The sequence below is a fragment of the Rhizobium sp. BT-226 genome, assembly GCF_025847085.2.
GTDB lineage: Bacteria > Pseudomonadota > Alphaproteobacteria > Rhizobiales > Rhizobiaceae > Rhizobium > Rhizobium sophorae.
This window is the reverse complement of sequence record NZ_JAOYTI010000009.1, coordinates 115,344-159,355: the sequence shown is the minus strand read 5'-3', so window position 1 is coordinate 159,355 and position 44,012 is coordinate 115,344. Positions and strand designations below refer to the sequence as shown.

Below are 44,012 nucleotides of genomic sequence, written 5' to 3'. Positions count from 1 at the left end.
TTTGACAACGCAGATCTCCAGACGGCGTTGGACAGCGAGAGACCCCCAATGGACAGCGTTGGACAGCCGATGGACAGTGATGGACAGGCTTGGACAGCCCCTCGGCCTGATGGACAGCGCTCTCATCCATTAGCGGTCCCCTCACCAAGCCCTTTGGCTAACAGCAAGAGCAGGTTTCGCGTGAGATCCGTGCCGCTGTCGCCACAGGATTGCTGGAGTGTTGCCAGAAGGTCTGTGACATTGGCCACTGCCGCGGGCACGGGGGGCTCCGAAGACTGCCTCCTCTTGATTTGAGGACGGTCGGGTTGCCAGTCCTTGTCGAGGCCACGCTCGCGCAGACAGACCTCAATCTCCTCCCAGATGCCGTTTTCCTGCCAACGCTGGAACCGTCTGTAGACGGTATTCCACTTGCCGAAGCGTTCTGGCAAGTATTTCCATTCACAGCCGCTCCGAAGCCAATAAAGAACGCCGTTCAGGGAGCGTCGATCATCGGGAGGAGCCTTGTCCTTGCGTCCCCGCCCGCCTCGCATCACCACTTTGCAGGCTTCCCAGTCCTCATCGCTCAGATCGCGACTTTCTGGCTTGTCTGCCGCGATTTCTTCGGGCGCCTCATCCAACTCCGGTGCTGCTCCTCCAACCACATCGTCCATGCTCTCGTCTTCCCCGATGCCAACAGGTTCCTGCTCTTCGTCGAAAGACGACGGGTTGTCCTCCACCGATCCCCAAGCATCCTCTCTCTCAACGCTGCTTTGGTTGGACGCCTCGCTGGTCTTTGAGCCCGTATCCTCGACTATGTCCTCCATCTCCTCGGCGTCACCACTGTCCGAGCGTCCCTCCTCCGCGTCGAAAGGCGCCAGATCTTCTTCTGCCGACCGGAAGTCTTCATCCTCATCCTGCTCCTTTTGGTCTTCCGCGTCGCCGAACCCACGATTATCCAGCCTCTCCGCTGACGAGCCCTCCTCCTCACCCAAGTCCCTTTTTTCTTGCCGGCTGCGCGTCAGCGCGTCACGAACCAGAGCCACGTATTTCTGTTTGCCAGGCTCTTCCCGACCGAACTGAATATCCCAGGCAAAATGGGCGATCCCTCTGCGAGAGCGGATTTTGTCCTTTCTCCTAGCACCAAAGAGGGTCGAAGAAACGCCGTCTCCTCCCGCTCTGAGATAGCCATCGAGCGCGATAGCAATCACGGACGAAGAGGGAACAAAGTTCTCTCTGACCGCGGCGAGGGAGAAGGGCAGAAGGTGAAAATGCGTCGCTGATACCGGGTTAGTCCTTCGACTGAGCTCCTCCCAATCTGCTCGGGACGGCGCTGTGGTGTGGAAAACAAAGAAGGCAGTTTTGCCATTGAAGTCGACCCTCCCTTGCCTTACGGGGTCATTCCGTATGAAGTTCATTTTGAAAAGTTGGATTGTTGTCGCGATAAATAGAAAGTTGGTGTGCAGCAAAAAAATATCTGAAGGGTGGGCGATGCGCGTGGGGAAAATAACACTCCACCGATGACGCCGACCAAAAACAGAGATCGCTGTCGTGGCACTAATCGGGCGTTGGCTAACCAACATCGCTCACCGGTCTCGCAGCCTGAGGGGTGCGCGCAGAGCCGCAAATTTCCTGGCTGAGCACACTGGAATTTTTGCGCATGACGCGCCAGGGTTTCGGGAAATGAAAACCAATTTCCCGCACTTATCGAACCCAACCAGCGAGCCAATCAGAACTGCTGGCAAACCTCCTTGACCACGAAAAACGTTGGGGGCTGCATCAGTGTGTGTCACGATATTGCTCGGCCGCATTTAGGACCCTTGGCTAACCAATGAGAAGTGAATAGTGCTCTTGGGGCCATTGGGCTTTTTTGCCCATGTGCGCGCGTGCCGCAGAAAATGAAAGTCCAATTTCCCGCACTGATAAAGCCTGACCAATGATCCAGTGAGACGTGCCGACGGACCCAGCTTAAGGTCCACCTTCGCATCCTCGTGCGACACAACCTGGGCTTGGCCGCATCAACGGGCCTTGGCCAGCCAGTGAGAGCACACGGTTCTTGACGCCATTTGCAGTCTGGGGCGGCACACCGAAAACATGACACGTCACTCTTGCAAACTGCAAGAAATGCGATGTGCAACAATACGAAAACATCTCTCCGACCCCAGCGCGCGCGTGGGCTCGAAGGAATGTTCTCAGTGGTTGGTAAATGCCGAGACCATTCCCCAAGTCACGTGGTTTGACGATGATATTGATGAATAGAACCCGTGGAAACGCTACGCATCAAGCCTACCATTCGCTGAGCCTGAATTCGACGCAAGGGATCGCAGCACATCTGATCCCACGTACCGCATGCATGGACGGGCCGTGCCGCGCCATGCCCGAGAGCAACCAACGGATTGAGCTTTCCTACCTGCGCCGATCATAAGTTCTGTGAGGCTCAACGAGTTATCAAGAACTTCAACGGAAGAGAGACAACACATGGTATCAATACAAGTAGTCAAATTTGAAAACTAGCGATCTCAAAGTGCTAATGAAACAACTGAAAAGGACTGCCATCCGGGCTCCATGCTATGTCCGTGTCGCAATCGCTACGCGAGATCCATTCCCCGTCTGAGCCGAACTCACGCTCGCGCCCCACGCCATTCGCATGATCTCCCTCCTCCAGCATTCCATCTGTGCTTCCATCCCAATGTTCGACAGAGGGCATCAGATCAACCCATCCGTTCTCGCTAACAGGCGGGCTTGGGGGAGCACCGATAACCGTTTCCAGCTGATGGGTAATGGCATAGGCGGGGCGAGGTGGTGAGGGAAGTTTCTCTTCAACGCCTTCCTCGGACTTGCTGAAACCATCGTCTGGCGCAGCGTGAAGGGTGCAAATGCGCGGAGCGGTGCCGTTGTAATAGAGATCCTCAAGTTCCGCCCAGTCGGCATGGAGTTCCCAGAAGTCGGCGGCAGTCAGGTGTGTGAAGCGCAACAGTCGGCATGGTTTCAGTCCCGGGAGCATCATTGGAGAGGCACCGCCATTGGCGAGCTTGTGGATCATGAATGTCCGATGGAGCCGCATCATGGGCAGCTCTCCAACCGTTCGTTGCCTGATCTTATCGAGAGCAGTCATGAGTTTGGCGTGGAACTCAAAAGCCTCGTTAACGGGACGTGCGAGCGCCATCATGATGTTCATAGCGGTGTCCTGCAAAAAATTGTTGTTGCTGAAAGGCCACCGGCACGTTTTGATCCCCCGTGCTGTCAAAGTCACGATGCCATGCTGGCTGACGCCGATGTGCTGGGGATCGTTGGAGATGGCATGCGCCATCATTTCGTACGGCAGGTCGCACCAGTGAAGGTAGATGGTGTTGGGGGCAGAGCGCAGATCGTTCGGCCAAAGTTTGCACGATCTTGCCAGCGGGCTGATGAAAAAAACATATTTTGTCTTCCGAACCGTGATCGCGAATTGCTCGACGTCAACCTGGGGAACCGGGCGTGTCATCGTCGAATGGACAACAAGAAGATTGGAAATCGATTTGGCAGAACTCGCAATTCGTTTGAAGAATGGTTAAAGGGTGGACAGTGATGGATAAAGGATGGACAGTGATGGACAGGGGCGCAGTTCTTTATGTCGTTCTTTTAGCGAGCGGCCTGTTTCGCGAATTGCGGTTGATCACACATTGACGGCGTCATTGGCTAGAGACACCGTCCCATTCAGGTTAAGCGTCAAGACCGTGTGGGGAGCATCCCGTACTTCCCCTGCTTGGCGGAAATGAATGCGAACTATTGAGCAAGGTTCGCAACGCCACCATTGTCCATCCAAATTTAGCTGCTTCAGGGCCCTTCCGCCGTAGCGGAGTGAGTTAATCTCCCAAAATCTGTCGAAGCCATTCCAGTTTTGATTTCGGCTACACCAGTTCTCTGATACCGGTTGCTTCATCAGATGGAAACGCAGATCGCCTTTGCGGTCGAGAGCAGCTTTGCATGCCTTGACCTGTGATTTGCAGACAGGTTTGCTTGTGGCATGACGGCAAGTGGTTCGCGCTGGCAACGACGCACTCGTACGACAAGGCTGGCTCAAGGCAACCGGTCAGCGATGATGCAGGCCATAGTCCATATTACCCCGGATCTTCTGGATCTTGTTGCCTTGCGCTCGGCAATCTTGCACGACGCGGCTGCAGGACAAACTTTTCGAGCCTCACTGAAAGACAACGTCACCCGTTCGTAAGGCTGCGTTTATTTGACTGCGCGATGAAATCGGCTGATCTATCTACACGGTAACCAAGTCGCCATGAACAATCAGCCCCGCATCTTCTTTCACAATGTCGGCCGATGCATCCTTCATTTCATCCAGCTTCCTCCATTGAGGAGCATTCCGGTCCAACACCGCAGAGACCATGTCGAGATTGGCTTTGTCATCTTTGGAGAGGTCACAATTGCTGACCAGAAGGACCAACAGCCCGATCGAATACCATCCCGACTTTCGCTTACTGAGAAAAATGGGATAATGAACTCCCTTTGGCCATTTCTCGTCATCATCGCATTTCGATGCCGCTGCGATATGCGCATAGGAGATGCGGCGAATGCGCGACGTCGAAAGGGATCTCCAAACCGTCGGCCAGGCGGGGTTGGAATGCGAAGGTTTTTCGCTCTCCAGCTGACCGGGTGAATGCAGGATTATCCCGCCGTTGCCGGTGACGATCTTGGAGAAGAAATCAAACAAGGTCTTGTCGACAGTTCGCTGCTGGAAGGCGTGCTCGAACTCGTTGTCGAGATCGTGATACCAGATCTCGATACCGTGTTTTAAGGCCATCCGCGCCACCTCCTTGAAGCAGACGTCGAGGACCAGTTTATCTTTGTCGGGCGAAATGATCTTCCTGCCCAGGAAGTTCACGACACACTGCGGATCAGTCAGTGCGATGCAATTCGATATGGAACCGCTGGAAAAGTTGACTTACCCTCCTCCGAGAGACTGCTGTTTTCAGCTTCTCCAGCGTGAACTCTTCCGCATAGGGATCGAGAATATAAAATCCTGTTGCTCCGCTGGCCATGATTGCTGTTGGGAGTACAGACAGTTCAGGATGCCGGAGCGTGAAAATAGGATGGTTTTCAATTAAAACGGAGCGAAAAGAATGAAGATGCGGACTTTATCAGGTTTCCCCTCCCTCCTGGCTGTTCTGGCTTGAGCCCACCCACCCTGCGCTGTCCATCACCTGTCCATCCCTGTCCATCCTTGTCCATTTGATCGGCGACTGACGTGGCCAACCAGGATAATCAACTGGAAACGAGTGGTGTGGCAGCAGTCATCAAGGATACGGTCCAAAGTTGGGCCGAATACGACCCTGCGCCGAGCCCCCAAGTGGAGCTTCACGCCAAGACGCGTGGGGGAACCAACCAGCTCTCAGGCCAAGATCGTGGCTGAATTTGTCCCGTCAGCGGTCTCACCTTCGCGGCAGCAGCCCAGGTTATTGATCGACGGTGTTGGCAGCTCACGTAAAAAATCTCCATCAGCATTCGCATTGCTACACGCCAAAGGGGATGCACAACGTCACGGAAGAGAAGAGCGCTGTGCCCGGAACATCAATCTTGATTGAAAATTGCTACAGAAAGGAAGCCATAACTACAACGCAACATTTCGCCCGTTGCAACGCGTTTCATTCTAGTAGGCCTCTGCTGTTCTCCCCACAGGCCCTAGTGAAAACATGTTCCTCAAGCCTACACGCGAGACCGACATCCCAAAGACATGTTTCGCGCGTGTCGCCAGATCGGGCAAAGGGGGGCTTTTGGCTGGAACCGTCATCGTCGCCTCTCTGAGCGCGGAGGTGGATCTCGTCCAACGCAGATTTCGCAACGAGCGTTTGTCGCCGGCGTCATCGCTGGAGGATGTTGAGCCGGAATTGCGGGCGTGACCCGTTCGAGTTTCGTCCTTGCCCTCAGACGCAACCATGGGAGAATTCGTCCAACCTTCGTTACCCTTCTGTCGCTTCGCCGGTCTGCCCGCGGTGGCAGGTCGATCATCCTTTGGCACGCCAATTAACCCCGAAGGGCTGACTGCTTCCTGGGACCTGGGCCGCGTCTGGAGGGCTGGCGGAGGACTGTCTGGCTCGGAAGTTGGATCAGATGCGAGTACAGTTTCGATGGAACCAGGCCGGATGGTTGCGGCACTATCTGGACGACGGAGATCGAGGCTGGCGTCGCGGCTCTCAACTGCCGTCGTTGCACAATGCCTGAACGTCACGGCGGAGGCTCTTTCTTCCTTGCCAACATCTGTCTCCGCCGGCGCGGGCACGGCGTCAAGGCATCGCTCTTCTCTCCTCGTTGTGACCGTCCCTGCAAACTTCCGTGCGAATTCTCTTCTTTCTTCAATGTTCGCGCCGGACACCTCGGGGAAAAGACTTGTGGCGATCATCGCGATGTCTTCGAGCGAGTAACGCGTGGTTGCAGGAGTATAATCCATTCGGCCGTCCCCGTGCAGGTTCAAAAAGCCGTCCTCGCAGATAGGCCGAAAAGCCATCTGGCACTGGAAGGCCCGTTCAACGTCCATGACGCTGCATTTGGAAACAAAGACATGTTTGATCCCGGGGAGCGCAAAGGTACAGTTTCCGACAGTAATTTTCCGCCTGTTGAAGTACGAATGCGATGGAGGGCCGTCACAGAAGTAGAACTCAATCTTGTAGAAAAGAAATGGGAGAATATATTGCTCGCATTGGCCAACCGTCATAGCGAAACTGAAAATGTGCAATTATCTTCTTGCGTCGTATTTTTGGTGAAGCGTAGGTATTGCTGAACGTGAGCAAGATTTCCGTTGGACAGTAAAGTCGGTGGTTGGACAGCGATGGACAGCGATGGACAGGGGAAACCGCTCTTTATCCTACATTTCCCTACCCATGTCGCACGTCGGGAAGAGGGGGCAGACCATGGCGGCTGGGCAGCGCCACTGCACACAGGCTAACCGGTTCGAGCACGACGGAACGCTTGGTCGCAATCTATCGATTATCAGCTCCATTTTTTTAGAGCAGGCCCCCCACCAACACGGACGGGAAGCCAGGGTCGGCCCATCCGTCACTTCCCCGAAATGCCGTGCAAAGCGCTCGCTGTTACGCCCAATCGCCATCGAGCCCGAGCATTGGCGCTGATTGAATGGGGTTTGATCGCCACATTTTATCCGGATTTATCATGCCGACCGTATTGCCGAGGACGAGTTCGCTTGTGAAAGAACGCCACTGGGTATCCCCCAAAAGCAATCTTATCCCTCCAGTTTGCGGCAGACGCGGCATGCCCCATTTCCTTCGTCGCGTTCCTCTCCCTGTTATAAGAGATCCGCTGGCTCCCGTTTCGCCCATTCCTCCAACCATCATTCACCGCAGGCGACATTCGATTTCGTAACCAATTCGTCCCATCATGTCTCTTTCGGCGAGCGAACACTCCTTTCAGCTTGTTGAGGATGAAATTTCCGCCGATTTCTCCTTGTATCCCACCTGCCCACCTCCCGATCGACTAAGGGCAATCTTGAACGACAAGAAGGCGAACTTCTTCCACGTCATCGGCTACAGCCAACCTGTCAACAGCCTCCGCGAACATCCGAATTGCGCCGATCAGAATATATACGTCGTGGGCTGTGATGGTTATTGGGTGTGGGAGAACAACGAGCCCGTATGCATCTCCGGCAAAGGCCTCGGCTGGCTGAAGCACTTCTGCAAATATGCGGCAGCGCGGGTCGAAGGGATCGACTATGAGGTCGGGCGCAGAATGGCGCAGCGCCTGTTCGACGAAGTCGTCGGATTGCTCACTGGGTAAGCTGATATCATCTCGTATCCAGCACCTGCCCTCGGTTGCAACATCTCTCGCTAACATCGGCCGTGGATAGCGGTCCAGGGACGGAGAAGCCGAAGGCAAACATTCGCTTTGAAAAACCCAGTTTGACGCGGTCTGACCCTCTCGACATGCTCCCTATCTCTGAAGAGACAGCTCGGAAGGCGGACATTCTCTTTCGGAAGGAGTGTGATGCCTTCATTGACAGTATCGCTGCCCCTCTCCCAACAAATCGGCCTGAACCATCACAGAGGCCCTCGATGAGCAGGAAGGGTATCGTTGCCAAGCGCTCTTTTTTTTCAAGGCAAGAGGCAGGGCCGGCGGTAACTGTAATGTAGTCATCGTCAATGGAAATTCTGTCCTGAGTTCTGTCGCGTCGTGATTGCGCGTTTGATCCAAATAAGTTCCACTTCATGCTCACCTGGCTTCCGCCTCGGTGGCGTGTACATTGCCTTCTGCTGTACCAGTTGAAACCATCTTTTCTGAAAATGTAGTATCCGAAAGTCGTTGTTGAGTTCGAAGCTGATGTCGATTTCGTGATGCGCGTCGGGATAGCTGCTGTTGGATGTCGAAGTGTCGGGGACGTTTTCGCGATGGTCTGAGGTGAATGAAGTTGTAACGTGTGCAGCGAGAGAGGATATCGAGGAAAGGCTGAGGAGGAAGGGCGCGGCTTTATAATCGCAGTGCGGCTCCCCTCCAGGGCGCAGTTGCCTTGCAGCGCCTTGTCCTACACCGCCTTAGTCGGGCGTAGAATTCAGGCAACCGGCCCACACTCACCGGTCTGCGAATTTCGCCCCGAAGCTTGGACCTGCCAGCGCCTCCAGAGTAGCGATTGGCAGCGTTCAGCCTGATGGGGTAGACATCAAATCAGGAGCTTCGAAATTCAGTAGTCTAGAAAGTGCAGTGTTGAGCCCGCCGCGAACCCCAGATCGGCGCCAACCTCGCTTCGGCACGGGCCGCGACCGTTGTTGATACAACGTCACTTCTCCCTGCGGAAGAGATTGCAACATTGGTTATAAAGAACCGCATCCGCTGGAGCATGTCGTGTGATCCCTCCTTCTGTTGCTCCGTGTCAGGGCTTCTTGTTGCCATCCCTATTACCGATCAGGCGTTAAATCCTCATAGGAAACTGACTGTAGGAAGCCAAACATGATGGTAAATTCCTTGCGCCAACGTAACAGTTGGCTCCCAGTCTACTTGGCCATTGGAGTGGCTCCCGGCCTGAAGTATGCTAAATTATGGTTTATCCGTGTAAGTATGCATAGTTACATGTGGAATATGAGTATAAGCGTAGAATTATTTTAGATAAATTCTAGAATGTTGCTGCATATGCGCTTCCTCTAGGGTAAATATCATACTTTATATATTGCAATAAACAGCGTTCACTTCATTCGCGCGATCGGAAATATTAAGCACAGTAATTGTACTTCTTGGGGATTTGTAACGTTGTTGTTGTATGTTTATTATTAATCAAATATCACGCGGGCATAAAATGTAACTATCGCATCCATTTGCATTTCCAGACAACGCGTGTTCAAGCATTCCTTGATGGAATTCAGCATGACGAGAAAACTTCGCTTGATCTCATTTGTTGGCGGCTTACTCCCTGCCCTCTGTCATAGCCATATCGTACTCGCTCCTCCGATGCGAGAATGATTTCCTGGAAGAATTGAGAAACGTACCCTAACCCACAGTAATAGCCTACCTGTCAGCAGTGGCATTCCGGGAAACACTGATGGACAGCCTTTGGGGCAATTGGACAGAACTTTACCCCCGATGGACAGCCGTTGGACAGTGATGGACAGCAGCGATAATGCGAGCGGACCTTAGGGTTAGGGTTAGGGTTAGGGTTAGGGTTAGGGTTAGGGTTAGGGTTAGGGTTAGGGTTAGGGTTAGGGTTAGGGATGTTTACATTCGTATATTTCCTGCCAAGCTGGCTAACGCCGCAATCCACAAGAATATGACTGCTGGGATTGCAAATTCTTGCCATGTCTAGCCTCCGACTAAGGTCGATTGCAATCAGCTCGCAGTGCGCAGTCTGCTTTCGATCAGGAGACCGCTCTCGTCGAGGATCGGATGGGCGACCGAGACAATATGAGCGTTGATGCGCTTCAGGTCGCGCAGCACGTCGAGGTGCAGCGAGCTGGTCTGTACGCTGTCGGCGCGGCCATCGCGCAGGCATTCGAGATGACGCTCCGCCGATTGTTTTTCCATCCGGCGAACTTCGACTTTCATTTCCATCAGCTGCCTGGCGAGATTGAAGTCGCGAGTAACGAAGATCGTTTGGGCAATCCGCAGGTTATCGATGGTCAGATCGAAGAGCGTCTTCAACTCTTCGTACCCATCCACCGAGAGCTTCAGGCTGAGCGAGGCTTTCTTGAGGAGACCTTTTTCGATGATGTCACCGATATGCTCGAGGTTGATCGCGTAGTCGATGATGACGATCGACCGGCGTCCGGCCGCGACGGCGCCTATGAACGAACCGCTGCCATGCTAGAGCGTGTCGGTCTGTCGAGTGCAATGATGAGCCGCTATCCCCATCAGATGTCGGGCGGCCAGAGACAGCGCGTGGTTATTGCTCGTGCTCTGATCCTTGATCCGAAGCTCGTCGTCTTCGACGAGGCCGTCTCTGCCCTTGATGTTTCGGTACAGGCGCAGGTCGTCGCCTTGCTGCGCGAGCTTTGGCAGGAGCTCGATCTCGCGTACGTGTTCATTACCCATGATCTTCGTATCGTTCGTCATCTCGTTGATCGCATCGCTGTCATGTATCTCGGCCGCGTCGTCGAGACCGGAGATATAAAGTCGGTTTACCAGTGGCCACGCCATCCCTATACGCGCGCTCTTCTGGCTTCCGTTCCGACGATGGACCCGACAGTTCGCAATATCGAACCGCCGATCAAGGGTGAGCTTGATGCTTCGAAGGTGGCGCAGGGTTGTGCGTTCCGTTCGCGCTGTCCTTTCGCAATCGACAGATGCGCAACCGAGACACCCGTCCTTCGGCCAGTTGGTCAGCAAGTCGCATGCCACCGGGCGGAAGAATTCCCGCAATCGATCACGTCGTCGCCCGAGACCGCGCTGCATAAGGAGATCGCGTGATGGGTCCGTTCATCCTGGCCCGTATTATCCGGGCCATTCTTGTCCTTGTCTCCACAGTAACGGTTGTCTTTATCGTCCTTCGTCTCAGCGGGGACTCCGCGCAGCAGATGCTTTCCGACGAACAACGTCACCCCGCTGACGACACTTCGGGCCGCCCCAGTTTTCGGTGAGGCACGCCATGGGAGGGTTATATGGACATCAATCTGCGAAAGAAGGCACCAGGCTTAAGAGCTGTCGCCGACATACGGCTGGCAACGCACGAGGACGGTCCCGGGCGCGGCCAGAGGATCCTGATTGCCCGAAACGCAACAGGCGTGGCGTTCGACGTCGCGGTTGATAGAGGATTTGATATTTCCTGCCTTTCCATCGGCGGCATCAATATCGGATGGCATTCCTCTGTGCAGACGCGGTTTCCTGCGAGCGATCCCGGTTCCGAGGAAGGATGGGGCTTCTTGCGCAACTTCGATGGTTTCATGGTGACATGCGGTCTCGATCACATCAGTCGGCCTCTCGAAGTGGACATCTGCCATCATAGTCACCCACAATTCAAAACAAAGACGATGCCGCTTCATGGCAGAATCGCCACCGAAAGGGCGCGGCTGGTCGGCTACGGCGTCAATACCGAAACTGGCGACGTCTTTTGCGAAGCCGTCGTCAGGCAGGCGAGCGTGTTCGGTGAAACCCTTGAATTGCATCGGCGCATTACTCTCCCGGTCTTCAGGTCCGTGCTGACGATCGACGACACGGTGACCAATCGCGGCTTCCGCCCGGCGCGCGACGCCATTCTCTATCATCTGAACTACGGCTATCCCTTCCTCGATGAAAACCTGGAAGTCAGTGGCCTGCCCGAAACTTTATTGGCCGATATGCGGGTCGGTCCACCGATGCCGTGGGACGATTACGGCGAGCGGGTCAGTACTGTTGAAAGTTCGCAAATTCCCGAAACGGAACCGATCGTGCTCGCCAACCCGGAGCTCGAGGTATCTGTGGGCATGACATACAGCCACAGTCACCTCACCAGGCTCGCTGTCTGGCGTGCCTACCAATCGGGCGTGTTCGCCCTTGGCCTAGAGCCTCGCACCGAGCCTGCTGAGGACCGTCCGCTTCTTCAGGCAGGAAAAAGGTGCGCGCACTCGTTTCAGCTTGTTTTGGACAATCAAAGACGCTGATACACTGTGAATGGGCGTCAATAACTGCGCTGATCGCTCCCGTTTCACGTGCCGGATTTAAACTATCGTCCTCGACGATGAGCCGGGCACTGTCATCATACCCAGAGTCGAGGATCAAGTCTGCCGTTGGAGCGCTTGAACGCCCGTGACCCACGCAACGGCGACTTGTGCGGCGGCCATGCCAGAACCAGCACTGACTGATGTCCTTCGGTTTGCCAGCAGCCGCTCCCGGGTTATCCTGTATTTCAAATGTAACCTTACTCTTTTGGCCCGCGCCCCGTTTCTGAACTAGAAGGGCGGGCGGCGGCACGAGGCGTTGTGTCGTCGCGAGGATCACGAGGGCCGTGGTTTGCTGGTCTCGCCCACAAACCTTCGACAATGCGGAGTTTATCACGATGACTTTGTCCCAAATCTACCCCAAACAATCGCCGAACTCCGCAATCAAAGTCGAACATCCGCTTTTTTCCCAGCCTCTCATTCTCAACGAGATTCACTCAGACGGCCTCAAATTTTCCGCGCAAGAACCAGATGAACGATTTTCCCATGCAGGAACGTATGCGGCGCTCTTTTACTTTGACGACGATATTCAGCAGCCGATCGAAATTGGGCTGACTGGTTTTGCACGGGAAGGAAGAAACAACATTGTGGTGGCTTCTTTTTCGAGCGACCAGGAGGAAGCAATCTTTTGGCGTGCCTTTAGAGGTCATGGGCAACGCGTCGGGGCCTTGATGAAAGCTGACAAATGGCCGCGCATGCCGGCGCGTGCTCAATACAGCGAGTCTGCACGGCTACAGCGCGTTAGCTTCCTCGAGGAATATACCGGCACCCGACTGGATGAGGTTGCGACCACATCGCTGGAGTCCGAAGGTCTCGTGCGAGTGACGGAATCATTTATTGGCACGGTGGAAGTTCCGGTCGGCGCTGCAGGGCCGCTGCTTTTTAATGGTCAGTGCGCGCTCGGGCATATCTTTGCTCCAATGGCGACGACGGAAGGATCGTTGGTTGCTTCCGCCACGCGCGGGTCCACCGCTATAACCGCCAGCGGCGGGGTCACTACCGCAGTCCTCGATCGAAGAATTACACGCGTTCCCCTCTTTCAGATGGCGAATTTGCACGACGCGATCTTCCTGGGTCAGTGGGTACAATCCCGGATTTCTGAGATACGTCTCCAGACCGGGTTGATGTCGAAACATGCGATTCTCAAGAGTATCGAGCCGCAGATTCTCGGCAGGGATCTACATCTTCACTTCGTATATGACTCGGCAGATGCGGCGGGCCAGAACATGACCACGGGATGCACGTGGCGCGCATGCCATTGGATCATGGAAGAGGTCGCCAGCAGGTTCGGCCTTGAGGTTGAACGCTTCATCATCGAGTCCAATCTCTCCAACGACAAGAAAATTTCCTTTAACAACTATATCTGCGGCCGAGGTACGAGGGCAGTCGCCGAATGCAAATTGCCAGGTGAACTGACCCAAAAGTTTCTTCACGTCACCCCCGAGCAGTTGGTTCGGGGCTATCACAGCCTCGCTGCCGGCGGGGTTGCGGGCGGTATGATAGGCGTCAATGTCAATGTGGCAAACATGGTGGCGGCGATCTTCACTGCGACTGGACAGGACATAGCAAGCGTGCACGAATCCGGTGTCGGACACCTGACTATGGAGCTTGTCGATGGCGGCACCGCGGTTTATGCAAGCCTCGTGCTTCCGAGCCTCCTGATTGGCACCGTCGGCGGGGGTACACGACTACCCCAACAACGTACGTGTTTGCAGATGATTGACTGTGACGGCGCGGGAAAGTCGCCACGGCTTGCTGAGATCATTTGTGGATTCGCCTTGGCACTCGATGTTTCAACTTTGTCAGCTCTCGTGTCCGACGAATTCGCCGCTGCCCACCATCCATTAGCCTCCTCCCCCGCTCCCAAGGCCAAAGCCAAAGGCCGCTCGCGCAATCAAGTCCCAACGACGGCGTTACCTTAAGAAATGATCTTGAGCTTCCCAGCAACTGCGGGCTCGCCCGTGGGGCTCAGCTCTGCAGACTACCTATCATCGCCGTGATGACACGCGTTACATTGCCGGCACAAACGGGACTTTCGTTGGCATTCAACGCAAAGTGCGGCTATGGACCTGAAGCGCCATCGTTTGGGTTTCGAGCACCGTTGGATTCATCCGCTTCGGCCGCGACTGACGGGCTTTAAGCGACCGAGGGCGGAGGAGCTAATCTCTAATGGACGGTTGATTGCGTCATCCCGACAACGACTTTAAACGCGTGGAATGACACGCCGCAATTAATCGCGCCCGTGTCCATCGCCGCGCGACCTGGTATCCAGCTGTCGGGCCTCTCGGCGAAAAATTCGGTCGTATTCCTCCTTTTTGGCCGTGCGCTCAGGATCGCGTCTTGCGATGGCCTCCAACACTTCACCCCTCATCCTCATGCGATCGGCGTCATGCGACGCCGCCAACCCCTCACCTGCTGCGGGCGGCAACAATCTCCGTTTTTTTTGCCCGCTCGTGTCGCCGTATCGGGGAACCTCCTCCTCCGCTTTTCGCTTGTCTGGAGCGCTCAACCTGCGAATTGGTGTCCGCGGCGAAGCCGGCGCTGATCGGGGTGCATTGTTTTGCATGTCTCCGTCCAACTGAAGGGGCACTGTCGTCAACGACGCTGGATCAACCGTTTTGGTCTCTGGAATGACGGGCGGGGGAGACGTGGGAGGCGTGAAAGGCGGCATCGACCCATCCGCCGCGGCCGGGGACAACAATGCTTCATTCTGTAGGTCTACAAAGTCTGAGCGGCTTGAGCCTATGGAGCTCCTACGCCCTTCGGCAGGAAAAGAACTCGGCGGATCATCGGAAGTGTCCGGACCTCGGTCCTGTCTCTGTCTTTCGTCAACGCGATTGAAATAGTCTACGAAGCTTTCTTCCGGCAGAATCGGATTCAGGATTTCCTCTGACGTTTCCACAGAAGCGGGTTCTGAACCGACCCTGGAGCTTGTGTCTTTCGTTGGCATCTCGGACCTCCTACGGCTATCGAGCAGGAACTTGATACAGTTTTCGCCATCCCGAACCAGACGCCTAGGGTTTAAGAGTTACAACCGTAATGTCGCTGAATTTTCCGTCGCACGGCAATTGCTTTCCGTTGTACTCGTTGCCGCTCCACCTCGTCGCTCAATTCAGTAATGGGCGGTGAACAAGCACGTTCGATCTCGGCCCTCAGGCAGGATGGGCCGGCAAGCCCAGCTCGGCAGACGCGAAACTTGAGAGACGTTAGATCCCAAGCCTTACAAGCCTCGCGTCGATCAGCCAATGCTTCGAGAATAACGCTTCAGGTCAACGTGGCGGACATCCTGCCCTCAAGGCACCTTGACCTGCACCCCGAGCACGGATGCGAGGCGTTTCACAAAATCGGGCCGTTCCTCGGCATCGCTTTCAATGTTGTCAATTTCACTGACAGTAAGGCCGGTCGTTTCGGCGAGATCGTCGAGGCTGTAACCCATCGCCAAGCGTGCGTGACGCAAGACGGAACCCTGGGAATGTTCGATGGCGTCGGCGTTCTCAAGAGGTCCGGAAGCATGCCTCAATGACGCATTCTGCATTTGTATTTCCTCTAGACAAGTTCACCGACGAAACTGCCGTTCGCAAACCCGCGTGCGAAATAACGGCGTATGTGTCCCGGTGCATCCAGTATTGCGACTCGTACGCATCCATAAGTGTCAAGGCCCGCGACCACCTCTCTCCCGGATCGTATTTTCAAGGTCAATCCGCGCCGCATCCGCATGACGAACTTTGGCTTGCACATCCTCTGCGGCAGTCCTCACCCGCTGCTTCACGGGTATATACCCACTGCTCCCATGGACTTCTGCCGGTGGGCTGGGGGTATTTTCCACGGTGGAGGTGCTCTCTCGCCGGCCAATAGCATCAAGTTCCCCATCAATGGTTGCCGCCGTCAGCGGATCCCGATTTCTCACCTCCGCCATCCGCGCTTCCTGTGCTGGCGTCCGATATGCGTGCAATTTCGCGACAGCCTTGCACGCATGAAAAATGTGTGTGCCATGTGGCTGTTCAACGAGATCGAGTGCAGAATCAAGCAGACGCAACCGGCTTCCTTCACTCAACCCCGCCGAATAGGAAGCCATCTTGTTCAGCGCGTCGGCTCTTCTCCTTGGGCTCTCGACCGAAAGCACTTTATTGACGACTTTCGACTGCTGATCAGGAGACAGAAGATGTATCCCCGGTCCGACCATGTCGACATATTCATCGGCGCCGACAGGGCCTGCGTCACGGAACTTACCGCGAGGCAGCATGCTATAGTTTCTCTTCGCAGCCTTGCCTGCCTCATTCAGGCTTTGGCGATAGCCTTCAGCTGGAGAAGCGCGCAAAGCCTTCTGGAAGCGTGGACCGACCATTTCGACAGACGTTAGATCCTTTGCGGCACTGCGCTCATCGCCGGCGAGAGCCACCTCCCCCAATATCCTGTCGAATATTTCGGTCGGCATGCTCTCTATGCCGGTGGGTTTGGCGAGTCTCTTGCTGCGTCTTGGTGCAATGGCCGCATTTCGATCATCGTCAGGAGCCCGCTTGCGGCCCTTTTCTTCCTGCTTTGGCATGATCCTCGTCCACGGAAATTGATCCTCACAGATCATGCCGGTTCGACGGTATTTGTTCAACGCGATACACGTTTCGATCGTAACACTGAACCTATGAACACCCACCGACAGCCTGCGCAAGCCCACAGCGTGCCGACACCGGCAAGCCGACCGTCAGCATGTTTTGCCAAGGCGTCGAGATGGGTCCTTCGACCCGCCCGGCATTTCGCTCGAGAGAAAATCTGATCCACTCGAATTATCGCGAGTTCACAGATCTCGGTTCCGCCGCCCGTGCAACGATCAAAGAAGCACGTGCGGAGGTGCCTGTGTCCCTTGCACGCACCACCGGAGATGTGTCGCTGGTCGCGACACGGCTCCCCTCTGCCTGGAATGCCACCGGATGCCGTAGTAACATAGGTCCGTCGTTGGCAGATCTGACCACCTCCAGGCGGCGGCCAATCGGTTTGGCGTTCATCGAAGCTGCGGGTGGGCGGGTGGTATACTCCCTATCGCGAGATAGCATCCTTGAGATCCGGTCGGCTATTTTTCGAGGGATCGGTTGGACAAGTTCCATGAGCCGGTCTCCCAATCCCTTCCTGACGGGAACCCGCAGCGCGTGGCTTTCCTGACCGGTTGCCTCACGAGAGGCCGCTTGAGCTTCGCCTCCGGTTCGAGCCGGGGTCTCCGTGCGAAACTGCTGCTGTTGTCGCGGATGGAGCCGCCGGATAGGGACCGAATGCCCGCGATGCAGAGGGGCCTCGTTGTGTTCGTCGACGTCACGCCGCGTCAATCGACCTGCCGCACCAGAGGAAGCTGAGGTCACGATGCGAGATTGGGGCTGCCGCGACTGAAGCCGACGGATGGAGATACCAGGCTGTTCCACGCCGTCGTCGACCATCGACGAATTGCCAGCATGGCCGGCATCCGCATGGCGGTGGGCCGGAGCTGCGCAGTACTGCTTAAATCGTTCGTAGGTGTAAACATGAGGATGCGGCCTCGGTTTTGAACCCGGGCCGGTGTGCAGCTCCGGAGGAGGCCAAGCGCCGTTTTCTCTCGCCAATGCGATGTATCTGTCTATCTCCGTATAGGAAGGCCCGCGCATCCCCTCGGACCACATGTTGTGCGCGTTTATCCTGGCCTCCTCATGGCTTAGCTCACTTCCGGTAAGCTGCTTCCCCTTTGATTCGGCTTCATAGCGAACGCGCTCCCTGAATTCCAAATCTCGGCCATCGACGTGTCTGCTCCATTCGACCTCCAAGGCGAACTTGTCGACGTCGCGTTTCACCAATTCGCTGCCAAAGCGATCTGCCAGCTGTTCCTTGGCGAAACGAAGCCTCTCTTCCACCCTGTCCCTGTCGACCTGAGCGGGCAGCCTCGGCTCCGGGCCTTCTGCTATTCCCTGCGCCTCGCGGCGCCTCGCCAGTCTGTCGTCTATAAGATCGTCGGGCACGTTGCGCTTGAGAAACCATTCCTGCTCGCGAAGCCTGCCTGGAAGCGCGGCAGCGATTCTTTCAGCTTTCGCCTGCTCCTGACGTCTGGCCGCAGCCTCCCTTTCCACCTCCAGGGGATCTTTTCTCAGGTCACTTTCCATCGCCCGCATCAGGCGATCGATACCCTCGTCCGACCAGTTTTCTTCGCTCATGAGAAGCTCACTCTTCAGTTGAAACCGCGTCCCCAACTGTGCCCACTGCGACCAGGAACAATACTAGCTGGCCCGCGCATTTTTTTCATAGATTTCTCCCAGTTTATTACAGATGCAACGTCTTTGCTGAAGCGTTCACTTCAGCGACCAGTGGCTTCCAAAGCCAGTCGAATTCACGGCTAACGAAAAAGACTAGACCATGCTGAGGCCAGCGATGTTGAGGCGAGAAGCCAAATGGGGCACGTGAAAGCACAGATTGGCGACGTTGCAGCGGATCTGCACCATTGGGTGGCAGCAACGAAATCATCGCGTGTGATGTACTATCCTAGCGCCGCCGCCCGATTTACACGGCAAACAACTCACCCAGCCGTGCCAATGTTTCTGAAACTACTGACACCCACAACGCGCCTCTGATCATGTGGACAATCGCAAGCGGTAAAGGTCCGAATGCCGCCCCATCCCCCTCAAGCGTTCCTTCATCACGTCAAGATCGTCGTCGGGGGCTATATAGCAACCGCTCAGAGGGCGATAGCGGCCGGACACCAGCTTCGCAATCATGTCCAAACTCTGCTGTACATTAACCACCTTCCCGGTTGCCAGTTGCTCTTGGAACCAGGTTACGACCTTTCCTTTTGGAGAGGCAGGATCGACGGCTGATGGATCCTCTAGCTCGGTAAGGCCGATCGGCAGAAGTCCGGGGTGAAGAGCAAAGATCGATACCCCGTGGCGGATCGTTTCTGCTGCCAAGTTCTCGGTCAACTTGATCAGCGCGCTTTTCGAAACGGCATATGCTGAACAGGTTGGCCACCGAAAGACACCGGCGTGGCTGGCAATGTTCACGACGATACCCCTCCGGCGCTCGACCATGTGAGGCAGTACCGCGTGTGTGCATAGAAAAGCGCCGAGAAGATTTGTTTCGAACGTCTTCCACCAGTCGGCGATATCGACCTGCCACGCGTGATCAATTGGGCCGGTCTCGCCAGCATTGTTTACCAGCAAATCGACTGCACCGAAAGTCGCGGCGATTTCGTGAAAGGTTTCGGCGACAGCGTTGGCGTCGGAGACGTCACACACCAGAGGGAGCGCTTTACCCCCTGCTTTTATGATCGCATGGGCAGTCTCGTCCAGCTTGTCGCCGTTTCGGCCGACGACCACGACCCTTGCGCCGCTCTTCCCAAGAGTTTGCGCGATGTGCTTGCCGAGACCTCGGCTTGCGCCGGTCACAATCGCAACCTTACCCTCCAGATTTAACGAGAATGTCTTCTCTGGGACGCCGGCAAGAACGGAACGCTCCGTTGGGATCAACGGTTCACCCGGCTCTGGAGACGCCAAATCAATTTTTCTCATCAATGGACTGCTCGCTTTTTTACGGATGTCGGTGGACGTCTTTCAATGAATTCCACGAAAGCACGAACGTTTTCGCCCTGCAATCCTCGGCCGCCGGAGACGTGTTGCAGGTGTAATATCAGAAAATCGGGGAATGAAGTTGCAACGTGCTGATATGTCCGAAGCGCTTCAATTGTAATCAACCGTATTCCGAAATGCGATTGCCGGTCCCCGCGTATTGCACCATGTGTCTGATGACGGCCTCGTGCCATCAACGCCCCGAAAGGCCGATCATGACAGCGCACACCGTGGCAGCGGCAGACACGTCCGAAACCCGCAAGTTCCTGGTTCTTCTTCTGGGATCGATCGGCGTGGTCTACGGCGACATCGGCACCAGCCCGCTCTATGCGTTTCGCGAAGCGCTCCGCCCCTTCTCCGCCGACGGCATCCACCACACCGAGGTCGTCGGTCTCATCTCGCTGATGGTATGGACACTCACCATCATCGTCACCTTCAAATATGTCCTGTTCCTGCTGCGGGCGGATAACGACGGCGAGGGCGGCACGCTGTCCCTGCTGGCGCTCCTGATGAAGAAGACCGGGAGCTACATGCCAGTCCTGTTCTTCGCCGGGCTTATCGGTTCAGCGTTATTTATCGGGGACGCGATGATCACGCCTGCCCTCTCCGTCATGTCGGCGCTCGAGGGCATGAAGCTCGTCACCCCCGCCTTCTCCGACTACGTCCTGCCACTCTCGGCCGTCATCATGGTCGGCCTCTTCGCCGTCCAGTCCAAGGGTACGGGCGCGGTCGCGAAGTTCTTCGGTCCGATTACCGTGGTCTGGTTTCTCGCCATGGCGTGGGGCGGCCTGATCCACATCGGCGACGACTGGACGATCCTGGATGCGCTAAATCCGCTTAACGCCTTCTGGTTCATCACCCATGCGGGCTGGGCGGGTCTGATCGTTCTCGGAGCGGTCTTCCTGACGGTGACCGGGGCCGAAGCCCTCTATGCCGACCTCGGCCACTTCGGACGGAAGCCGATCAACGTGGCCTGGTTCATCTTGGTATTCCCGGCGCTGGTCCTCAACTACCTCGGACAGGGGGCGCTCGTGCTCAGCCATCCGGAAGCGATCCACAACCCGTTTTACCTGCTCTATCCGGAATGGGCGCTGCTGCCGATGGTGATCCTCGCGACCATGGCGACCATTATCGCCAGCCAGGCCGTCATCACCGGCGCGTTCTCTCTCGCCCGCCAGGCGGTCCATCTTGGCTTCCTTCCACGCCTTCTGATCAGGTTCACTTCCGAGACGAACACCGGGCAGATTTACGTTCCCGCGGTGAACGTGCTGCTGTTCGTCGGGGTGCTGGTCCTGGTCTTCTCGTTTGGCGACTCGGAGTCGCTGGCGACCGCCTACGGCATCTCGGTCACGGGGGCTATGGTCGTCACCACCCTTATGTCGTTCCAATTCTTGCGGGCAGTCTGGGGATGGTCCGCCTTCGCGGCTGGCGCGGTTATTCTGCCCCTCCTCCTTCTGGAGGCGGTCTTCCTCGCCGCCAACCTTCTTAAAATCCACGATGGCGGATGGGTGCCCGTTGTGCTGGCCCTCGCCATCATGGTCATCATGTGGACATGGACAAGCGGCTCGCGCCTTTTGCGGGAAAAGACTGCCCACAATGACATTCCACTGGAGAAGTTCATCCACTCGATCGAGAAATCGTCGCACGCCCCCGTCACCGTTCCTGGAACGGCCGTATTCTTGACCAGCGTCGGAGACAAGACACCAGCCGTCCTCCTTCACAACATCAAACACAATCACGTCCTCCATGAGAAGAACGTCATCCTGACCGTCAGGACCTCAGAGAAACCCTACGTTTCCAACGACGACCGCTCGACGCTCACGCCGATTTCCGACAGGTTCGCCCGTCTCGAGCTCTGTTTCGGGTTTATGGACGAGCCCAACGTCTCCAAGGCGCTCGCGGTCTGCAAGAAGAACGCGGGCTTCAAGTTCGAGATCATGCAAACGTCCTTCTATCTCGGCCGGCGCACGCTGATCGGCAACCCGACCTACGGACTCCCTCAGTGGCAGGACAACCTGTACATCGCGCTGTCAGGGCTCGGCATCGACCCCTCGGCCTACTTCAAGCTTCCCGCCAACAGGGTGGTGGAGATCGGGGAGCAGGTCAGCATCTGATCCCGAAGGACCAAACATCATCCGAAGACGCCGAACCGTTACAGGGGAACAAGAGCTGCTCACAACCAAAGCATGTTGGCCAGATTAATTGCGATGGATCACGGCACGTTCAGCGTTCGAACCGCTCCAGCATCCTCTTCAGTTGTGCATTCTGCAGCTGAAGCTTGCGCGCCAGCTGGTCCCGCAGCAGCCTGATCTCTTCATCGAGGCGAATTGCATCGTCAGAAACGGCGGGAACGCCTGGAGAGGGTGGCAGAACGGCTTCACCCCCTGCCACTGCCTTGCCCCGCGTGCTGGGCTTCCGCGTTGCACCCTCGCCGGTCTGGGAGAGTTTTGGTGCGCGCGCGACCGTACCGGCCTCATCGGACAAGGCCGGATCAGCCGCCTCCACGGGCCTTGCGCCGTCGATATCCGCCGTGCCGTGAACACCGCTTGCCGTTTCCTCGGAATGATCCGGATCCGCTGACACCGCCTCCGATTGTTCGTCAGCGACCGGCTTTTCGTCGACCGGAGGATCCGCGGTGTTCAATCCGTTATCGGCAGCCGTTTCCGTCGGTTTGGCGATGGCCAATACGTCCGGCTTCACGTCATCGGTCGGGCCGTGTTCTTGGCGCTGCTGACGTCGCGGTGACACAAGCCGGGCAAGAAGTTTCCATGGAGACGCCATTTATTCGACCTCGTATTCCACCTCGCATGCAGGCTGCGAGCACAAGCGTTGGCGGCGGGACTAGCCGCCGCCAAGATGTTCGTCTCGATATAGCCTTGGGAATGCGGCCAGCGCTTGACCGGCGCCTGTCGATCAACCGAGGTTGAGCCGCTTTCGCAGATCGGCATTTTCAGCACGCAGCTTCTCGGCCAGTTGCTTGCGCAGTCTTTGGTTTTCCTCTTCCAGCTGCAGAAGATCCGCAAACTCGTCAACCGCCGCCACCGACGGTGCAGCCGCTGCCTGCACGGCCTTCGGGGCACGTTTGACAGGCGCACGTTTGGCGCTTGCCGCACCTTCGTCGGACTTTGCCTTGCGTCCTCTCTTCGGCTTGACCGCTGCGGCATTCGAAGCCGCTGCCGGTTGCGCGGAAACTGCGGCTGAGGCGGTCTCTGGCGCCGCCTTCTTGGCGCGAGGTTTGCGCTCCTTCTTCGGGGCGGGCGCCGCTACGGCCGGCGTGTCAGCGTCAGTCATCGTATTAATATCGTCGGCCATTATGGTCTCCTGTAAAGCCGATGCATTTGTCTCTTGCTCAATCGGCGGTGTCAACAACGCAGCCGCCTGTTGTTCTCCGGCGAAAGACATTCCGGTGCCGCTAACCTCGGAAGTTTCCGGAAGGAATGGCATTGCCTCGTCCTGCAGATCCTGTGCAACGGACTTGAGATCCATGTCGCCCCAGATGGAATTCGGATTGGAATTGAGTTTTCGCCGACCGGATTTGTACTCGACGGCAAAGCTGCGCTGGACTTTTTTCACTTCGAAAGGCCTTGGGTGTCTGCGGTGATGTTTCGGCGACGGTTTCAGCATCGCAACAAGCCCTGCCAGATAACCCCTATCGCCCCGGCGGTCCAGACCCCTGGCGATATCCGGCCCGGACGCGGTTCGGATTGCCTCTGGTTGCGCCGAAGGAACGCCGGGCGCTCTACCTCTGATCAGATGTGTTCCGAGACCGATTGCGCCCGGTCGCACAAGCCGCCGCTGGCGCCATGCCGGCATTTGGGAGCCGGTTTTGAGACGCTAACGGCCATCGTGCCAACGACTTTCTGGTGATCGACAGCACGATCGTTTGTGCTCATCGGCAGCCAGAAAAGGGAGCCAAGGATCAGGCGCTGGGCCGTTCCAGAGGCGGAACCGATTGACTTTGAAAGGTGGCGCGAAAGCGGGGCGCGGCGAGCATGCCAGCAATCACGTTGATGAGCCCGGCATTGTAGCCGAGGACCGCGATGAGAAGATTGAGATAGGATGCAGGGCCTGAAGAAAGGAGTGTCGCAGTGGCGAACATCGCCACGATCAGGAATGCGATCAACACAATTGAAAAGACAGAGCGCATCGCACTTGCGCAAACACCCAGCGAGGCAGCGGTCAAGAAAAGCATTTGATTTTTCCTTTCTGTCTGAACAGGGCCAACATCTGCACCACGTTCTAATTGAAACCGCCGTACTTTCGGCATTCATACGCGCAATCTCGCTCTTACGAGCCGCCGTCCATCGATCCTGCGTGGAGTCGCTGACGCGGCGTTCCAGGTTCACGGCTTTCAACATGAGCTTCGGCTTGCGAGCTCGGCTTGTTTGTCGCTGTGGATCTGCTCTCGCAGTAGTTGCGTCATTACCCACACCATGGATCTCTGAAATGTGGCGCGGCGCGCATGCTCACGCGCGATACCTTCCCCCTTTGGGAGCGGCCACCGATAGCTCGTCTGTCCTTAACGCTTGCCGCTGGCAAAACGCAGCCGCAACACGTCGCGGGGATAAACCTCACCACTTCGCGACAAGGACTCGACAGCGCCCGCGATCCGCTCCGGCGCCTCGATGGTCATAGACCGTAGCAAGGCACTAGAAGCCGATCGTCCTCGGATTGACATGCTTCCTCTCCTGTTCGGCCAAGGGTTTGGTAAGATTAAATGCGACGTTTCTGATTTGCAAAAGGAAGCAAGCTACAACTGAAACGACGCTGAATGAATTGGTATTGACCCGATACCGCCGTTGGAACAGTCCGTTCTACAGGCCAATCTCTTCGTCTCTCGTTCGCGCTCGATACGGCCACTGCGCCACCCATCGGTGTTGACCGCAAATCATTGCGGCGGATACTGCAGATCACTGAGGGCATCACTTCTAACATCTTCCACATAATCAACTCACTGGCTATCGAGGCGATCAAAAGCGGAAGAGAGCGGATTACCGACGAGGCCATTGAGAAGTGGGAGCCGGAATTTGACGCCGAAGCAGCGTTCGCATGAGATGGGAGTATCCGGACGGCAATTGCCGGTAAGGCTGGCCCCCTACCCCGATGAACTTCTGCCGTCGTGGATCATTCGGCATGGCTGCGTTCACGCGGCCATGAAGAGTCGCCTACTTGGTCAATCCCGTAGGCAAGTTCCCTCAACAATCTTCGATTTGGCCAAAATCGCGGCTCCGGGCTGAAGAAATCCATATCTGGATGAATGCGCCGACAGAGGAAGCATTAAAACTGCAACGGCCCTTGCCCGATAACAACCTTATATTATTAGAGCAGCCAATGGCTGAGGAATCTCCTTTACTATGAGTGAGGCCGACCGCTCAGTGAGCGCCAGCGACATAAGTTTGAACCAATTCCTCCAACGGCATAACGATCGTGCCTTTCTTATTGCCCTCGCATCCAAAGATCGCGCACTCAACGTCGTCCCAAGTCTCGCCCTCTTTAACTTGGCTCTGGCTTTCCAGCCGCTCAACTTCATTTACGAATTTTGCCATAAGCGCTTGGCGCTCGCCCGACAACCGGTCAAGCTCCAGAAGTTGTGCCCGGTATGTTTCGGTAAAACTCTCTTTGCATACTCCCATCGCAACATCGACATACCTCTGGTTCATTTCAGTGAACGCGACCTTCTGAGCGTCATATATTCTATCAATTGCTTTGTTTAACCTGGCGACGGCGTGAGCAATCTCTCCCTGTTCGACCTCACCCTGAATGTGAGAGACGGTGAAATAGACCAAGCCGGCAACCACGGTTGCCGCGAAAAAGGCGGTCCCGGTTCCAGCTCCGCCGAAAGCGCCAAACTTTTCCGCAGCTAGAAGCACCAATGCACCGGATACTGTGCTCGCAATTGATGGTATAGCCTGCTTCCCATGCGCGTCGACGCCTTCACCGGGCGCGTAGGCGTCGGGCGCGAGGGACACTTGACCGTCTTCGGTTATTATAAACTTCACGCGAAGAGTCGGGTCATGATGAAGGCTGGGAAATGTCCCAAAATCAGGTGCTTGGATACTTACGATCGTACTCAGCGGCACCTGCGTCGTCAGAAGTGTCGCAGCTTCAGCGCTGCAGGACTGTGGCTTAGCGAGCATCGCGTTTTGAAGTCCAATCAATGCATCGTTGGACTCGATTACATCGAGCTTTATCAGATTGAGGTCGGGAGGTGGGCCGCCTGCCGATGCGGACGCCTCAATTTGCGATATGTATCCGACAGTATCATCAAGCCGCCCAATACCGGCTCTTAGCACATTCAATGCATAAATATTGTCCGATAGATCAACCAGCCACGCCCATCCTATCCTATACGTCACAATGAGTGGCAGTGATTCAGTGCGGTATAAGGTCTCGAAGTAGGTAGCATCTTTCTCCAATACAGCGGCAACGTCGTTTAGCTTCTGCTTAATATCATCAGAATTGGCGGCGCCAACTGGGCCTGCAGAGACTGCGAGTGTAACCAATAATGCACAAGCGAGCTTCATTTGGCGATCATCCGTCTGAGCCAGTAGAGGCGACTACAGCCGTCGGAACATCCCGCCGTAGTCCGGTTGGAAGCGTCGACACTGAGCGCGCGCCAATATCCCGTGTTGCGCTGGCCACGCTCATTACTTATCCCGATGACTAGCATCGCCTCTGCGTCGACTTTCGAAATATCATCAATCGCCAGATCGGACGCCAGCGAGACGCCGCATTCACTCAGAACACCCTTATTTACATCTTTGAACATGTAACCCCAGTTCGAGATTAATGACCGATACGCATTTTGCTCCGCGTTGGCGTCGTGATTGTTTTTGTATTCTCGATAGATATCCAAAAAGATCCTGGCAAAGTCTGACACACATGTTTCCGGACTGAGGGCGCTCTGCACTGGGTCCACTGACGTGTTTATGTTGGTATCGATACAATTGGCGAGCGTCTTCAGAATATCGGAGCTCTCGGCCCGTTCCACGTCACGATAGGTACCTAATGGGACGCTGGCGGTAATACGCGCTGTTACAGCCGAAGGGGGGTCCTTTGCCGAATCTTCGTGAGTGTACCGCAGCGGACATGTCGCCGCTCCCCATACAGGCCCAACTTGTAACATCACGAGCATGAGGGCTAAAAATTGATACGCAAGACGAGTCCGCATGATCTTCTACCCGCGATGTGTTTCAAGGTTTTATTTTAAGGTCCCAAAGCACGTCATCAATTCCGAGGCTCTTTACATAGGATATTACCTCCTCGGGCGGCTGCCTCCTAAAATAGTAGACGGATTGGACATCATATTTCGCCGCCAATTTGCTTGTTGTTTCGATTTGAGTGCGCTTATTGACCATAAATTTTTCAATGGCATCTGGCGTACGATTGAATTCATTCACTGATGCTTGGATGAACCTATCGTTCGTAATGACATCTACCTCAAAGCCATCGATTAGACCCTTTGTTCCGACAAGCCGGTTTTGAAGAGAATTTTCGAAAGCTGCTGAATAGCGGGTGTCTGCAAAGTACGCTGCTGAATGAGGAATATCGCCCTCCAGCTGCATTGCCCATGTTTTGCCAATCAGACTTTTTGCATTTGATAGGCCGATAGCAGTGCCCGTCTCCGTGACAAGCACGTTCTCGTCTAAAATAATCTCGTCCCAGTATTCAGCAAACTGACGTCCGGCCGGCGAAAGCGACGCACCTTCTAAGAATTCGACCTTCAACATTGTGTCGAATTCTAATTCGGTTGCCCTAATGTAATTCAACACGCTGTTTGTGTCATTCTGGTATTGCCATAAGATATCTATCCCATCGGCCAAATAGGCTGATATGGATTGCAGCGGAAGCGGTATCGAAGGGAGCACTGATCGCGCTTTCGCCGCATACTCCATGAGAACAAATTGATCAGTTAGCCGTCGCAGTGCAGCAGTGCCTAACTCCGCCGAGGCTGCGATACGATTAGCCACTGCGCCCCCGGCCAGCGCTACGGCAATTTCAAAGCTCAATCGGCCCAGCAGCTTTCCTCGATCTTCAGCCGATCCCTCCCGGATAGTATCCCAGGAATCCGCCAAGCCTTTTTTAAGCGCGGCGACCAGAGCGGGGACATCCTTCAAAGCGTGCGCGATCGCCCTAGCAGATTCAACCGGATGCTTAATTATTCCCGCCAGGGCATTCACGGTTTCAACTGCTGAGGAAACAATGCCTCCAACCATACCTTTTAGGAAGGATTCGATTGGCCCGGAAGTTGAGGTCGATGCTTCAATTTGAAGAAGGGTAATTGGGAGAGCAGAAGTCGCGGCCACCATGATCAAGTTGGATGCGATATTTATCCGGTTGTTAGACAGCGCGGTATCGTATGGTTGATCGGGAACTCCACCTGCTGCTTTAAGGTCGGAGAGGAGCACATCGGTGAAAGCAAGAAAGTTCGTATTGGCTACGAGCGAGCACCCGCGAATGCTTCCAACGTTAGTAGGTATCTCAGCGAGGACCTCCTGCAGCGCTGTGCCCTTTGCAAAGCCATTGACATTGACGAGTTGTGAGAGATGGCCGACCGCTCCGCCGGAGGCAGAGGCCCGTAGCAGACTACGGTTGACCGCAAAGATCTTTTGCAGCCCATCCGTGGCATCACCCATCGCCTTCCAGAATTCGGCTTCGTTGGGAGATACTGGTTTCGGAGGAGGCTCGTATTTACCCCCCAAATCTTTCAGGAGGCCAGCCATCTTGCCTCGCAGTTCGGGAAACGAATTGCCGCCGCCATTGTTGTTTGCCTTCAGCGTCTGGATCAAACTTGAAACGCTCTCAGCAGTTTGTGCCCGCACACTCTGCCACCTCAGGAGATCTGCGTCCCACTGGCGAAGGGCGTCATTATTCCAAGTATTCCAAGGTGTCGGCGACGCGCTGTTACCCGGTGTAGGTTCGCTTCCTGGAGTCCTGGCATCGTAACAATATCGAGCTACTCCATCAACGAATTGCACACATAGTTCCTGCGTCCGCCCGCTAGGGGTCGCCAAAAAATAGCTCCCCACCCCAAAGGCGCCAACCAACAACTCTCGTCTGGAAAGAGACTGTGTCATCGCGGTGGGGCGTTTCCGAGGCTGTCGAGATCATAAGTTAGGCGGGAGAGTTTTTCCGAAATAGTTCCACCGATGCTGTCCCCTCCGAACAGCAATTTGCCCGGTGCAAGTTCTCCTTCTGTAAGGCCCGCCAAAAATCTCCTGCTTTCGATGGCTTGTTCGGCTGCCTCTTTCCCTACTTCTCGTATGGTAATCCCGCTGTTCATCGTGAATTTACCTGCGTCAGGTAAAGGTGCAGTTTCGATCGACAAATACGGCTTGAATGCGTCAGATACCTCGGACGTCCGCGCGCCAACCGTGACGGCCGCATTGTCAAGAACGAAAGGTATCCATACATAGTTAGAAGGAAGACATAGCCCAAACTCTCTAGGGAAATAGGAAGAGGCTTTGTCTCCGAGATAAAAAGCCGCCTTCTCCTTCAGCTCCGAACAACGGGACATCAATTCGTTTTTTTGCGACGTGAAGCTTTCACGAAGTAGCGGCAATGCCAACGCGAGCCTTGCTAGGTAACCGTCATAATCGGCACCATCTGTGTTCAGAAAATCGTGCAGCCCTTTTGCCGATGGAGTAGCCTGCTCGAGCCTTGTTGCAATCTGAAGCAACCGTGGCTCCGCCTCCGAAATTAAAGCGCGTTTTTCCGATATATCTTGAGCATTGATCAGGCGGTCCTCGATCTGACGAATAGTGCTCCCGAGCCTTCCCGCAATTTCTATCAGGATTGCGTCGCGTCCAATCTGACCAGGCAAACCTTTTAGGGCCATTGAAAGACTTCTCACATTGTCCGAAATGGATGGAAGCCCATGACTAAGTCCGAGAAGATTATCTATCTTTGTCCAATCGACGTTGTCGCCATTGTCTCCATCATCGCCTGCTCCGCCATTTAATAGCGAGCGGGTATCGACGATCTGCTGAGAAGTGCGTTTACCGCCCCCCATAGAACACGAGCAAAACGCGTCTCCCCAATTGGCCGTCGCACTGCAGGATCTTCCTTCGCCGCCAATCGAGCCGATCTGGCCAACCAACCCGGGAGCCCCACCAATTCCCCGCTGACCAGGATTGGAAGATACTGCTCGCGTATACGCCGTCTGGTCTAGCGCGAGCAGCAACAGTGGTATCGCTCTGCCGCCCTTCCCGCCTGTGCCTCCACGGCCCCCTAATCCACCTAAGCCACCAGGTCCAGACTTTATCGTCCCGGAATAGCAATAGCAGGTGGTGTTGCCTTTGCCGCACGCTGCGTTTTGTCCCCGCGCCCCATCGCCACCATTCTGCCCATTTTGCCCCTCACCACCCGGTGAGCCCTGCTGTCCGAACAATTCGATCTTGCCGTCCAAAATCAAGTCTGTTGCAGTCAGGAAGATAGGCCCGGGGTTTTCCTCTCCTGCGATCCCTGGGGCACCACGGTCTCCTGCAATGCCGTTTGCACCACCTTCAGCAGTACCACCAAGATACCACGCGCCCGACAATTGATTTGGCGGAACGACGCCGGATGCCGCAGCCGTTTGGAAACTTGCCTTCTTTGGGGGCTTCGCGGCGGTGTCCCCAGTCGGATACCCCGTAAGAACGCCGCTTGAGCCAACGGATATCGTGGAGGCGGTAATCTTGAGAAGTTTCCCACTCGTGATCAGCTCGCCATCCAGACGAAACTGGTCGACGTTAACATCCGCTGGCGCATCAAGTTTCACGACCTTTCCGGCAGGGATGTATACCTTGGATTGGAAGGTCTCTATTTCAAACGCGTACAACCGCGGAGCAGTAACCATGATCGCTAGCACGACAGCTAGCATAAGCAGCATCGAGCGCTTCATCGGAGTATCTTTCCGTCAATCAGAAGCTGGCGGCCATCGATGTCAAACCCTCCCCCGCCGACGGTAGCCATCCCGGGCTCACTGGAACAAATAGTGTCGACTACCCGCGCGAGACATTGCGAATTGCTATCTTGGCCACAAAAGGTTGCCTTGTCTGCAGCATCCTCGGCAGTTAGGATGCGATCCCAAGCGTATATCGCGAACAGTTGGCCGCCGCTTTTCTTCAGCTTGTCGATGACGCCACACAGATCTGCTCCATTTCCAAGGTGCCGCCAAGGCGTCCCCGTCAAACCAGTCAGAGAAACTTGGAACTCCTGCAGAACCTTGTTCACGTCGATGGTTGAGTGATCTGGTTTGATCACCTTGCCAAGATCACTTGCCCGCCCTTCTCCATCGGCGATGAGCGCCTCTTCGATCCTGGCCGACAGCTTCGGTATGCCGATACCTCGTTGTGCATGTTCGATAGTCGCCTTAGGTACAAAATGAAACGAATATATCGTTTCTGGGGTCAGTGATTGCGGAGCCGACGCGCCGAATAAGACTGGAAAGGAGATTAGATCATAGGAGATAGTAGTATCTATATTATGCAAATTGACAAAGAGCGGGCTTCCAATATCGTTTCCCTCGAACTCGAAGCTTTCGCCGTCGAGAAAGATCACGCTTCCGTAACCACTATATTTGCCGTTGTTCGAATTTAGCAAACGGCCCGTCGCGTTCTGGGGCGCGAATATAGCGCACCCCGGTTTGCTCAGGCCGACATTGAGAAATTCAGCGCTATACTTCTGTTGTCTCCATGAAGGATCGTAAGCATCACAGAAGTGCTCTACCTCACTCGACTTGACCGTGAGACCGTGGACCCATTGATCGTAGAGCCATTGAAGTGACAGTGCCGATCCCTCACGTATAGCGGCGGGCTGGTACAAATGTTCCTTCATAAGATAAAGCCCGCTCGCTGGGCTGTTCGGTAGGCTGCCAGTGTTTGCACTAAACCTGTGAAATGAACACTGACGTGACCAATCGTCGAACAGAAGCAGTTCTTTCATGAGGTTGGCTTCGGCCGTAGAGCGGATCCCACCTGAGTACGCGTAAGACATCAATTCAGAATCGATAAGCCGATCTTTTGTTGAAAGAGTACTGGCCTGCACTTCGTCGCAACCCTGGACGCGAACCGATTGTAGGAGCTTGGTGGAGACCGTTAGCCAAAAAGCAGTTGGCGGCTCACCCGTGCACGATATCTGCAAGCGAGCAGCAACCACCGAAATCGATAGGAGATGTTCATCGACTGGCGCTGCGTCGCGATTAAATCCACATACTACCGTTCGTGCTATTAGCTGTTGGGCAGTGACATTTGCATAGAGTGTCAAAGCCCGTAGAATGTAGTCGACTTGGCGAGCCGTCAGAGTACGGGAAGGAATCTCCGCTACGTTTAAGCTTTGAGTGGGGCCCCTTTCTTTACCAGCCAGCGTGCCTATTACAAATCGTGGAGCGGAGCGCTCCTCAGCCAGGCTGAAGGAACAATTTCCATACTGTCTATACTCGATATCGACGCTGCAAAGCAGTAGCGCGTCGAAAGGTTTTGGATTGACAAGAAGGGATGGGATTACACTCGCAGCATCACTTGCCTTAACATAACGTCCTCCTGTGGCTTCGGCGATGCAGCGCGGGGATCGCTTGAAATCGATTTCCAATTGCGAGTAATCGATGACATGGATCCGTAGAAGAGGCGTTGTTGCCGCCAAGGTTTCGCTTACTGCGCAAACATCCCCTGAACATGAATCTACTCCATCAGTCAGGAGGATGATTTCAAACGGGTCGTCCTTTGAAACGCTAGTAGCGAGTTGCTCCAAACTCTTTGCCAACGGCGTATCGCCTGTCGGGTGGAGCTTTGAAATTCGCGCGATTAATTTGCTTGAGTTGAAACGCTGTACAGTCGCGAGATGTTCTGCAGGAGAGCAGGAGCCGCCAAGTGGTAGGAACCCAATGCGACGCGTTTTGCCGATGTGGCCCGCAAGCTGTTGAATTGCTCGCGCTGCAGAACGGAACTTCTGCACCCCGCCAGCCTTGCGGGCCATTGATCCGGAGTGATCGAGAATAATGATAGTGTTGCTAGTAGCAACATCAGCAGGCTCCGCTGCCATTACTTGAGAAATGGCAAACCCAAGCAGCGCAACGAATAACGCCAGCGCCCGCAGACGACGCAAGATGCCCTCCCCCCGTGAGATTCAGCTGATCCATTGTCTGTGGGTGTTCGGCAGAGGTCAATTGCCCCTTTCGGGTGTATTTACGGTTTGTTCTTACAACTATTTTTCTACTGGACGTACAAAGCAACTGGACTATGCGGAATCCAGGAAGCGTTCGAGCGTTTCAACCCGTGCCAATTGCTTGCCATCTCCCACCGACTAAAACAGCGCCGTCAGTCACTGTTCGTCAACGCTTTAGAAACCTCGAAAAAGCTGATCGATTTTGCTGTGCCGAATGGTTCGCTGCCCTTGAAAGACAGGCCGGCTGTCAATCAGCATCCAAAATTCACCCCTTATCGGCATCGAATTTTGGCTCTGACGCAGATTTGGTGCAATTCCCTCACGTCGCGCCGATCAGGCGGGCTTGAAGCAGATCAAGCTTTCCGCGACCGTACATCTGGCGCTTCACCAGCTTGAGCTTGGTGATCTGCCCCTCAGTTTGTCCGTTCGACCACGGTGAGACGATCGCTGCTCTGACTGCCTGTATGTCTTTCGCAACGCCATTGGCAAAGGAGGCAACCAGACTTTCGCGAGCGCGATCGATCCCCGGCGCGAGCTCGTTTTGACGCGCGTTGCACCGAGTGTCTTGCGGATTTGCCGCATCGATTTGCGGACAGCGTCCAGGAACGCACGGCTGGCATTTTCCATCAGATGCCATCGATCAGCGACCTGTACTGCATCGGGCAACGCCTTTGCCGCCGCCAGCCCGTAAGCGCCGCCGCGGTCACGAGCAATAATCTGGATTGGGGATTTCCCCGCAACCAGGCCTCTGCCGTCGCTGGCTCACGGTCCGGTAGTAGACGGATCGGTCGCCGACGCTCCAGGTCACATACGATCGTGCCATAGCGATGATTGCGCCGCCAGGCCCAGTCATCGATGCCGATCACCGACGGTGGGATCGATGGCGTTGATCATCGTCAGATTGGCGACGACGGCCTGGGCTTTACTAGCGGGCATGCCGACCTTGAGGCCGAGCTTTCGCGCTGCCGTGTCGGCAGCCGAGACCCAGCGTTTCGAGCCCGACGTCGAAATGACGACGAGAGGCTGGTCAGCTGGCACGGTTCCCTCTCCATGCCGACGTATCCGGTCTGTTGGCAGATACGGGAAATAGACACACACGACCCTTGGCATCACAGGCTCCTATTTCGAACTCAGCACACTCGCCTGCTTTCACGCGCATTAATTCCGCCAGCCACCGCGCCCGCCCGACGCCCGCGACCGGCAACTCCTCGGAGGGCAACACGCTCACCCGCCAGCGGGTCGTGGAGGCCGTTGGGTTGCCATAGTCGGAGGCCTCGGTCTGTCGTCGCCACCTACGGACCACCAACCCAATTGTCTCGGTCTTCTCGGCGGCCAACTGAAGTCGTCGGGATGCCGTCATCGGCAGGCGCACCAGTTCGCCCACGACTGCAGCCAATCCGCCGAAGGAGAGCCCTTCTTCCATGGACGCGAGAACATCCTCCTCCTTGTCACCCTCGCAGAAGACGACGCGATCGGGATGGAGACCGGCTTGTGCGATCGCAGGGAAGAAAAGGTCGGGCCTTGTGAGGCACCAGAGGACCTTGCCCTTCGAGCGCGCCGCGATCCCGGCGGCGAACAAGGCTGCCGCCGCGCCATCCACCGTACCAGCGCCACCTCCGGCGATCTCGTGAAGAGCGCCATAAGAAAGACCTCCACCCGGCAATCGATCATCTATCTCGCTGATGCCGAATGGCAGCACGGCGGCGTTCCGAGACGTACCCTCCTGGAGGTGCGAAATACGATGTCGAAGTTCCTCGATCACCCGAGAATTGTGGGCACGCGCCATCGTTCACGGACCTCCTCGGCTCGCGTTAAACAGGACTTCATGTCCCCAAAAATGTTGACGTTCCCCTTTTGTTCCTCGCGCAACGAAGAGTCAAGCTGCCGTGAATCAGGTTTTTTAGGTTCAGCTAAAGAGCGAGCAAGGAAATGATGAAATGAATCAGGCCACTAGGTCCGCTCGGCTAAGTGACTCAGTCCACGCAATTTTTTTGAAACGGTGCAGGCGATATGCCATTTGCTGACCCCCAATTTGGGGCCTTTATGGTAGTTGGGTGCAGTTTTTTTGGCTCTGTTTTTCTGACTGCAGTTTTTCGTTTGCGGCTTTCCTAGATTACAGTTACTGATGATCTAACAACATTTTCACAGTTATCTCGGCGCGATTTCAGCATGACCGTAATCCTCACCGCGTGCACGATGCGCAAGCGCTTTTCCCCAGATGAATTGCTCCATGCAAGGGCACTGACCGTGGGGACGACGCATTCGGTGGGAGAAGATTGGCGAGGACGCTTGCGGCGTGCCGAACCAAAAGCCTTGGCTTCCGATCTGTATGCTGGGAGAAGTATGCTGGAGGCCAAATTGGCATCCAGCGCGATCGGAGCGAGAGTGACGATTGCGTCGGCAGGCCTCGGGTTAGTGCCGGCAGATAGACAGATTCCAAGCTACAACCTCACCGTCTCACCGGGTTCAGCAGATTCCATTTTCAAAAAACTTCCGCCGGGGACGAGCGCCTGCGATTGGTGGATGCAGGTATCCTCGGATCGCCAGGCCGAGGAGTTGGCCGATTCACTGCAACGCAATCCTCAGTCGCTGCTGCTGGTCGCGCTGCCTCACGCCTACCTCAGCATGCTGACGCCGCTTATCACCTCCTTGTCGATCGCCAGCACAGGTCGATTGCGGGTAATGACGGCGTCGACCCAAATGGATGTTGCCCCTGCCTTGATACCTTTCCTGCTACCTTACGACCAACGTTTAGATGGGCCCGACAGCCCTATTCCAGGAACCATGGGTGACTATGCTTCACGCGCGCTGAGGCACTTCGTCACCAACGTTCTGGTCGACCACCCGCAGGGAAGCATAGCCGACCATGCTGAGTTGGTTCGCTCCAGCCAAAGTGAATGGCGGTTTCCCACGCGAAAAGCCGGCAGGCGTATTGACGATCAAGAAGCGCTGCAATTACTGCGAGACAATTGGAACGTGGCCAAAGGCAGTTCTTCCAGACTGTTGCGGATGTTCCGAGATGAAATGAATATCGCCTGCGAGCAAGGACGCTTCGCTCGTCTGGCCGCGATTGTGCGGAACGAGGTAGCAGGCCGATGAGTGCACATGATCACATCGCGGTACGGGCGGTAAAAACCCAGCAGGGTGTCGAAACCGATGTGTATGCGTTTTTTCTTCCGGGATCCGAAGTGATGAAAATCGCTGAGATTAGTCGGATTCAGCGCGACGAGAATGAGTTGAAAGGGTTCCAACGGCAGGAAATCCGCAGCCACGTCAATTCCATAGTCGAATTTCTGGATAGTGGCCCTGTTCTATTTCCAAATGCGATCATTCTTGCCCTCTCAAAAGCCGTGACGTTTACGGCGGCGCGAGGCTCCAAGCCCTCCGAAGCGGTGGAAATCGTAACCTCTGGCACCTTGCGTATTCCGGTTCCGGCAGCCGGCGGCAAGGCTGCGTGGATCGTAGATGGCCAGCAGCGATCGCTAGCGCTTTCTCGGACGCAAAACAAAGACATACCTGTTCCGGTCATTGCGTTTGTTTCCCATGATATCGAGGTTCAGCGCCAGCAGTTCATTTTGGTGAACAAAGTGAAAGCGCTGGACACCCGCCTGATTGATGAACTGCTTCCGGAAGTCAGCACGCTTTTGCCGAAGGATTTGGCTGAAAACAAATTGCCAAGCGAACTTTGCAATTTGCTCAACACGCACAAGGATTCTCCCTTCTACAGACTCATTAAAAGAAAGTCTGACAAGAAAACTTCCAACGCGGTGATCGTAGATTCTGCTCTTATCGCCGCGATCAAAGCAAATCTGAAACTCCATACCAGTGCGCTAAGCCAATATGTGAATACGGATGGCACGTCTGACGCCGACGAGATGTTCAACATGTTGGTGAAGTACTGGACCGCCGTGAAAGATACCTTCCCTGAGGCTTGGGGAAAGGCACCGGAAAAAAGCAGGCTGATGCATATGGCTGGTATCCGGGCGATGGGCGCGCTCATGGATCCTGTCATGTTGCGTGCTGAAAGCAGCACGGATGTTGAAGGAGACATTCGCCAATCTCTCGGTCGTTTGAAGCAATATTGCTGCTGGACCGCAGGCAAGTGGGACGATCTCGGATGGAAATGGAACGACCTTCAGGGCACCTCGCAACACATCGACAGGCTGTCGCAGTATCTCATTCAACTTGATCGCAAGCTCTCGAAGGCATCACGATGAAGTTCATTTTTGCCGATAGCCTTGACCATGTCGATCCAGGATACGATTTCCTCCGCGACAGGTACTCTGAAAATCGCCAGCCATATTGGGATGACGTCTATCCTCATGAGATCATGGGTTATGCGCCTTACGATGGCATGCTTGTTTCGCGCGGGATTGTCGGGGGCACGGCAGTTGGCGGCAAATACACAGAGGCTCAGGCCATGCGCTTTCGTCGCGACGGCGCCCGGAGTTTCCTTCGTTTGGATAAGCCACCGTTTAGCCACCTTCCAATCTTTGGAGACTGCGGGGCGTTCACGTATCACAAGGAAGAGCGACCGCCGTACACGCCGGAAGATACCGCCGAGTTCTACGATGACGGCCGCTTCACCCATGGCTGCTCCGTCGACCATATCATTTTCGACTTCGATGAAGACCTGACGGGTTTTGAGAGCGGAACCGAAGATGCGCGCCGCCGGTTCGACATCACTCTCGAAAACGCCGCCGAGTTCAAAGTCTCCACCCGCCACATGTCTGGCCGGTTCACGCCACTTGGGGTTATCCAGGGATGGTCGCCGGGAAGCATGGCGGAGGCCGCCCGCCGCCTTGTAGCTATGGGCTACGACTATCTCGCTCTTGGGGGCACCGTTCCTCTCAAAGCCTCGCAGATCAAGGCCTGCCTTCGCGAGATCAGGGAGGCAGTCCCGCAAAGCACTAGGATCCACATCCTTGGATTTGCGAAGGCCGACGAAATTGAAACCTTCGAACCTTTCAACATCACGAGTTTCGACACGACCTCGCCGCTTATTCGTGCTTTCAAAGATGCCAAGGCGAATTATTACCTGCCGAATTCTGCGGGAAAACTAAACTATTACACGGCAATTCGCGTACCTCAGGCGCTGGAAAATCCGAAGCTTCAACGGCTTGCGAAGCGCGGCGCGCTGAACCAGGAAGAATTGGTCAAGATGGAACGTAGCGCCTTAGATGCGCTGCGTGCCTATGACCGCAACGAAGCGTCGATCGACGATACACTTGAGGCTGTTCTAACCTACGCTACGCCAGCGTTGATGGGCGCGCCCCTTGCCGATCTGCCTGGAACGCGGGCTGTCGAAGAACTTCGGGCGCGCTATAGGCGAACGCTGGAAGATCGGCCCTGGAAGGCATGTTCCTGCCCGATCTGCAAAGCACTTTCGATTGAGGTCCTGATTTTCAGGGCGAGTAACCGCAACAAGCGTCGCGGAATTCATAACCTGGGCGTCTACAAATCGCTCGTAAACAAACTCCCATCTAGAAGTGAATTACATGACGAAGCTGACATTCCAGGCGATACAAGCAAAGCAAAGCCAGACCCACACGGTTCTATCGTTTGTCGCTCTTGCATCTGAACTTCAGCAGTTCGCCACCATCGAGCGTGTTGCCCGCAACGAAGCTGGAGCGCTGAGTGGTTTTCAGCGTCCTCAGATTGCTGGTCACATCAGGGAAATCCGGGACTATCTGGAAAAGCCGGAAGCCATCCTTCCCAATCCTATCGTGGTCGCATTTACCGACCGCGTCGAGGTTGGACCTGTCGATGCTGACGGACGGTGCACCGTGGAGATTGACCTTGAACGCGGCGCGCCAGGACTCGTCGTCGATGGACAACAACGCCTGACGGCCCTCTCCCAGGTCCATGATAAGGATTTTCAGGTATTCGTCTCGGCCGTGATCTGTGCGGATGAAGCCGAATTGCGCCGGCAGTTCGTCCTCATCAACAACACACGACCACTTCCCAAATCTCTGATCTACGAACTGTTGCCAACTGTGCGGGGTTTGCCGCGCAGGCTTGGCGATCGCTCTCTTGCTGCGGAATTGGCCGCAAAGCTTAATTTCGACCAGCAGTCATCGCTGAAAGGGTATATCTATCAGCACACCAACCCGACGGGTATTATCCGAGACACCGCCATTCAACGCGTGATCATCAATTCGGTCAGCGATGGCATCATGCGCGAGATGATCAAAGAGCCGAACGGCACAGAATTGTGCTTTGATTTGGTGAGTGAATTCTATCGGGCCGTTCAATACGTGTTTCGGGACGAGTGGCGCGATCACACTCCGAAAACCTCACGCTTGGTCCATGGCGCAGGCATCATGGCCTTGGGATACGTCATGGAAATCCTGGCGCTCCTCGATGGGGCCCGGTCATGGCAAGATTTCGCCAAGGGCTTGGCGTGCCTCGTCGGCCGTACCGCATGGACATCTGGACAGTGGGACTTTGGCAATGGCGACCAGCGGCATTGGAAATCGGTGCAAAACGTCAATCGCGACATTGTCAGTTTGGCACAATACCTGAATACAATTGTGAGGAATGACGTCAAAGCGCGTCGGGCGGCTGCGACCGAAGCACTTGACCTGGAAGTTTCGGTCCTAAGCGCGAGGGCTCAATGACCTATGCGGTAAAAGAGCTTTTCAAAACCTTGCAAGGAGAAGGCGCGCAGGCCGGCCGCGCCGCAGTTTTCTGCCGTTTCGCCGGCTGCAATTTGTGGTCCGGCCGCGAGCAGGACCGCCACAGTGCGATTTGCAAGTTTTGCGATACGGATTTCATTGGGATCGATGGTGAAGGCGGCGGGAAATTTCAAACCGCGACTGACCTGGCAACAGCCATTGCGCAAACGTGGGGCGACAGACCAGATCGACGGTTTGTCGTCTTTACGGGTGGTGAACCGCTGTTGCAACTGGATGATAGTCTGATCAGCGCCGTCCACTCACTTGGCTTCGAGATTGCGGTAGAAACGAACGGAACGATCGCCGTGCCCGACCACCTCGATTGGATTTGCGTCAGTCCGAAAGCGGGATCAGAGCTGGTTGTCACCCGCGGAAGTGAACTTAAGCTCGTCTACCCCCAAGTGGACCTCGACCCATCCGTCCTTGTGGATCTCGAATTCACCCATCACTGGCTTCAGCCCATGGATGGGCCCTCCCGCGCTGAGAACACCGCAGCCGTCGCAGCGTATTGCCTTGAGCATCCCCCGTGGCGGCTTAGTCTGCAAACCCACAAGCTGATTGGGATCCCATGAAAATCACGCAAACCTTCACATTCGAAGCCGCGCATCGGCTTCCGAATGTTCCGACCACGCACAAATGCCATCGAATGCACGGCCATTCCTATAGGGTCGAACTGCAATTGGATGGCCCTGTCGATCCTACGACGGGCTTCGTCATCGACTTCTTTGATCTCGAGAAGGCTTTCGGTCCGCTCCTTGAGCAACTGGATCATCACACCTTGAACGACGTTGCCGGCCTAGAAAATCCGACGGCGGAAAACATCGCGGTCTGGATCTGGGACCGGACAAAACCGGTCCTCAACGAACTATGCCTAGTGAAAGTCTTTGAGACTCCGCTGTGCTGGGCTGAATACGACGGAAAATGATCGGTAGGAAAATGACACAGGCCGCTCTCGTACTATTTTCTGGCGGGCAGGACTCGACCACCTGCCTCGCCTGGGCTCTCGACCGGTACGAAAAGGTCGAGACCGTCGGGTTCGACTATGGTCAACGTCACCGAATAGAGCTTGATTGCCGTTCCACGTTGCGGGATGGCTTGAAGGCTTTGAAGCCGGAATGGGCCGACCGACTAGGTGACGATCACACAATCTCGCTTGCGGCACTCGGCGAGATCTCGAACACAGCTCTGACCAGCGACATCAAGATAGAGATGGAGGAAGGCGGCCTCCCAAACACCTTCGTTCCCGGTCGCAATTTGATCTTCCTTACGTTTGCTGCGGCCCTCGCCTACCGGCGCGGTCTGAAACACATCGTCGGGGGGATGTGCGAAACCGACTTTTCCGGCTACCCGGACTGCAGGGATGACACCGTCAAAGCGCTCCAAGTCGCATTGAATCTTGGGATGGAGCGCCGCTTCGTTTTGGAAACGCCGCTGATGTGGATCGACAAGGCTGAGACGTGGAGGCTCGCGAAAGCATCGGGTGGTGAAGGCCTCGTCGAGTTGATCGTCGAAGATAGTCACACCTGCTATCTCGGCGAGCGTGGCGAGCGTCATGATTGGGGCTATGGCTGTGGCACGTGCCCCGCCTGTGATCTTCGGGGAAAAGGCTTTCGACGATTCGTTGCTGAAGAGGCGGTTACACGATGACCAAAATCGATAAAATGAGACGGATAGAGGGAATCCTGTTCTTGGCCGCGTTCGCGGCTTGTATACCTCTTGCCAATTTCATGATCGGAAACGTCGGAACATTCTGCGTGCCGAACGGCCCCTGCGTTATTCCAGTGGCTCCAGGCCTGACAGCGCCGAGTGGTGTGCTTTTGGTAGGACTAGCGTTGGTCCTACGCGACCTCGTCCAACGGCGCCTGGGTCTTGGTTGGGCTTTCGTTGCCATCATTGCCGGGGCCGGCGTCTCGACGACGTTTACCGCGCCTTCCCTGGCGCTTGCTTCCGCAGTGGCTTTTTTGACATCGGAAATCGTGGATCTTGTCGTCTATACGCCGCTCCAAAAGCGCGGCCTTATTGTTGCGGCGATATCCAGCAGTGTCGCGGGTCTCGTCGTCGACAGTATCGTTTTCCTGTGGCTGGCTTTCGGGACGCTGGATTTTTTGGCCGGCCAGGTCATAGGGAAGCTGATTATGGTGATTGCAGTCATTCCCGCACTCTACTGGCTTCGCAATCGCGATACGAAGATCGGGCTGACACCGGCGTGAAGCCCTTTACACTCGCAACTGCTTGACCTTGAATAAAAAATCTGAAGGGGCAATCTAACCTTAACCTGTATTGAAGTTCTATGGCACACTCAGGCATTGTCGAATCGGGGCGGTTCGGCGGTTTTCGAGGTGGGCGATAAGTGCATGCTCTGTGGGTAATAGCGGGGAAACGATTTTTAACGGGTCTGTCTAAAATCAATGGGTCCCGGGCATGCTGATTCCGGGCATGTTTGTCGAATTGCCGGGTCGCAAGGGCCTTGGAAAGCTTGAAGCCCTATCTGGTCTTCAATGCACGGTCTCGATTTTCCGTTCGATACGAAACGTGGAAACGCTGGAGTTGGAGGTCAGCCAACTGCAGCGCGGCTTTTTGAGCCCACAGACGCGTGTTTACATACGGGATCGCAAACGAACGCAAGTCGGAAGGGTCGTCGGGTATTTTCAAGAAGAAAATGGCCTAATCACCTACGAAATTCGATTCCCCAACGGGAAAGTGGAGGATTTCGGCGAGCACGTTTTACAAGTTCGGCCTTGGAACGCACCCGAAGATCCGGCCGAAATGCTTGCTATCGGCGCATCGGAAACGCAGTACCTTCATGACCGCCGCCAGGACGCGATGGTCGCCTTGCTCAAACTGAGAAGTGCTGCACAGGGCCTCACGTCGGTAACATCTGCAAGCGTCGATTACGTCGCCCATCAGATTGCCGCTGTGAAACGCGTGCTAAGTGATCCAGTTCAACGTTACCTCCTCGCAGACGAGGTAGGATTGGGCAAGACAATCGAAGCCGGCCTTATCATTCGCCAGCATCTCATTGATAATCCAGATACACGTGTCCTGATCTCGGCTCCCGAACATCTCGTAACGCAGTGGCACGGCGAGTTAGTTGAAAAAATTAGGCTAGACCAATTTCCGAACGGGTTTGAATGCTGCGGCCATGCGGATCTAGCAAAAGCGTCTGAAACTCCAGACATTCTGGTCGTCGATGAAGCCCATCACCTCGTTGGAATTGACGCGGGGTCACTATTGCCTGCCGCCGAGCGCTTGCGGACGCTCAGTCGCGATGTTCCGGTTTTACTGCTGCTTTCGGCTACGCCGGCCTTGGGCGACGAAGCGAAGTTCCTGGCACTCCTGAATCTACTGGATCCCGTCAGTCATCCGATTGGGGATTTGGCCGGATTTCGAGCAAAGCTCGAACAACGCAGAGATATCGGCCGATTGCTCTTGAGCCTCTCGCCGGACGTACCGGGTATCGTCCTTCGGCAGCGAGGCGCTGAACTCTTGCGGCTGTTCCCGTCGGATAGCATTGTGCAGGAGATTGCGCCACGCCTGATAGAGGGCACAAAGGATCCTTCCATCGATCTGGCCCGCCTTTGCACGGTATTGAAGGACCATATTGCGAACAGCTACCGCATCCATCAACGCCTGATCCGGTCGCGACGCGTTGATGCGGCTGGCTGGGAGTTTGTTGCGCGTGGTGCGTTGGTCAGCGGCGAACCGATGCTGGCGCATGTGAAAATCGAAGATGACCCCGACGATAGCACAGATGGGCTGCTCACCGTCCTCGAGGATTGGCGCTACGCTGCAGCGGAAGCCTCCTTGGGTGATGAAGAGGCGAAGGAAGGTACGGCCCTTCGATATCGCGAGTTGCTCGGTGCCGTCAGCGAGGGGGCGGACGCCCTGAATGTCTGGCTAAAAGAAGCCAGGCCGACCTTCGAGAGCGAGGCCGATATCCTCGCTGCTCTTCGTGAGATCGCCAGAAAGCGGCACGATCGGCTGCGCATTGAGACGATGGTCGAAAGCACGATCCGCTTGATTAAGGCCATCAAATCCGACACGCAGTCACCCAAGGTCGTGGTCTTTGCCTCCTGTGAGCAGGTTGCTACCGATTTCCATCAGGCTTTTCAGTCAGATGGCGATGGCACGGCAGCTTATTTGCTGACCAAGAATTCCTCCGACGCGGACAAGACAGCATCGGACTTCAAGGCACGTGGAAAAACTGCGATCCTGATAACGGATCGCTCAGGCGAAGAGGGACTGAATTTAAGTTTCGCCGATGCGATAGCGCATCTCGATCTTCCGCTATCGGTTGCGAGGATCGAACAAAGAATAGGTCGTCTTGACCGGTTCGGTCGGCGCAAGAATTCGATCCGTCACCGCCTCCTGCTTCCCTCCGAGGACGATAATAGTCCTTGGAGAGCCTGGTTTGATTTGGTAGCCAACGGTTTCATGGCCTTTAACCGGTCAACCAGTGACATCCAATTTCTCTTGGAACGCCTTGAGTTGAAGGCCTTCCAGACGCTCCTCTATGAAGGCCCCGACGC

General features: G+C 55.5%; 31 protein-coding genes and 5 pseudogenes (1 of these 36 only partly in view). 17 read left to right on the top strand and 19 right to left on the bottom strand.

Annotated features, from left to right (window positions below):
• Positions 1-122: 122 nt before the first annotated feature.
• From OIU37_RS34220 to OIU37_RS34210, 3 genes are all read right to left on the bottom strand, one after another.
• Positions 123-1,559, bottom strand: coding sequence for a transposase (locus OIU37_RS34220; RefSeq protein ID WP_372353435.1), 1,437 nt, complete (start codon positions 1,557-1,559; stop codon positions 123-125).
• Positions 1,560-2,503: 944 nt separating this feature from the next.
• A complete protein-coding gene (locus tag OIU37_RS34215; RefSeq protein WP_264260104.1) occupies positions 2,504-3,460 on the bottom strand; it encodes a hypothetical protein in 957 nt (318 codons plus the stop codon).
• Between the two features lie 768 nt (positions 3,461-4,228).
• On the bottom strand, positions 4,229-4,852 hold the full coding sequence (locus tag OIU37_RS34210; RefSeq protein WP_264260103.1) for a hypothetical protein: 624 nt from the start codon (positions 4,850-4,852) through the stop codon (positions 4,229-4,231).
• Positions 4,853-6,427: 1,575 nt separating this feature from the next.
• Here OIU37_RS34210 and OIU37_RS34205 point away from each other — a divergent pair.
• A complete protein-coding gene (locus OIU37_RS34205) occupies positions 6,428-6,745 on the top strand; it encodes a hypothetical protein (protein ID WP_264260102.1) in 318 nt (105 codons plus the stop codon).
• 722 nt (positions 6,746-7,467) lie between these two features.
• Positions 7,468-7,755, top strand: a complete 288-nt coding sequence (locus OIU37_RS34200; RefSeq protein ID WP_264260101.1) for a hypothetical protein — start codon at positions 7,468-7,470, stop codon at positions 7,753-7,755.
• A gap of 2,034 nt (positions 7,756-9,789) precedes the next feature.
• Here OIU37_RS34200 and OIU37_RS34195 read toward each other — a convergent pair.
• Positions 9,790-10,224 (bottom strand): annotated as a pseudogene (locus OIU37_RS34195) (PhoU domain-containing protein); the annotation flags it as partial.
• Here OIU37_RS34195 and OIU37_RS34190 point away from each other — a divergent pair.
• The 3 genes from OIU37_RS34190 to OIU37_RS34180 all read left to right on the top strand — a co-directional run bounded on the left by OIU37_RS34190 (position 10,114) and on the right by OIU37_RS34180 (position 14,014).
• Positions 10,114-10,866: an oligopeptide/dipeptide ABC transporter ATP-binding protein gene (locus OIU37_RS34190; RefSeq protein ID WP_372353436.1), complete on the top strand. Its 753-nt coding sequence runs from the start codon at positions 10,114-10,116 to the stop codon at positions 10,864-10,866. The pseudogene OIU37_RS34195 and the gene OIU37_RS34190 overlap by 111 nt on opposite strands.
• Positions 10,867-11,057: 191 nt before the next feature.
• The gene (locus OIU37_RS34185; RefSeq protein ID WP_264260100.1) at positions 11,058-12,035 is read left to right on the top strand and encodes an aldose 1-epimerase family protein; all 978 of its coding nucleotides are present in this window, start codon (positions 11,058-11,060) and stop codon (positions 12,033-12,035) included.
• Between the two features lie 395 nt (positions 12,036-12,430).
• The gene (locus OIU37_RS34180) at positions 12,431-14,014 is read left to right on the top strand and encodes a hydroxymethylglutaryl-CoA reductase (protein WP_264260099.1); all 1,584 of its coding nucleotides are present in this window, start codon (positions 12,431-12,433) and stop codon (positions 14,012-14,014) included.
• 1,370 nt (positions 14,015-15,384) lie between these two features.
• Here OIU37_RS34180 and OIU37_RS34175 read toward each other — a convergent pair.
• The 4 genes from OIU37_RS34175 to OIU37_RS34160 all read right to left on the bottom strand — a co-directional run bounded on the left by OIU37_RS34175 (position 15,385) and on the right by OIU37_RS34160 (position 19,606).
• The gene (locus tag OIU37_RS34175) at positions 15,385-15,627 is read right to left on the bottom strand and encodes a RodZ family helix-turn-helix domain-containing protein (RefSeq protein ID WP_264260098.1); all 243 of its coding nucleotides are present in this window, start codon (positions 15,625-15,627) and stop codon (positions 15,385-15,387) included.
• A gap of 117 nt (positions 15,628-15,744) precedes the next feature.
• Complete coding sequence (locus OIU37_RS34170; protein ID WP_264260097.1) at positions 15,745-16,638, bottom strand: hypothetical protein; 894 nt, start codon at positions 16,636-16,638, stop codon at positions 15,745-15,747.
• Between the two features lie 235 nt (positions 16,639-16,873).
• Positions 16,874-18,259: a hypothetical protein gene (locus tag OIU37_RS34165; RefSeq protein ID WP_264260096.1), complete on the bottom strand. Its 1,386-nt coding sequence runs from the start codon at positions 18,257-18,259 to the stop codon at positions 16,874-16,876.
• Between the two features lie 414 nt (positions 18,260-18,673).
• Complete coding sequence (locus OIU37_RS34160) at positions 18,674-19,606, bottom strand: SDR family NAD(P)-dependent oxidoreductase (protein WP_264260095.1); 933 nt, start codon at positions 19,604-19,606, stop codon at positions 18,674-18,676.
• Between the two features lie 272 nt (positions 19,607-19,878).
• Here OIU37_RS34160 and OIU37_RS34155 point away from each other — a divergent pair, with 272 nt between their 5' ends.
• Positions 19,879-21,777, top strand: coding sequence for a potassium transporter Kup (locus tag OIU37_RS34155; protein ID WP_264260094.1), 1,899 nt, complete (start codon positions 19,879-19,881; stop codon positions 21,775-21,777).
• A gap of 109 nt (positions 21,778-21,886) precedes the next feature.
• Here OIU37_RS34155 and OIU37_RS34150 read toward each other — a convergent pair whose 3' ends face one another.
• Both OIU37_RS34150 and OIU37_RS34145 read right to left on the bottom strand, forming a co-directional pair.
• A complete protein-coding gene (locus OIU37_RS34150) occupies positions 21,887-22,444 on the bottom strand; it encodes a hypothetical protein (protein ID WP_264260093.1) in 558 nt (185 codons plus the stop codon).
• A gap of 132 nt (positions 22,445-22,576) precedes the next feature.
• Entirely contained in the window at positions 22,577-23,236 is a 660-nt protein-coding gene (locus OIU37_RS34145) for a transcriptional regulator (RefSeq protein ID WP_264260092.1), read from the bottom strand.
• 281 nt (positions 23,237-23,517) lie between these two features.
• Here OIU37_RS34145 and OIU37_RS34140 point away from each other — a divergent pair.
• A pseudogene (locus OIU37_RS34140) lies at positions 23,518-23,610 on the top strand (IS5/IS1182 family transposase); the annotation flags it as partial.
• Here OIU37_RS34140 and OIU37_RS34135 read toward each other — a convergent pair.
• Positions 23,583-23,855: a hypothetical protein gene (locus OIU37_RS34135; RefSeq protein ID WP_264260091.1), complete on the bottom strand. Its 273-nt coding sequence runs from the start codon at positions 23,853-23,855 to the stop codon at positions 23,583-23,585. The pseudogene OIU37_RS34140 and the gene OIU37_RS34135 sit on opposite strands and share 28 nt — an antisense overlap.
• Positions 23,856-24,519: 664 nt before the next feature.
• Between OIU37_RS34135 and OIU37_RS34130 the strand changes: the two are divergent.
• A pseudogene (locus OIU37_RS34130) lies at positions 24,520-24,716 on the top strand (NTP-binding protein); the annotation flags it as partial.
• A 319-nt stretch (positions 24,717-25,035) separates the two neighbouring features.
• Here the strand turns inward: OIU37_RS34130 and OIU37_RS34125 are convergent.
• From OIU37_RS34125 to OIU37_RS34090, 8 genes and pseudogenes are all read right to left on the bottom strand, one after another.
• The gene (locus tag OIU37_RS34125; RefSeq protein WP_264260090.1) at positions 25,036-26,187 is read right to left on the bottom strand and encodes a hypothetical protein; all 1,152 of its coding nucleotides are present in this window, start codon (positions 26,185-26,187) and stop codon (positions 25,036-25,038) included.
• Positions 26,184-26,543, bottom strand: coding sequence for a hypothetical protein (locus OIU37_RS34120; RefSeq protein ID WP_264260089.1), 360 nt, complete (start codon positions 26,541-26,543; stop codon positions 26,184-26,186). The genes OIU37_RS34125 and OIU37_RS34120 overlap by 4 nt, the downstream gene beginning before the upstream one ends.
• Positions 26,544-26,856: 313 nt before the next feature.
• A complete protein-coding gene (locus OIU37_RS34115; protein ID WP_264260088.1) occupies positions 26,857-28,452 on the bottom strand; it encodes a restriction endonuclease fold toxin in 1,596 nt (531 codons plus the stop codon).
• Positions 28,453-28,736: 284 nt separating this feature from the next.
• Positions 28,737-30,545, bottom strand: a complete 1,809-nt coding sequence (locus OIU37_RS34110; RefSeq protein ID WP_264260087.1) for a hypothetical protein — start codon at positions 30,543-30,545, stop codon at positions 28,737-28,739.
• Positions 30,542-32,746 (bottom strand): VWA domain-containing protein, encoded by a 2,205-nt coding sequence (locus OIU37_RS34105; RefSeq protein ID WP_264260086.1) that lies wholly within the window; start codon positions 32,744-32,746, stop codon positions 30,542-30,544. Before OIU37_RS34105 ends, OIU37_RS34110 begins: the two co-directional genes overlap by 4 nt.
• A 379-nt stretch (positions 32,747-33,125) precedes the next feature.
• Positions 33,126-33,696 (bottom strand): annotated as a pseudogene (locus tag OIU37_RS34100) (transposase); the annotation flags it as partial.
• Positions 33,680-33,916 (bottom strand): annotated as a pseudogene (locus OIU37_RS34095) (DNA polymerase Y family protein); the annotation flags it as partial. The pseudogenes OIU37_RS34100 and OIU37_RS34095, both read right to left, overlap by 17 nt.
• Positions 33,834-34,592, bottom strand: a complete 759-nt coding sequence (locus tag OIU37_RS34090; protein ID WP_264260085.1) for an ImuA family protein — start codon at positions 34,590-34,592, stop codon at positions 33,834-33,836. The pseudogene OIU37_RS34095 and the gene OIU37_RS34090, both read right to left, overlap by 83 nt.
• A gap of 383 nt (positions 34,593-34,975) precedes the next feature.
• On the opposite strand from OIU37_RS34090, the gene OIU37_RS34085 reads away from it, so the two are divergent.
• The 9 genes from OIU37_RS34085 to dpdE form a co-directional block, all read left to right on the top strand.
• A complete protein-coding gene (locus OIU37_RS34085) occupies positions 34,976-35,905 on the top strand; it encodes a hypothetical protein (RefSeq protein ID WP_264260084.1) in 930 nt (309 codons plus the stop codon).
• Entirely contained in the window at positions 35,902-37,023 is a 1,122-nt protein-coding gene (gene dbpB / locus OIU37_RS34080; protein ID WP_264260083.1) for a DGQHR domain-containing protein DpdB, read from the top strand. The genes OIU37_RS34085 and dbpB (OIU37_RS34080) overlap by 4 nt, the downstream gene beginning before the upstream one ends.
• Entirely contained in the window at positions 37,020-38,387 is a 1,368-nt protein-coding gene (gene dpdA / locus OIU37_RS34075) for a tRNA-guanine transglycosylase DpdA (RefSeq protein ID WP_264260082.1), read from the top strand. The genes dbpB (OIU37_RS34080) and dpdA overlap by 4 nt, the downstream gene beginning before the upstream one ends.
• Entirely contained in the window at positions 38,305-39,426 is a 1,122-nt protein-coding gene (gene dbpB, locus OIU37_RS34070) for a DGQHR domain-containing protein DpdB (protein WP_264260081.1), read from the top strand. The genes dpdA and dbpB (OIU37_RS34070) overlap by 83 nt, the downstream gene beginning before the upstream one ends.
• Positions 39,423-40,055, top strand: coding sequence for a 7-carboxy-7-deazaguanine synthase (gene queE, locus OIU37_RS34065; RefSeq protein WP_264260080.1), 633 nt, complete (start codon positions 39,423-39,425; stop codon positions 40,053-40,055). The genes dbpB (OIU37_RS34070) and queE overlap by 4 nt, the downstream gene beginning before the upstream one ends.
• Positions 40,052-40,408 (top strand): 6-carboxytetrahydropterin synthase QueD, encoded by a 357-nt coding sequence (gene queD, locus OIU37_RS34060; RefSeq protein ID WP_264260079.1) that lies wholly within the window; start codon positions 40,052-40,054, stop codon positions 40,406-40,408. Before queE ends, queD begins: the two co-directional genes overlap by 4 nt.
• An 11-nt stretch (positions 40,409-40,419) precedes the next feature.
• Positions 40,420-41,130, top strand: a complete 711-nt coding sequence (gene queC / locus OIU37_RS34055) for a 7-cyano-7-deazaguanine synthase QueC (RefSeq protein ID WP_264260078.1) — start codon at positions 40,420-40,422, stop codon at positions 41,128-41,130.
• Complete coding sequence (locus OIU37_RS34050) at positions 41,127-41,693, top strand: VUT family protein (RefSeq protein ID WP_264260077.1); 567 nt, start codon at positions 41,127-41,129, stop codon at positions 41,691-41,693. Before queC ends, OIU37_RS34050 begins: the two co-directional genes overlap by 4 nt.
• A 211-nt stretch (positions 41,694-41,904) precedes the next feature.
• A protein-coding gene (gene dpdE / locus OIU37_RS34045) for a protein DpdE (protein ID WP_264260076.1) crosses the window boundary here: on the top strand, positions 41,905-44,012 show its 5' portion. 1,048 nt of this gene lie beyond the right edge of the window; the window shows 2,108 of its 3,156 coding nt (coding positions 1-2,108); its start codon is at positions 41,905-41,907; the stop codon falls past the right edge of the window.

Coding starts and splice junctions, on each gene's coding strand:
- OIU37_RS34215 (WP_264260104.1), bottom strand. CDS start 3,460: ATGACACGCCCGGTTCCCCAGGTTGACGTCGAGCAATTCGCGATCACG.
- OIU37_RS34180 (WP_264260099.1), top strand. CDS start 12,431: ATGACTTTGTCCCAAATCTACCCCAAACAATCGCCGAACTCCGCAATC.
- OIU37_RS34110 (WP_264260087.1), bottom strand. CDS start 30,545: ATGAAGCGCTCGATGCTGCTTATGCTAGCTGTCGTGCTAGCGATCATG.
- OIU37_RS34085 (WP_264260084.1), top strand. CDS start 34,976: ATGACCGTAATCCTCACCGCGTGCACGATGCGCAAGCGCTTTTCCCCA.
- OIU37_RS34175 (WP_264260098.1), bottom strand. CDS start 15,627: ATGCAGAATGCGTCATTGAGGCATGCTTCCGGACCTCTTGAGAACGCC.
- OIU37_RS34135 (WP_264260091.1), bottom strand. CDS start 23,855: ATGCTTTTCTTGACCGCTGCCTCGCTGGGTGTTTGCGCAAGTGCGATG.
- OIU37_RS34150 (WP_264260093.1), bottom strand. CDS start 22,444: ATGGCGTCTCCATGGAAACTTCTTGCCCGGCTTGTGTCACCGCGACGT.
- queD (WP_264260079.1), top strand. CDS start 40,052: ATGAAAATCACGCAAACCTTCACATTCGAAGCCGCGCATCGGCTTCCG.
- OIU37_RS34185 (WP_264260100.1), top strand. CDS start 11,058: ATGGACATCAATCTGCGAAAGAAGGCACCAGGCTTAAGAGCTGTCGCC.
- OIU37_RS34155 (WP_264260094.1), top strand. CDS start 19,879: ATGACAGCGCACACCGTGGCAGCGGCAGACACGTCCGAAACCCGCAAG.
- OIU37_RS34160 (WP_264260095.1), bottom strand. CDS start 19,606: ATGAGAAAAATTGATTTGGCGTCTCCAGAGCCGGGTGAACCGTTGATC.
- OIU37_RS34165 (WP_264260096.1), bottom strand. CDS start 18,259: ATGAGCGAAGAAAACTGGTCGGACGAGGGTATCGATCGCCTGATGCGG.
- OIU37_RS34220 (WP_372353435.1), bottom strand. CDS start 1,559: ATGTTGGTTAGCCAACGCCCGATTAGTGCCACGACAGCGATCTCTGTT.
- queE (WP_264260080.1), top strand. CDS start 39,423: ATGACCTATGCGGTAAAAGAGCTTTTCAAAACCTTGCAAGGAGAAGGC.
- dbpB (WP_264260081.1), top strand. CDS start 38,305: ATGACGAAGCTGACATTCCAGGCGATACAAGCAAAGCAAAGCCAGACC.
- OIU37_RS34125 (WP_264260090.1), bottom strand. CDS start 26,187: ATGAAGCTCGCTTGTGCATTATTGGTTACACTCGCAGTCTCTGCAGGC.
- queC (WP_264260078.1), top strand. CDS start 40,420: ATGACACAGGCCGCTCTCGTACTATTTTCTGGCGGGCAGGACTCGACC.
- OIU37_RS34090 (WP_264260085.1), bottom strand. CDS start 34,592: ATGGCGCGTGCCCACAATTCTCGGGTGATCGAGGAACTTCGACATCGT.
- OIU37_RS34170 (WP_264260097.1), bottom strand. CDS start 16,638: ATGCCAAAGCAGGAAGAAAAGGGCCGCAAGCGGGCTCCTGACGATGAT.
- dpdA (WP_264260082.1), top strand. CDS start 37,020: ATGAAGTTCATTTTTGCCGATAGCCTTGACCATGTCGATCCAGGATAC.
- dbpB (WP_264260083.1), top strand. CDS start 35,902: ATGAGTGCACATGATCACATCGCGGTACGGGCGGTAAAAACCCAGCAG.
- OIU37_RS34050 (WP_264260077.1), top strand. CDS start 41,127: ATGACCAAAATCGATAAAATGAGACGGATAGAGGGAATCCTGTTCTTG.